Source organism: Streptomyces sp. NPDC053560 (genome assembly GCF_044544605.1).
GTDB lineage: Bacteria > Actinomycetota > Actinomycetes > Streptomycetales > Streptomycetaceae > Streptomyces.
Genome location: NZ_JBITXI010000023.1, coordinates 1 through 57,671 on the forward strand (window position 1 = coordinate 1; position 57,671 = coordinate 57,671).

Here is a 57,671-nt window from a genome sequence, read left to right on the forward strand (position 1 = left end):
TCGATGAGGCGGGCGCGCTGGGCGATGATGCGGGCGCCGTCTTCCAGTGTGAGGGCGCCGCAGACGACGGCGGCGGCGATTTCGCCCTGGGAGTGGCCGATGACGGCGTCGGGGGTGAGGCCGAGGGATTTCCATACTTCGGCGAGGGAGATCATGACGGCGAAGCAGGCGGGTTGGACGACGTCCTCGCGTTCCAGGGAGGGTGCGTCGTGGGTCTGTCGGATGAGGTCGGTGAGTTTCCAGTCCAGGTGTTGGGCGAGCAGTGCCTCGCAGCGTGCCATGGTGGTGGCGAAGACGGGGGATTCGTCCAGGAGCTGGGCGGCCATGCCGGCCCATTGGGTGCCTTGTCCGGGGAAGAGGAACACCGTTCGGGGGGCCCCAGCGGTCACTCCGGTCAGTGGTGCTTGTCCTGCTGCTACGGCTTCCAGGCCGGTCCGAAGTGCCGCGCTGTCCTCGGCGAGGATCACGGCTCGGTGTTCGAAGACCGAGCGGGACACGGCCGTGGAGTAGCCGAGGTCCAGCAGTCGGGTGGTGTCATCGATGTGGTCGATGAGTCGGTGTGCCTGATCGCGCAGGGCGGCGCTGTTTCGTGCGGAGACGACGACAGGGACCGGGGTCAAGGCATGTACGGTCGCCGGCCGGTCCTTCCGGACCGGGTCCGGTGCCTGCTCCAGTACCACGTGCGCGTTCGTCCCGCCCATTCCGAACGAGGAGACGCCGGCGAGGCGCGGTGCGGCGGTCGTGGGCTGTCCCTCGCTGCCCGGCCACGGTTCCAGGGCCGTCGGCACCCGCAGGTTGAGCTGTTCCAGGGGGATGGCAGGGTTGGGCGTCTCGTGGTTCAGGGTGGGCGGCAGAACCCCCTCGCGGACGCACAGGGCCGCCTTGAGCAGGCCGACGATGCCCGCAGCCCCTTCCAGATGCCCGATGTTGGTCTTGACCGAGCCCACTGGCAGCGGGCTGCCCTGCGGCCGCGCCGCGCCGAGGACCGCGCCCAGCGCGGCCGCCTCGATGGGGTCGCCGACCGGAGTGCCTGTGCCGTGGAGTTCGACGTAACCGATGTGGTGCAGGCGTTCGGCATCGATGCCGGCGTTGGCGTACGCCGAACGCAGTACGGCCTCCTGCGCCTCGCGGTGGGGGGCGGTGAGCCCATCACCCCCACCGTCGTTGTTGGCGGCGGCGCCGCGGATGACGCAGTGGACGCGGTCACCGTCGGCCAGCGCGTGCTTCAGCGGTTTGAGGACCAGGCAGGCGCCGCCCTCTCCCCGGACGTACCCGTTGGCGCGGGCGTCGAAGGTGTAGGAGTGGCCGTCGGGGGACAGGGCCCCCATCAGCTCCATGCCGCGCGTGCTGTGCTCGGAGAGGACCAGGCTCACTCCGCCCACGAGGGCGAGGCCGGTCTCGCCACGGCGCAGGCTCTCGCAGGCCAGGTGGACCGCGACCAGCGACGAGGACTGCGCGGAGTCCACGGCCAGGCTGGGACCGCGCAACCGCAGGAGGTAGGAGAGGCGGTTGGCGGTCATGCCGCGGTTCAGGCCGGTCGCGGTGTGGCCGTTCAGTGCGGTGCCGGAGCGGTGGAGAAGGGCCGCGTAGTCGTCGGCCGCGACCCCGACGAAGACGCCGGTATCGGTGCCCGCCAAGGTGTCCGGCACGATGCCGGCGTGCTCCAGTGCGGTCCAGCCCAACTCCAGCATCAGCCGCTGTTGCGGGTCGGCCGCGGCGGCCTGACGCGGGGACATGCCGAAGAAGGCGGCGTCAAAATCCGTGGCGTTCCCCAGGGCGCCGAGCCGGCTGCCGTCGGGCTGCTGTGCGACGGCGCTGCGGCCCGAGGTCAGCAGCTCCCAGAATTCATCGACACCAGGCGCTCCCGGGACCCGGCAGGACATGCCGACAATGGCAATGTCACCGGTCTGCTGCGCACCATTATTCGGGGCCATGAAATCTCCAGGTCGACACGAATGCGACTGACATGCAAAGGGTCAGCGGGGGATGACTTCTCGGGAATTCTGGAACTGGGGCGGGAGGCGGAAGGCTCTGCCTTCGGAATTCAGATTCCCGGACACATGGGTAAGAACGGCGGGTCGAGCCGCCCCTTTCGCCGGCCTCCCCATGGGATCAGCCACGGCACGCCCCGCGATAAGCTTGTACGAGGTAATCCCAGCTGCCCACGGATGAACGGTGCCTCATGCTGAACAGAGTCGTGCACGCACTCGCCTGCCCCCACTGCGGTGCCGCGCTCGCCCAACGGGACCGTGCCCTGCTCTGCGCTGATGGACATAACTTCGACATCGCGAAGCAGGGTTATGTGAACCTGCTGTCGGGCGCGACGAAGCTCAGTGCGGACACCAGGGAAATGGTGGAGGCGCGCGCCGGATTCCTGGCATCCGGGCACTACGCCCCCATTTCCGAGGCGCTGGTCGAGCTGGCACGCCGTACGAGCGATCCGGCGCTGTCCGGCTGTGTCGTCGATATCGGCGGTGGCACCGGTTACTACCACGCGCGGGTGATGGACGCCTTTCCGGACGCCGTGGGAGTCCTGCTCGACATTTCGAAGTTCGCAGCCCGGCACGCGGCCAGGACGCATCCGCGGATCGATGCCGCGGTGGCCGATGCGTGGCAGGGGCTGCCCCTCCAGGACGGCGCCGCTTCCCTGGTGCTGAACACCTTCGCACCGCGTAACGGCCCGGAGCTGCGGCGGATCCTGGCGCCCGGCGGAGTCCTGCTCGTCGTCACCGCCCGCCCAGGCCATCTCCAGGAGCTGATCGATGCGCTCGGCCTGCTGAGCGTGGACGACCGCAAGGAGTCGAGGCTGACCGAACAGCTCGCCCCGTACTTCACGGTTGCCGAGACCGAGCAGCTGACGCGGACGATGACGCTCGACCACCAGGCGCTGGCCCAGCTGGTCGCCATGGGCCCCAACGCCTGGCACCACGACGCTCAGGACGTCCAGGAGCGGGTCCGGAAGCTGCCGGAATCCTGCCCCGTCACGCTGTCCGTCACGCTGACCGCCTACCGGCCGCTGCCGTAGCCGCGCACTGCGCCGACGGCCCGCCGCCACTCGCCAAGGGAGGGGGCGGCGGCCGGCCGGCCGGGGCCCCGGCTGAGAGGCCCCGGCCAACACGGTGCTCAACCGACTGTCACCCCCGACGCCTGTGCCCAGTCCTCCAGGACGTCACAGGCGTTCTCCACACCGCGCTCCTGCGCGACCAGCCGGCCCAGCCGCTGGGCCCGTGCGGCCATCCCCGGGTCGTTGACCGCCTGGCGGACACTGGCTGCCAGCGCTTCGCGGTCGAAGCCGATGAAGGGCACAGGCCGTGCGGCCACCCCCAGCTTGGACAGCCGCGCGGCCCAGAACGGGTGGTCGGCGAAGACCGGGCAGATCACCTGCGGCACCCCGGCGCGCACCACCTGCGCCATGGTGCCGACACCGCCGTGGTGGATGACCGCGGCCATCTTCGGGAACACCCCGGCGTAGTCCACGTCATGGAGCCGGAAGACATCATCGGGCAGATCGCCGTCCGGTCCGTCGACCATCACCAGCCGGCGCCCGGCACTGCGGGCCGCGTTGATCGCGAACTCCATTGCGCGGTCCTGGTCGTGGAGCGACCAGGTGCTGCCGAAGGTCAGGGCAACCGGGGCCGGGCCGTCGTCGAGGAAGGCCTGGAAGTCGGCCGGCGGCTGCCACTCCTGGTCCCAGTACCAGAATCCGGTGACATGGGCCCGCTGCGGCCAGTCGGCAGGCTTGGGCAGCACGCTGGGGCTGAACGGGTACAGGTACGGGCGTTCGTGGCCCAGGCGCGGGAACGGTGACGTGCGGCCGAACGGCGGCAGGCCCATGCGCGTGCGGTAGCCGTCGATCTCGGGCCGGCGCCAGGCCCACTCGTCACGGGCCGCCTGCCAGTGGGAGTAGCGGTTGTAGAGCGGCGTCAGCGGGCCCATCCGGCGCTGGTGGGACTCCACGGCCGGGAAGGACCAGGTGGGGGAGTTGGGCCACCAGCATACGGATGCCCACGGCGCGGGCGGGTGCCCGTAGGCCGCGGCCAGGGTCAGCGGCGCGTTGACGATGAAGTCGGCTCCCTGGGCCGCTTCGTGGACCGCGTCGACGACGACCTGGTCGTATCCTTCGGGCCCCTTGGGCAGCTTCTTGAGCAGGTCCTTCATCAGCGGACTGCGCCGCAGCGAGTCCCTGACCTCGGGCATGCTGAAGAACACGTCGGGTTCGCCCGGGGTGACCTTGTACTCGAGCCCGGCCCGCTCCACCAGCTTCTGCAGGGAGGCGGGCGCGGCGAGCGTTACCTTGTGGCCGCGCTCACGCAGTCCGATGCCCAGCGCGATGAAGGGCTGTACGTCGCCGCGCGAGCCGATGGCCAGCAGCGTTACGCGCACGGCACCGTCCCCCTGACCCCCGTTGTGTTGTGCATACTCATTCCGCTCCGCCCGAGGACACCGCCACCAGCGTGTCGAAGTCGCGCGGGATCCACGGGGGAATGCCGCCCTCGGAGTTGGTGCCCTTCTCGATGAAGGCGAGGTTGTGGTAGACGTGCAGGCCTGCCACGTTGCGGTCGGCGTAGCTGGGCCGGTGGCCCGAGGTGGCCGGCCGCTCCTCGTGCTGGATGGAGTCGATCAGCGACTTCACCAGACCGAGGCTCGTGGCGCTGTCCTGGCGGGGATCCTCGTTGCCGCCGAAGCCGGGCCAGTAGGCGGTCCACAGGTCCTCGATGACGTAGAGACCACCGGGGCGCACATGCGGGAACAGTGCTTGGAACGAGGTCCGGACGTGTTCGTTGATGTGGCTGCCGTCATCGATGACGATGTCGAACGGACCGTACTCCTTGGCGATCGACGCCAGGTACTCCGGGTCGTTCTGGTCGCCCTGGAGGGTGGTGATGCGCGGTGCGTCGAAGTGGGACTTGTCGACGATGTCCAGGCCGTAGATCTCACCGCGGTGGAAGAAGTGCTTCCACATGCGCAGGGAGCCGCCGCCCCACTCGGGGTGCTTGTAGCCGCCGATGCCGATCTCCAGGACGCGCACCTGCTCGTTGCGGTAGTCGCGGAAGTGGCGGTCGTAGTGCGGGGTGAACCAGTGCAGCGAGCCCCACTTGGGCGTCATGTAGCGCGAGGCCAGCTCGCTGAGCTCGGGCTTGCGGGAGTGGCAGCCCGCGAGCACGGTCTCGGTGCCCTGCTGGGCGGCCAGGAAATGGGTGCCGATGTGCTCGGCGCCGGAGTTGGCGTCACTCTCGCTCCCGGTGTCGTCGCCCGAGGCCTCGGCGACGTACGGGAACAGCGTGGTGCCGCGCACGCCGGCTCCGCGCTCCCGTGCCGGTCCAAACAACTCCCTTACCAGTTCGCCCAGTTCGTATTCGACACGCATGGCGATGAATGCCTCGTCCCGGTCGGCCGGGCGCACCGGCCCGCCCTTGGCGACGTACAGGTAGTGCGACTCGGGCGGGGTGCTGCCGGTGTGGACGGCGAGCTCCACGAGAACCGGAGCGTCGTTGACCGGGGCCGGGCAGCGCGAGGTGATCTCGTCCAGCAGTACCCGGGTGATGTCGGCCGGGCTGTGCCGGGCGACGAGGTCCTTCAGTGCGGCGTCATGCCCGCCGGCTGCCCCGATGATGTCGCGGAGCAGCGCTGTCTCGACTGATGTAGCCACGAGTTGCCTTCCAGGGTTACCGAGTGGTCTGGTGCTGGTGACGGCGGTACCAGCGAATGGTTTCTTCGAGGCCCGCCCGCAGCGTGCGGGGTTCAAAATCGATGACCTCGAACATCCTGGAGAGGTCCAGGCGGCGGCCGGCGATGCCCACCGGGCGGCTGGGAACGGTGCGGATGCGCTCGGGCCGGTCCAGTACGTCGGTCACCATCCTGGCCAGGCCCAGGATGCTGGTCTCCTCGGTGGTGCCGATGTTCAGCACCCGGTGCTTGCCGGTTTCGACCATGCGCAGCGAGGCCCGCACCAGATCGGCGACGTGCACGAAGGACCGGGTCTGGCTGCCGTCGCCCCAGATCTCGATCTCCTCGCCGGCCTCGGCCTTGGCCAGCATACTGGGGATCACCCGGCCCCGGGACGTGTCGAAACTGTCGCGAGGACCGTAGACATTGGCCGGCCGCACCAGGAAGACATTGGTCCCGAACTGCTTGTGGTGCAGGCCGGACAGGATCTCCGCATAGGTCTTGGACAGAACATAGCCGTTGTCGGTGTACCGCATGTGGGCGCGGTAGTCGTCGTCCTCGCTGGTCGCCGAGGTCAGCGGCCCGCAGTACACCTCCGACGAACTCATGACGACGACTTCGTCCACTGCGAAGTCCCGCACGCAGTTCAGCAGGTTGGAGGTGGTGCGCTGGTTGCTGTCGAGGATCTCCGCGGAGTGCTCGTGCTTGAACTGGGCATTGCCGTCCAGCCCCGCACAGTGCACCACGGTGTCGATGGACGGTGCCAGGTACTTGAACGCGGCCCGGGTCTCCTCCGCGACACGTAGGTCGACCGCGACGAAACGGATCCGTTCCGATCCGGGCAGGTCTGCCAACTCCGACCTGGTGTCGGGGTGGTCACCACGATGCAGGGCCAGTACCGTGGCGCCGCGCGCGGTGAGCTGTTCGACGAAGTGCGAGCCGATGAATCCCAGCGCGCCCGTCACGAGAGCCGTACGGCCGGCCCACCGATCGCCCGTCACCCGGCCTCCCGCTGCTGCTCAGAGGGTGCCGTGCCGGTCGTACCGGTGAGGAGTACGGCCTGCACCGGGCACAGGTCCGCGGCCTGGCGGACCTGCTGCCACAGGGCCTGGGCGGGCTCGGGGTCGCTCGCCCGGCTCAGTCCCTCGTCGTCCTGCTCGAACACCTCGGGCGCCGCCAGTTCACACTGGCCGGCTCCGATGCACCGGTCCTCGTCCACTGCCACGCGCATGTGCGTACTTTCTGTGTAGGTCCCCACTCGGCCGGCCGCTCTGCGGCACAGCCGGACATCACGTGCTGGTCATCACGTGCCGGTCACCACTCGACAGGCAGCTCGTGCAGTCCGAAGATCGTTGCGTCGGGCTTGACGCGCAGCGCCTCGACGTCGGTGGCCAGCCGCAGGGTCGGGATACGGCGGATGACGGCGCCGAGGGTGACCTCCAGCTCCATCCTGGCCAGGTTCTGCCCCAGGCACTGGTGCGGGCCGTAGCCGAAGGCGACGTGGTGGCGGGCCGATCGGTGGATGTCGAAGGTGTCGGGGGAGGGGAACGCGTCCTCGTCACGGTTGCCGGAACCGAGCGAGACGATCAGGCCGTCCCCGGCCCGGATCGTCATGCCGCCCAGTTCGATGTCGGCGGTGGCCGCGCGGCGCATCCCGTCAGCGATGGAAAGGTAGCGCAGCAGCTCGTCGATGGTCTGCGGCAACAGATCCTCGTCGGCGCGCACTTCGGCAAGCGTATCCGGATGCTGAAGCAGCGTCAGGATCCCCAGCGCGGCCATGCTGGCACTGGTCTCGTGGCCCGCCGCCAGCAACAGCACGGCGTTGTCGACCACTTCGTTGTGCTGGATTTCACCGGGGACCAGCCGGTTGACGATGAGCCCGCTGAGCAGGTCGTCTCCCGGCGTCTTGGTCTTTGCGGTGACCAACGCGTCGAGGTAGTCCCGGAGTTCGAGCAGCGCGGTGAGCGACTCGCCGTCCCCGGTCATGCGGGTGGCGGTCTCACTGCGTTCCTGGAAGAACTCCCGGTCCTCGTACGGGACGCCGAGCAGCGCGCAGATCACCAGCGTGGACATCGGCAGCGCCAGTTCGGCCACCAGGTCCGCCGGCGCCGGTCCGGCGAGGAGCTTGTCGATCAGGTCGTCCACGAGTCGTTCGACGCCTGGTCGCATCGTTTTGACCCGGCGCACGCTGAACTCGGAGATCAGCATGCGCCGCAACGTGTTGTGCTCGGGCGGGTCCATCGTCAGCAGCGAGCGGAAGCCTTCGCCGTCGCTGTCGGTCGGGGACAGCCGGGGCAGGGCGGCCGGATTGATGGTGACGCGGGAATCCGCGAGAAGTGCCCGCACATGTTCGTGCTTGGTGATGAGCCAGGTTCGCGAACCGTCCCAGACCTGTGCCCGGGCAATGGGTTCGGAGTTCCTCAACTCGGCGTATTTGGACGGAATTTGAAACGGGCAGGTGCGGGCCATCGGCCATGCAGTTCCTGCCTGAGCCGACGTTAAGCCGGATCTGGCCGAAGCGCTCAAGACTTCCCCCTGTTCATCGTCGGACCTTGGTTATCGGACCGCCGTTGTGAAGAACAGGCAAGCACAGCGGTGATCAGGGCGCAACGTTCATTCTCCGCCACGTGACGGAGGTCACAACTCCGGTAACAAGTCACTGGTGAAGGTGGGTGAGTGGGTGATTCATTGCCCACTTCGGTCTTGTGCGTCCCGGCCAACTCCCTGTAGGTTCCCCCATGATCGACGATCGACAGATCCGGTGAGCAGTCAGACGCTTTTTCCGCCCGGGCTCCCGCAATCCAAACGTTGTGACACAAGCGACGATCGTCGGAAATCCAGCCGTAACCCACCCGTTTTCCGGACGCCTCGGGCTCGGGCAGTGCTGTCTATGGGGGAGAATTTGATGACCACCACTTCTCGTGACGCGACCCTGTATCTTGACCTTCTCAAGAAGGCTGTCGCGAACACGATTTACGAGGACCCTTCCCACGTCGCCGGCTTTATCACCGACACCGCCTATGTGGCGGAGGCGCGCGAGTCCGGCGAGGACTTCCCGGTCGTGGCGCACACCATGATCGGCCTCAAGCGGCTGGACAACCTTCACCACTGTCTGGAGTCCGTCATCCGTGACGCCGTCCCCGGCGACTTCGCGGAGACCGGCGTCTGGCGCGGGGGCGCCTGCATCTTCGCCCGCGGCGTGTTCCGGGCGCACGGTGTGCAGGACCGTACGGTCTGGGTCTGCGACTCGTTCCAGGGTTTCCCCCGGACGCTCGAAGACGACCATCAGCTGGACAAGGACATCGACCTCGAGCAGTACAACAAGGTGCTCGACATCCCGACCGAAATGGCCACGGTCCAGCAGAACTTCGAACGCTACGGACTTCTGGACGGACAGGTCCGCTTCCTGCCCGGCTGGTTCAAGGACACCATGCCCACCGCGCCCATCGAGCGGCTCGCGGTACTGCGGCTCGACGGCGACTCGTACGCCGCCACCACCGATGTCCTGAACCATCTGTACTCCAAGGTGTCCGTAGGCGGTTACCTCATCGTCGACGACTACTGCATTCCGGCGTGCCGGCAGGCGGTGCACGACTTCCGCGACCGGCACGGCATCACCGAGGAGATCCATCAGATCGACCGGCAGGGGGCGTACTGGCGGCGCTCAGCCTGACCCGGCCGCCGCCGGCAGGGCATCACACGGACGAGGGAGGGACGGAGCGCGATGCGCCCACTCGGCATTGAGGGGGCCTGGGTGCTGGATCCCGTCATTCACACCGACCACCGAGGCCAGTTCCACGAGTGGTTCCAGGGGGAGCGGTTCCAGCAGGCCACCGGGCATCAACTGCCCCTGGCACAGGCGAATATCGCGGTGTCCCGGCGTGGCGCACTGCGCGGGATCCACTTCGCCGAGGTCCCGCCCGGCCAGGCCAAGTACAGCGCATGTGTGCGCGGGGCGGGCCTCGAAGTGATCGTGGACATCCGTACCGGCTCGCCGACTTACGGCCGCTGGGAGGCGGTCCCGGTGGACGACCGCCGGCACACCGCCGTCTACGTCTCGGCCGGGCTGGGCCGGGCCTTCCTCGCCCTCACCGACCACACCACCCTCATGTACCTGTGCTCCTCCGGATACAACCCCGGCCGCGAGCACGCCATCAACCCGCTGGACCCGGACCTGGCGATCGACTGGCCGGCGGACATCGAACCACTGCTCTCCGACAAGGACGCAGCCGCCCCCGGTCTCGCGGAAGCGGGGCGGCTCGGCCTGCTCCCGTCCTACCGGTCATGGCAAGAGCACCACGCGTCACCGCACGGCGCGTAGCTCCGTCCGCGGCGCCACCGCCGCGGGCGCCGGAGAAAGGGAACGCACCACACGGGTGCCGGCCGGCGCCCCGGCGCTCCTCAGGACCGCGTCGTGGTCCCGGAGGCAGTCGGCCTCGTCGTGGGGCTGGAGCCAGGACGAGGTCCACTGAGACCCGGCGGCCCGAGTCACCCCTCAGCCCAGAACGCCACGGAGGACCCACCGTGAACGACACCCCGTCGGAGCGCTTAGTGACCCGTCGGCCCATGAAGGGCATCATCCTCGCCGGCGGCAGCGCCACCCGGCTCCGCCCGCTGACCGGCGCACTGTCCAAGCAGCTGCTGCCGGTCTACGACAAGCCCATGATCTACTACCCGCTGTCGGTTCTCATGCTGGCCGGCATCCGGGACATCCTCATCATCTCCTCCCACCAGCACATGGACATGTTCAAGGCGATGCTGGGCGACGGCTCCCGCGTCGGCCTGGACTTCGACTACGCGGTCCAGGACCGGCCGCGCGGCATCGCCGAGGCGTTCCGCATCGGCGACAAGCACATCGGCGACGACCAGGTCGCCCTCGTCCTGGGCGACAACGTCTTCCACGGCCCCGGCTTCTCCACCGTCCTCCACCACAGCATCCAGCGCCTGGACGGCTGCGAGCTGTTCGGCTACCCCGTCAACGCCCCCGAGCAGTACGGCGTCGCCACCATCGACACACAAGGGCGCCTGCTGTCCCTGGAGGAGAAGCCGCAGCGTCCCCCCTCCAACCTCGCCGTCACCGGTCTGTATTTCTACGACAACGACGTCGTCGAGCTGGCCGGAGACCTTGAGCCGTCCGCCCGCGGCGAGCTGGAGATCACCGACATCAACCGCGCCTACCTGGAGCAGGGCCGGGCCCGGCTCACCGAACTGGGCCGCGGCTTCGCCTGGCTGGACATGGGCACGCACGACTCCCTCCTCCAGGCCGGCCAGTACGTCCAGCTCCTGGAACAGAGACAGGGCGAACGCATCGCCTGCATCGAGGAGATCGCCCTGCGCATGGGGTTCATCGATGCCGACACCTGCTACCGGCTCGGCCAGGAGCTGACCGCCTCCAGCTACGGCGCTTATCTCATGGACGTGGCTTCGCGTTTCGCCACCAGCCAGGCCGGCTGACCGCCCCCGGCCCACCGGTACCGCATGGAGCACCGCGGTCCACCACGACAGACCCACCACCAGACACACAGAAAGGCGGTCGACGGATGCGCGTCCTGGCGACCGGGGCAGCCGGGTTCATCGGCTCACACTTCGTCAGAAGCCTGCTGACGGGTACGTATCCAGCGCTGGCCGGCGCCCACGTGCGAGTTCTCGACAAGCTCACCTACGCCGGAAACCGCGACAACCTCGCACCGGTCGCCGATCACCCACGCCTGGAGTTCCGGCACGGTGACATCTGCGACCCGGCCACCGTCGCCGAGGCGATGCGCGGCACCGACCTGGTGGTGCACTTCGCTGCCGAGTCCCATGTCGACCGCTCCATCAGCGACGCCGCCGCCTTCGTCACCACCAACGTGCTCGGCACCCATCGCCTTCTCCAGGCCGCCGCCGACGCCGGCGTCGAACGCTTCGTCCACGTCTCCACGGACGAGGTGTACGGCTCGATCAGCGAGGGAGCCTGGCCCGAGGACCACCCCCTGGCCCCCAATTCGCCCTACGCCGCGTCCAAGGCATCCTCCGACCTCCTGGCCCTGGCCTTCCACCGCACCCACGGCCTCGACGTGCGGGTGACCCGCTGCTCCAACAACTACGGGCCCTTCCAGCACCCCGAGAAGGTCATCCCGCTGTTCGTCACCAACCTCCTCCAGGGACGCCGACTGCCCCTGTACGGGGACGGCCTCAACTGCCGTGACTGGTTGCACGTGGACGACCACTGCCACGGCATCGCCCTGGTCGCCGACCGCGGCCGGGCCGGCGAGGTCTACAACATAGGCGGCGGCACCGAGCTGTCCAACGTCGACCTCACCAAACGCCTGCTCGCCACCGTGGGCGCCGACTGGTCCGTCGTCGACCACACCGCCGACCGTGCCGGGCACGACCGCCGCTACTGCGTGGACACCCGGAAGATCACCGAAGAGCTGGGCTGGGCACCCCGCACCGACTTCGACCGCGGCCTGGCCGACACCGTCGCCTGGTACCGCGACCGTGCCGACTGGTGGCAGCGCTTGAAAGTCTGACGCCGCCATCGTCGCCGGATCCCGGCGAAGCCTGTGCTCCTGAACATCTCCTCACGGAAGGACTCCACACGACCGTGACTGCCCCGACCGCCACAGGTGATCTCTGGCTGCGCCGCTACCGGCAGGTCGCCGACCCGGCCGTCCGGCTGGTCTGCTTCCCGCACGCCGGTGGCAGCGCCAGCGCCTACCTCCCCTTCACCCGGATGCTTCCGGACTTCGTGGAGGTCCTGGCCGTCCAGTACCCCGGCCGTCAGGACCGCCGTCAGGAGCCCTTCCTGGAGTCCGTCGACGCTCTGGTGGACCACGTCCTGCCGGTCCTGGAGCCCTGGCTCGACCGCCCGCTGGCACTCTTCGGCCACAGCCTCGGCTCGCTGCTCGCCTACGAGACGGCCCGCCGCCTCGACCTGCGCGGCGACGCCCCCGCCCACCTCTTCGTCTCCGGACGAGTCGGCCCGACCGTCCCCCGTGAGATCACCGCACACCTCCTCAGCGACGACCGGCTGATCGCCAGGATGGCCGAGCTGCAGGGCACCGACCCGCGGGTGCTGGCCGACGAGGAGCTGCTCCGCCTGGCCCTGCCCACCATCCGCAACGACTACCGGGTCGCCGCCTCCTACAGCTGGCGCCCCGGCCCGCGGCTCGGCTGTCCGCTCACCGTCCTCACCGCTCTGGACGATCCCCACGTGCCCGCCGACGGTGCCCGCGCCTGGCACCAGCAGACCAGCGGCCCCACAGCATTCCACTCATGGCCGGGCGGTCACTTCTACCTCAATGAGCACACCACGGCCGTGTGCCGGGCGATCGAAGATGCCCTGCGGCCGCTCGCCGCGCCACCGCAGCCCGCTCCGCCGTCCGCCACAGAATGAGAGAGCCCCGATGACATCCCGTTGCCCGGTCACCCGGACCCGCACGCACCCGTTCAGCGCCCCCAACGGCGTGGAGATGGATCCCACCTACGCCCACCTGCGCGCGCAGGAGCCGGTGTCGCGGGTCCGTATGCCCTACGGCGGCGAGGCCTGGCTGCTCACCCGGCACGCCGACGTCCGTGCGGTCCTCGGCGACCAGCGATTCAGCATGGAAGCCGGCGCGGGCAAGGATGTCCCCCGCCCCACCGAGCACCCTCTGCCCGCCGGCGCGCTCATCGGCATGGACCCGCCCGGCCACACCCGTCTGCGTCGGCTCGCCGGCAAGGCGTTCACCGCTCGCCGGGTGGAGGAACTGCGGCCCCGAGTCGAGGAGTTCACGCACGGGCTGATTGACGGGATGCTCGTCGGCGAGCCGCGCGCGGAGATCATGGAGGACCTCGCCCTCCCGTTGTCCATCTCCGTCATCTGCCAGCTGCTCGGAGTCCCCTACCAGGACCGGTCCCGCTTCCAGGGCTTCTCCGACGCCATGCTCTCCTCCTCCCTCACCCCCGCCGAGGTACAGCAGAAGGTCGAGGAGTTCAGCGCCTACATGGCCGCGCTGGTCGCCGAGCGGCGCGCCGAACCCCGCGACGACCTGCTGAGCAGCATGGTCCAGGCCCACGACGAGGGCGACCGGCTCAACGAGGGCGAACTGCTGATGCTGGGCACCGGTCTGCTGCTCAGCGGATACGAGACCACCGCAACCCAGATCGGCAATTTCGTCTACCTCCTCCTCAAGGACCGCGAGCTGTACGAGTCTCTGGTCGCCGACCCGGAACTGGTGCCCAGCGCCGTCGAGGAGCTGCTCCGCTTCACCCCCTTGAGCGTCATGGACGGCTTCGCCCGGATCGCCCTGGAGGACGTCGAGATCAACGGGACGCTCATCCGGGCCGGTGAGGGCGTGGTCACGTCCATCGCCTCCGCCAATCAGGACTCGACGGCCATGCCCGGCGCCGACTGCATCGACCTGGCCCGGAGCAACAACCCGCATCTCGGTTTCGGTCACGGCATCCACTACTGCATGGGTGCTCCGCTGGCCCGCCTGGAAATGCAGATCGCGCTGGGCACCCTGGCGCAGCGGCTCCCGGAGCTGCGCCTGGCCGTGCCGGCCGACGAGGTCCGCTGGCGGACGGGCCTCCAGCTGCGTACGCCCGAGGCGGTCCCGGTCACCTGGTGACACCGTTCGGGCCCCCGCCACCACACACGAGAGCGCCGGCCGGACTCCTCCGGCCGGCGCACACTCCTGTCACGCCCCGGGCCCCGGACCGGCAACGCCCCGGCGGCCCGCGGGGTGCACAGGCGTGAGAGCGACGGCCGCACGAAGACCACCGATTTCAGGGCGTGAGAGAGCCCGACCGACTCGACATGGGGATCGAATTGAGTAGCACAAAACCCGCACCCGCCTCCTACCCGTTCAACAGTTCGGAAGGGCTGGACCTGGACGAAGCCTACGAGAGGGCGCAGAAGGGCGAAGGGCTCCAATGGGTCCGCATGCCGTACGGGGAGCCGGGCTGGCTCGTCAGCCGTTACGACGACGCGAGATTCGTGCTCGGCGACCGGCGGTTCAGTCACGCCGCGGTGGCGGAGAACGACGCGCCGCGTATGCGGGAACTGCAGACCCCCAGCGGCATCCTCGGCATGGACGCACCTGACCACACCAGGCTGCGCGGGTTGGTGACCAAAGCATTCACCCCGCGCCGAGTGGAGGCCCGGCGGCCGCACGTCAGGGAGCTGACCGCGTCCCTGCTGCAGGACATGAAGGCGATCGGCTCGCCTGTCGACCTGGTGGAGCACTACGCCATCCCCATCCCCGTGGCCGTCATCTGTGGCCTGCTGGGCGTGCCCAACGAGGATCGCGCACTCTTCCGCGGCTGGTGCGACATAGCGATGTCCACCAGCACGCTCACCGCCGAGGACCATGTGCGGCTGGCCGGTGAATTGATGAGCTATCTGTCGGACTTGGTCGAAGACCGCCGCGCCGCGCCGCAGGACGACCTCGTATCGGCACTGATCGAAGCCCGCGATGTCAATGGCCGGCTCTCGCACGAAGAGCTGGTCAACCTGATCGTCTTTCTCCTGTTCGCCGGCCACGAGACCACGGCCAGCCAGATCTCCAGCTTCGTCCTGGTCCTGCTGGAGCAGCCGGACCAGCTGGCTCTCCTCCGCTCCCGTCCGGATCTGCTGGAAAACGCCGTGGAGGAGCTGACGCGATTCATCCCGCTGGGAATCGGAGCGGCGTTCCCGCGTTACGCCACCGAGGACGTCGAGGTGGGCGGAACGCTGATACGGGCAGGCGAACCGGTCCTGATCCAGTCCAACGCAGCCAGCCGGGACGCCTTGCGTTTCCCCTCACCCGGCGTGCTCGACATCACCCGCGACGACGCCCGTCACCACCTCGGTTACGGGCACGGTCCGCACCACTGCCTCGGCGCGTCACTCGCGCGGCTGGAACTCCAGGAGGCGCTGCGGACCCTGCTCGACGGGCTGCCCGGGCTGCACCTCGCCCAGGACGTCGAGTGGAAGAAGGAAACGATCGTGAGGGGGCCGCGCAGGATGTTCGTGGCCTGGTGAGCGTCGCGACATCGGGGGCGGCGGGCCCCTTTGCGGGAGTCTCTCCCATGCGCCGGGTGGCAGCTCCCCGCCCCGGCTTCCGTACACCGTGACACCTTGGAGAATTCCCATGACAACGCAGTGGACCACGCCGTCCGCACTCGGCCGCAGACTCCAACGGACTCGCGTCGGCCACTGGTTCGCAGGGAACCAGGGCGATCCGTACGCGTTGATCCTGCGCGCCATGAGGGAGGATCCCTCGCCCTACGAGGAGGAGGTCCGCGCGCGCGGGCCGGTGTTCCACAGCGAAGCGCTGGACACGTGGGTGATCGCGGACGGCGCCCTAGCCCGGTCCGTCCTGACCGACGCCCGCTTCGGAGCGCTGACCCGCGCGGGAGGGCGGCACCGCGCGGAACACCTCCCGCCGGCGGGAGCCGAACTCCACCCGGACCGTGCGGGGGACCGGCACGGCGGCGCGCCGGCCGATGCCGGTCCGGCGGTGTCCGCGCAGGACGAGGCGGCCGTCGAGGCCCTCGCCGAGCAGGTGTCGCACCACCTCCTGCGCGACCTCGGCGCCGACTTCGACCTCGTCGCCGACTTCGCGCGCCCACTGCCGGCACAGGTCCTGGCGGAATTCCTGGGGATACCCGAAGCCGACCGCGGCCGGTTCGAGGAACTGCTGACCGGCTGTGCCCGCAGCCTCGACAGTCGGCTGTGCCCGCAGACTCTCGCCATCACACGCCGCGGCCTGGCGGCGGCGGACGAGCTTCAGGACCTGCTCGCCCGCCACCTCGATGACGGTGGAGCACGGTCCGCTCGCGGGGCTCTCGCTCTGGCCGTCGGCGTGGCCGAACCCTCCAGCGTGCTCCTCTGCAACGCCTTCGAGACGCTCGGCAGCGCTCAGGGGGAGTGGGACGCCCTCTGCCGCAGCCCGGAGCGAGCCGGCGCCGTCGTGGCGGAGACCTGGTGGCGCAAGCCGCCGGTGCGGGTGGAGAGCAGGATCGCGCAGGAGGACGTCGAACTGGCCGGGGTGCCGATCCCCGCAGACGGGCACGTGGCGATCCTGGTCGCCGCGGCCCAACGCGACCCGGCCATCGCCCGGGTCCGCGCGGCGGAACGCCCCACCGGTGCCCCCGGACAGGGCGACGGCAGCGGCGTACCCCTGGGACTCCTCGGCGACGCGCACTCCACCTCCGCCGCGCGAGCGGCCCGCACCATCGCCCGCGCTGCGCTGCGGGTCCTCGCGCGGGAGGCACCGAACCTGCGGGCGAGCGGGGCAGCGGTGCGCCTGAGGCGGGCGCCCGTCACGCTTGGACATGCCCGCTTCCCCGTCTCCCGGGCGGGCTCCGGGGCACTCACCGCCCCGAGTGCGGCATGAGCATCCGCGACGAACACCGACTGCCGAACGAGGAAGCGAGCCGATGCGCGTCCTGATCACGTCGATCGCCCACAACACGCACTACTACCACCTGGTGCCACTGGCCTGGGCCCTGAAATGCGCCGGCCACGAGGTGCGAGTGGCCGGCCAGCCCCGCATCACCGACATCATCACCGGGTCCGGACAGACGGCCGTGCCGGTCGGCGACGACACCGACCTGTTGGACCTGCTCACCGAGATCGGCGGCGACATCGCCCCGTACCAGGCGGGACTGGACTTCGCCGAAGACCGGCCCGAGGCGCTGACCTGGGAACATCTGCTCGGCCAGCAGACCGTGCTGACTTCCCTGTGCTTCGCGCCGCTCAACGGCGATTCCACGATGGACGACATCGTCGCGCTGGCCCGCTCCTGGCAGCCGGACCTGGTGATCTGGGAGACCTTCACCTTCGCGGGAGCGGTCGCGGCCCATGCTGTGGGCGCAGCGCACGCCCGCCTCCTGTGGGGCCCCGATGTCATTGGTCAGGCCCGGGAACGGTTCGTGGACGCCAAGGCACAGCAGGCTCCCGAGCACCGGGAGGACCCGATGGCCGAGTGGCTCGGCTGGACCCTGGAGAGGCTCGGCCTCCCGCCCGCCGGAGACGGGCTGGAGGAGTTGCTGAACGGCCAGTGGGTCATCGACCCGGGCCCGGAGAGCCTGCGCCTCGACCTTCGCGGGCCGACCCGGCCCATGCGTTTCGTCCCCTACAACGGCCCTGCGGTCGTACCCGGTTGGCTTTCCGAGGAGCGGAAGCGCCCGCGGATCTGCCTCACCCAGGGAGTGTCACGACGCGAGACCCACGGCTCGGACATCGTCCGCTTCCAAGACCTGCTCACGACCCTGGCCGACCTCGACATCGAGATCGTCGCCACCCTCGACAGCACCCAGCGGGAGAGCCTGACGGAGGTTCCCGACAACGTGCGGATCGTCGACTTCGTTTCGATGGACGTGCTGCTGCCGAGCTGTGCCGCGATCATCCACCACGGCGGTGCCGGAACCTCGGCAACAGCTCTCCTGCACGGCGTTCCGCAGATCATCATCGGCGCGCACTGGGACGCGCCGCTCATGGCCCGGCAGCTCGACAACGCGGGCGCGGGGATCTCCATCCGCCCCGATGACCTGGATGCGGACACACTGCGCGCGGCGGTTCAGCGCGTGCTCACGGACCCCTCCCTCCAGCAGGGCGCGGACCGCTTGCGGGCCGAAATCCGGTCCCAACCCACCCCGGCGGAGCTCGTCCCCACGCTGGAGCGGCTCGCCCGGAGCCACCGGCGATCCCACTGACCACAGTGCCCGACAGGGTGCACGGCCGGCCCCCGGCCGTGCACCCCTACCGGCCCTGATTCGGCAACGTCACCGCAGGAAGCCGCGTGCATCCCCCCAGCCTGCGGCGACATCCGCCTCAAGCTGGTTGAGCCGTGCCGTGATCACTTGGTCGAACCCGTCCATGAAGTACTCGTCACCGTCGTGCGGCGCGATCTGCCGGCCGTCGCCCACGAACCGCTCGACAACCTCCGCCAGGGAGGTGTCCGGCCCCACCCGGCCCGCGATGTAGCGGTCTGCTCCGTCGAGGTCCGGGAATCCGGCCTCGCGGTACAGGTACACGTCACCCAGCAGGTCGACCTGGACCGACACCTGGGGGTGCACGGACGGGCGCATTGTTCGCGGTCTGATCCTCAGCAGTTCGGCGTCCGCGCCGGTCTTCAGGCTGTGCAGCGCGTAGCCGTAGTCGATGTTCAGCGTGGGGGTCAGCCGGCTCACCCGCTCCTCGAAGGCGAGGAGCCCTTCCTGGAGCTCGGTGCGTTCGGCCTCGGCCAGCCTGCCGTTGTCCCGGCCGCTGTAGTCCTCGCGCACGTTCAGGAAGTCCACCGGCCGGTCCGGCGCCGCCTCGTTGAGTTCGGCGATGAAGTCGACAAGGTCGAGCAGTCGGTGGGTGCGTCCGGGCAGTACGATGTAGCTGAATCCCACTCGTACCGGGTTCTCCCGCTCGGCACGCAGCTGCTGGAAGCGTTGGAGGTTGGCGCGGACCCTTCCGAAGGAGGCGCGCTTGCCCGTGGTCTCCTCGTACTCCTTGTCATTGAGCCCGTAGAGCGAAGTGCGCACGGCATGCAGGTCCCACAGGCCGGGTTGTCTGTCGAGCGTTCGCTCCGTGAGCGCGAAGGAGTTCGTGTACACGGTCGGCCGCAGGCCCCGGGCGGCCGCGCGGCTGCTGAGCGTGCCCAGCCCCGGGTTGGTCAGGGGCTCCAGACCTCCGGAGAAGTACATGGCGTACGGATTGCCGGGCGGTATCTCGTCGATGATGGACGCGAACATCGCGTTACCGGACTCCAGTGCCGACGGATCGTAGCGAGCGCCGGTCACGCGGACGCAGAAGTGGCAACGGAACATGCAGGTCGGCCCCGGATACAGGCCCACGCTGTAAGGGAAGACCGGCTTGTGCGCCAGGGCCGAGTCAAAGATTCCCCGCTGCTCCAGAGGCAGCACGGTGTTCTGCCAGTACTTGCCGGCCGGCCCGGCCTCCACGGCGTGCCGCAGCCCCGGCACCTGGCCGAAGAGGTCGAGGAGACGACTGAAGGAAGCCCGGTCGACGTCCAGCGACCGACGTGCTTCCTCAAGGGGAGTGAAAGGGCGGTTCCCGTAATGCGACGCGAGCCGTACGAGCCGAGGCGCGACCGTTGCGGCCTCGTCGGCTCCGGCGTGGCCGTCGGCGATCAGGTCGCGACGCACCGCGTCGGCCGCTGCCGCGAGGTCGGCGCCGGGGCGAGCGCAGATTGCGACCGGACCGGCGGCCGGGGAGGGGGCTGTGGATGTCATCCTGCATGTCCCATCGTCATCAGCACGCGGTTGTCGGCACCGAAGTGTTCGGCACCGTGAGCGTGCAGGTCATCACGGAATTTATTGGCATCCCAACGGCCTCGCGAGAGCAGATCTTGCGGCCCGTCGGGGTCGGCGAAGATCGCCCCAGACTGGCGCCGGACAGCTAAACTTGCCCCGCCCCGAGCCGTTGACCAGTACGAATGAAGAAGCATCGCTGGCGTACCAGGAGGAACGATCGAATGGCGCAGTGCGACAGAAACACCTTCTCGCTGGGTGGCGACCTTGCGGTGCACCGGATGGGCTTCGGCGCCCTGCGGCTGACCGGCCCGGGATACTGGGGGCCGCCGGACGACCGTGAAGCGGCGCTCGGAATAGCCCGGCTGGCCGTAGACCTCGGTGTTTCCTTCATCGACACCGCCGATTCCTACGGGCTGGGGAGCAGCGAGGAGGTGCTGGCCGAAGCGCTGCGCCCGTACCCGGACAGCTTGGTGATCGCGACGAAGGCAGGCCAATGCCGTCCCCGCCCCGATCAGTGGGTGCCGTTGGGCAGGCCCGAGTACCTGCGTCAGCAGGCTGAGTTGAGCCTGCGTCGGCTCGGGCTCGACCGCATCGACCTCTTTCAACTGCACCGGATCGATCCGAAGGTGCCGGCGGCCGAGCAATTCGGGGCGCTCAAGGAGTTGCAGGACGAGGGCAAGATCCGGCACATCGGACTGTCCAAGGTCACCGTCGAGGAACTGGAGGAGGCGCGCGAGCAGATCACCGTGGCCAGTGTGCAAAATCTGTACAACCTGACCGACCGGCACAATGACGAGGTGGTCGACTACTGCGAGAAGCATTCGATCGCATTCATCGCGTGGCTTCCGATAGCCCGCGGTGAACTCGCCGCTGAAGGCAGCCCGGTGACTGCCATCGCCGACGAACTGGGCGCGACCTCCAGTCAGGTGGCGCTGGCGTGGCTGCTCCACCGCTCCCCGGTGGTGATCCCCATTCCCGGTACGAGCTCGCCCGCGCACCTCAAGGAGAACGTGGCGGCATCGGAACTCACTCTCTCCGAGGACCAGTTGTACCGACTCGACGCACTGGGACGATAGCGGCCCCGGGGGAGTGCCGGCACACTCCTCCCTGGGCGGGACGGCAGACCGCCGGTCAGGAGGCGGGCACCACGGCCTTCGTGTCATTCGACGCTCGACGTGGCAAGACAAGTCAGGGCGCCACCGTGGGTTCCCGCTGCTCGCCGGCCCTGCGGGTGACCTCGTGTCCGCGCGCCACGGTGAGCCGTACGATGTCGCACACGCGGCGGATGTCCTCGCGGGAAACGGTGGGGCCGGTGGGCAGGGCGAGTACCTTCTGCGCGAGCCGCTCGGTGTGCGGCAGGGTGACCGGCCGTTCCGAGCGGTAGGGCTCCATCTCGTGACAGCCGGGGGAGAAGTACCGCTGGCACACCACGTTCTCCGACTTGAGCACGTCGCCCAGCAGGTCACGGTGGACGCCGGTCACCGCGGCGTCGACTTCCACGATCAGGTAGTGGTAGTTGTTCTGCTCGGCACGGTCGAACTCGATGACCTTCAGCCCGGCGAGGCCGGCCAGCTCCGACCGGTAGTTGTCGTAGTTGGCCTCGTTCTGGCGCACCGTTTCCTCGAAGGCATCGAGCGAGGTCAGGCCCATTGCGGCGGCAGCTTCGGTCATTTTCCCGTTGATGCCCGCCTCCGTGGACACCCGCCCCTGCGCGAATCCGAAGTTGTGCATCGCGCGGATCCGCTTGGCCAGTTCCTCGTCATCGGTCACCACCGCGCCGCCTTCGAACGCGTTGACCACCTTGGTGGCGTGGAAGCTGAACACCTCGGCCTGCCCGAACCCGCCGAGCGGTCGCCCTTCCGACGTGCAGCCGAGCCCGTGCGCGGCATCGTAGAACAGCTTCACACCGTGATCGGCCGCGACCTTCGCAAGCTCATCGACCGCGCACGGGCGACCCCACAGGTGGACCGGGACGATCGCACTGGTGCGGGGGGTGATGGCCGCTTCGACCAGTGCGGGGTCCATGCAGCCGGTACGCGGGTCGATGTCACAGAAGACCGGCGTCAGGCCCAGCCAGCGGAACGCGTGGGCAGTCGCCGGGAAGGTCAGGGACGGCATGATGACCTCGCCGGACAATTCCGCGGCGCGCGAAAGAAGTTGGAGAGCGATGGTCGCGTTGCAGGTCGACACGCAATACCGCACTCCGGCCAGCTCGGCCACTCGCTGCTCGAACTCACGGGCCAGCGGTCCGCCGTTGGTCAGCCACTGGTTGTCCAGTGCCCAGTTCACTCGATCGAAGAACCGGGTTCGGTCACCGACGTTGGGGCGACCCACGTAAAGCGGTTGCAGGAATGCCGAAGAACCGCCGAATATGGCGAGGTCGCCAATATCGCGTTTCATATTCACATCTCCCCCGGCGTATGCGAAAAGATGCACACACGGTATTCATGGCAGGCAGTACAATGCAAGAGCGAAGCCGTGCAGAATAAGTGGTTCCGCGGGGTGTCCGGAGCCCTGGATCGATTCCGAACACGGCGAATTCGAGCACAGCGGCTTCGAGCGCGGCGAGATCGAGCGCGGAGATCCCGAATGCAGTGTCTGTCACCCCCGGCAGGGCATGCAGCATGCTACGGATGACAATCGAGGATCCGTGTTCGGCAAGGATTTCGGAAGTGCCGGACAGGCAAGAGGCCGCGAACGCACCGCGACATCTTCCGCCGTGCGCAGGCGAGGGGCCCGCGCTATCGGCGCGGGCTCGAAACCCCGGCCCGGACGGATGGGATCAGCCTGGGCCGGGCAGCGATCAGTGCTTGCGGCGCCAGTAGACGCCGGTCACGTCCACGGTCTCGATCGGCTCGTCGATGCCATGTGCACGCCGGAAGTCGTGGACGGCTTCCTTGCAGGCCGGAATCACATAGTCGTCGACGATCGCGAACCCGCCGACGGAGAGCTTGGGATACAGGTTGACCAGCGCGTCCATGGTCGATTCATACAGGTCGCCGTCCATCCGCAGGATTGCGAGCTGATCGATTGGCGCCGTCGGCAGGGTGTCGGCGAACATGCCGGGCAGGAACTTGACCTGGTCGTCGAGCAGGCCGTAGCGAGCGAAATTCTCCCGCACCTGCTCCTCGGAGCAGCTCAGCACCCAGTTCAGGTTATGGAATTCCATGCCCTGGTCGAGCGGGTGGCTGTCCTCGGATGTCACCGGGACGCCGGCGAACGAGTCGGCGAGCCATACGTTCCGGTCTTCGACGCCGTGTGCCTTGAGCAGTGCGCGCATCAGGATGCAGGCGCCGCCGCGCCATACGCCGGTCTCGATGAAGTCACCGGGAACGCCGTCCCGAAGAACCTGTTCCACGCACTCCTGGATGTTGTCCAGGCGGCGCATTCCGATCATGGTGTGCGCGACCGACGGTACGTCCAGACCGGCCGCGCGATGGTCGACATCGAACGTGCCACGCTCTTTCGCGGGGTTTTCCGAGCCTGGACGCATGCTGTCCGCTTGATCCTTGTCCAGGACATTCATCCCGAACGGGAAAGTCGGTTGATCCTCATAAATAGTGTTCGCCAGAACCTTTTTCATGAGGTCGACGTAAAGCTCATGGGCCTGCACGGTCAAAGCATCCCCCAGCTTAAGAATCAAGCAATAAATTTTCTATTCTTAACTCACCCTAACAGCAACTAGAGGGAGGGAGCAAGGAAAATTCTCTCGATAGTGCCGGCGGCTGAGCCTCTTTCATCCCGAATGGCCGCATGTCAGGAGTGTGTGAACGGCTCGGGCGGGCGATCGGTCCCGGATCGGCTGGTTGCCGGGCTGGAGAGACGGCTCAGCGGGCGGAACTCGAATTGCGTGGACCGGGTTCGCGAGTGTGTTGCTCGCCGGATGCGGAACGGACGGATGCCCGGTCGTTGCCGCGTTGGCCGGCGCCCGTGGGGCGTCCGAGGGCCACGCCCGCCAACACCATTACCAGGCCGCACAGTTGCTGCGGAGTCAGTGCCTCGTCGGCGAGGGCCAGCCCGAGGAGTACGCCCGTCACGGGGTTGAGCAGTCCGACCAGGCCCACGGTGCCCGCGGGGAGATGGCGCAGTCCGGTGAACCAGGCGGCGAAGGCCAGTGCTGTGGCGATCAGGGTGACGTAACCGAACGCGAGGAGTGTCGGTGCGGAGAGCGCGGGCGGAGCGCCTTCCGTGACTGCGGCGACCGGGAGCAGGAACAGGCCGCCGGCGGTGAGTTGCCAGGCGGTCGAGGCGAGTACGTCGGTGCCGGCGCTCCAGCGCTTGGTCAGCACGTAACCGAAGGACGACGTCAGCATGGCGGTGGCCGAGGCGAGGACGCCGGCCACACTCACTCCGCCCGCTCCCGTGAGCAGCATGAGGCACACTCCCGCCAGCCCGGTCGCGGCGCCGGCCAGGTGGGCGGCCCGGGGGCGCTCGGACACCAGGAGCCAGGCCATGAGCATCATCGTCAGCGGGGACAGTGCCATGACGGTCGAGGCGATGCTCGTCGGAAGCAGCTGGGAGGCGGCGTAGACGAGGACGAAGAACACGCTCACGTTGAGCAGCCCGAGCACCGCGGACCGCCACCACCACGCACCGCGTGGCAGCTGCCTGCGCAAGGCCAGCAGGACGAGCCCGGCGGGCAGTGCCCGGAGGGCGGCCCCGTACAACGGGTGGTCCGCCGGCAGGAACTCGCGTGTGACGTAGTAGTTGGTTCCCCACGCCACCGGCGCGACCGCCGTCAGCGCCACCCACCGCAGATTAGCTTCCATGGAAGCTAATATAACTTCCTCGGAAGCTACTATGGGATCCATGAACGATCGGCAACCGCTGGACCGCGTGGCCCGCATCCAGGCGGACTGGCGCCGCGAACGCCCGGACCTCGACGTCGGCCCGCAGGGCGTGATCGGCCGGCTGCACCGGCTGGGCGACCGCCTCACCGAGAACCTCTGCCTCGTCTACGACCGTTACGGCCTCAGCGAGGGGGAGTTCGACGTCCTGTGCGCACTGCGCCGCGCCGGTGAGCCGTATGAACGGGCCCCCGGCGAGCTTGCCGCGCACACCATGGTCACCACCGGTGCGATGACGAAGAGAATCGACCGCCTGGAGCGCGCCGGACTCGTCACCCGCCGCCGCTCCGACAACGATCAGCGCGGTCGGATCGTCGCCCTCACCACACCCGGGCGTGACCTCATCGACCAGGCATTCACCGACCACATGCACAACGAGCGCCGACTACTGGACCTCCTGACACCCACCGAGGCCACAGCGCTGGAAAAGCTGCTCACGACCTGGCTCTCCCACATGGAGCAGCCCACCCCTGACAGCGAGTGACCTACGGCAGTGACGACCGGGACCGAAGGTGGTGGTGAAGGGCCGCGAAGGCCGTGTACGTGAGAGGGAGCGTCAGGGCCGCGGTGACCAGGAGGCCCACGATGACGGGGGCGAGGATGCCGGCGTAGTAGGCGGCGAAGAAGTTTCCCGTGGCCTGTTCGAGGAGAGTGCGCACGAGGGGGCGCAGCGGCAGGGCGAGCTGCACCACGAGCCGGAGCACTCCGGCGGTCAGTGCGGCCAGCGGCAGTGCGAGGGCGAGGACGCGGGCCCCTCCGGCGCGCGTCCACGTCAGCGACCAGGAACGGCGCAGGGCCGCGACGGGGCCGAGCCCGTCGGCCGCCGCGGCCGGGGCGAGGGCGAGCGCGAGGCGCAGCAGCACGGCGCCGGCGATGGCCGCCATCGGGGACGCCTTGACGAGTGTGTAGGGCCATGATCCGGGCGCCAGCATCTGGTCTTCGGTGTCGGTCTGGTAGCCGGTGAGACTGTGCGCCACGGCAAGGAAGAGCAGCGGCAGCGCGCATACGACCAGGCCGCGCAGCGTGTACACAGCGAGCATCGGCCGCATCCGCGCACGGACCGTGGCACGCAACGAGTCCCCTGCCTCAGGGGCTCCGATCCCCACCGCGACGGCCCGTGAGCACACACTCTGCAGGGCCGCGCTGCCCATGCCGAAAAGGAGCAGGAAGAGCGGAAGCGTGCAGGCGGCGACCAGTCCCAGGTCGCTGGAATCGTGCAGGTACGGGTCCTCGTTGTAGTGGTACCAGATGCGTTGGTTCCGCATATGGGTGAAGAGGGGCCAGCCCAGCGCGAATATCGCGGCCGTCATCAGCAGCCCGATCAGCCCGGACAGCCCGACGACACGTACCGTCACACCCGCCAGCGCTCCCCGGTGCTGCCGCAGGACGGCGAACGTCGTGGCGGTGACACCGCGTCCCGAGTCCGCGCCCGTCGGCGGCGCTGCGCGGTCGTGTGGTGTGGTGCGTGTCATGGTGCGAGCCTTCTGTACGTTCCGGTTCCGTTCCCCGTGGGGACGCGGGACGGACCGTAACGGTTCTCCGGAGGCGCGAGGTTCCGCAACTGCATCCGTGGGCCGACGGCATCCGCAGGCCGACGGGATCCGTGAGCCTACGGCAGAAGGAAATGACAAAGGCAAGGAGAAGTCTCTCCTTGCCACTCTCAATGTATAGCGCAATGGGGGGCTTGCGGCAAGGCCCAGGGGGTGCCGCACAATCTTCCGTCGAGGCCACAACCTGCGTAAATGCAGAAATGGGGACACGACGTGCGTGTGTTGTCGACGTCTGGGGGACGCGGTGACGTCGAACCAGCGAGGGGACCGGAAGTGCGGGGACCGGCAGTGCGGTCGCGAGCGATGGGGGCAGTGGGGGCAGTGGGGACGCGCCTGACAAGAGGTTCGACGGAACTTGCAGCGCCGGTGATTCGATTGGCCGGAGCAGTGCGACGACAGGACACGACTGCCTCGGAGGTAGCGCGTTGATCGAGCAGTACGTGTGGGATCTCGAAGAGGTTGACGAGACGCAGGTCGCGGCCGTCGGCGGCAAGGGCGCCCACCTGGGCAGGCTGTCGCGGATCGAAGGCATCAGCGTGCCGGCCGGCTTCTGCGTGACGACGGACGCCTTCCGGCGGATCATGGCGGAGGCGCCGGCGGTCAACGATCGGCTCGATCAGCTGTCGCGCGTGAACCCGGAGGACCGGGAGGCGATCCGCACGCTCAGCGCGCAGATCCGCCAAACCATCGAAGACATCGCCATCCCGGACGAGCTCGCCGCGGCGATCACCGGTGCGCTCGCCCGGCTCGGCGACCGGACCGCCTGCGCCGTCCGGTCCAGCGCGACGGCGGAGGACCTGCCGACGGCCTCCTTCGCCGGCCAGCAGGACACGTACCTGAACGTGGTGGGGCCGGCGGCGGTTCTCCGGCACGTCAGCCGGTGCTGGGCCTCGCTGTTCACCGAGCGGGCCGTGACGTACCGTCAGCGCAACGGCATCGACCACCGTACGGTCCACATGGCCGTGGTCGTGCAGCAGATGGTCTTCCCGCGTGCGGCCGGCATTCTTTTCACGGCCGACCCCGTCACGGGCAACCGGAAGGTCGCCACCGTCGACGCCGGCTTCGGCCTCGGCGAGGCCCTGGTATCCGGCCTGGTGAACCCGGACGTCTACAAGGTGCGGGACGGCGAAGTCATCGCCAGGGCGATCGCCGCCAAACAGCGTGCGGTGCAGGCCCTGCCGGCCGGCGGTACGCAGGAAGTGACGATCGACTCGCAGCGGCAGGAGCAGCCGGCGCTCACGGATGCACAGGTCGTGGAACTTGTGCGGCTCGGGCGGCGGATCGAAGCGCACTTCGGCAGCCCGCAGGACATCGAATGGTGCCTGACCGATGACGACGCCGGTTTCCACATCGTGCAGAGCCGGCCGATCACTACGCTGTTCCCGATCCCCGAGGCCGACGACGAGGAGAATCACGTCTATGTCTCCGTCGGTCATCAGCAGATGATGACCGACCCCATGAAGCCCCTGGGCATCTCCATGTGGCAGCTGACGGCCATGGTGCAGATGCACGCGGCCGGCGGGCGGCTGTTCGTCGACACCACCCGGCGGCTGGCCTCGCCCGCGAGCCGCGCCGGCCTCCTGGACGTCATGGGGAAGGGGGACCCGCTGGTCAGGGACGCGCTGGAGACCGTCCTCGACCGCGACGGCTTCGTACCGTCGCTCCTGGACGAGGGTCCCGGCGGGCCGCCGCCCGGCGGTGCGCCCGCCCCGATCGAGACCGATCCGGCCATCGTCACCGAACTGATCGAGCGCAGCCAGGCGTCCATCGCCGACCTGGAGCGTGGCATCCGGACGAAGACCGGACCGGCGCTGTTCGACTTCCTGCTGGAGGCCTTCGAGGAGCACAAGCGGGTCCTCAGCGATCCGCTGAGCATGAAGGCGATCATGGCGGGGATGGAGGCCACCTGGTGGCTCAACGACAAGCTGCAGGAGTGGCTGGGCGAGAAGAACGCGGCTGACACGCTCACCCTGTCCGCCCCCGACAACGTCACCTCGGAGATGGGCCTGGCGCTGCTCGACGTCGCCGACGTGATCCGCCCGCATCCGGAGGTGGTGGCGTTCCTCCAAGGCGTCGGCGTCGAGGACGAGGGCTTTCTGGACGAGCTGGCGAAGCTCGCTGGCGGGCCCGAAGCGCGCGACGCCATCGAGTCCTACCTCGACCGGTACGGCATGCGCTGCGTCGGCGAGATCGACATCACGAGGCCGCGTTGGCGCGAGCGCCCGACCACGCTCGTGCCCGTGATCCTCGACAACGTCAGGAACTTCGAGCCGGGCGCCGCCGAGCGGCGCTTCGAGGAGGGCCGGCAGAAGGCACAGCAGAAGGAACAGGACGTGCTGTCCCGCTTGCGGGCCCTGCCGGACGGGGACCGGAAAGCCGACGAGACCAAGCGAATGATCGACCGGGTCCGTACCTTCATCGGGTACCGGGAGTACCCGAAGTACGGCATCATCAGCCGCTACTTCGTCTACAAGCAGGCCCTGCTGGCGGAGGCCGAGCGCCTCGTGCGGGCAGGCGTCATTCCTGACCAGGAGGACGTCTTCTACCTCACGTTCCAGGAATTCCACGACGTCGTGCGCTCGCGCCAGGGGGACGACCAGTCCATCCAGCAGCCCATCCAACAGTCCATTGGGCAGCTCATCCAGGAGCGCAAGGACGCGTTCCGTTCGTACCACGCGCTTACGCCGCCCCGGGTGCTCACCTCGGACGGCGAGGCCGTCACCGGTGCGTACCGGCGCGACGACGTGCCGCCCGGTGCCCTGGTCGGCCTGCCGGTTTCCGCCGGGACGATCGAGGGACGGGCCCGCGTCGTCCTCGACATGGCGGAGGCCGATCTCGAAGCGGGCGACGTCCTGGTCACCGCCTTCACGGACCCCAGCTGGTCGCCGCTGTTCGTCGGCATCGCGGGCCTGGTGACGGAGGTGGGCGGCCTGATGACCCACGGCGCGGTGATCGCCCGGGAGTACGGCTTGCCGGCCGTGGTGGGTGTGGAGCAGGCCACCCGTCGGATCCGGGACGGGCAGCGGATCCGCGTACACGGGACCGACGGATACGTCGAGATCCTGCCGTGACCGTCCACACCACACCGAGACCGTGAAGGCTTGAGAGGAGCGGCCTGCGCCAACGCCGCCGGTTCATGGCAGGGGGTGGAGATGGCGCAGGCCGACCGCAGCCGCTTCGCGGTGTCGGCCCCAGGGCAAGTCAGAGCCCGTCCAGAGCCAGGGCTCGTGGCAGCGTCAGGCCGTGTGCAGCGTCAGCCCGTAACGGTTGAGGATCTCGTTGACGGGCTGGAACCAGGTCTCCCCGCCGCTGGAGCAGTTCCCCCAGCCGCCGGAGGTGACACCCTGCGCCTGGTCACCGCTGATGAACGAACCGCCCGAGTCGCCGGGTTCGGCGCAGACGCTGGTCTTGGTCATCTGGTGCACCGCGCCCTCGCTGTAGTTCACCGTCTCGTTCTTGGCGAGTACGGCGCCGCAGTGCCAGTGACTCGTGGAGCCGGAACGGCAGATGGAGGCGCCGATCGGGGCCTCTGCAGAGCCGCGTACGAGCTGGTCGGAGACCGTGCCCCAGCCGATGACCACCGGCACCGTCCACCAGCCGTTGCCCACACTGACCCAGGCGTAGTCGTTGTCCGGGAACGACGAACCCTGGAACGTGCCGATGGGGGAACGGTCCCAGCCGCTGACGGCCGCACCGGCCTTGCCGCAGTGGCCGGCGGTGATGAACCCACCGTGTACCGAGAAGCCGATGGAGCAGCGGACGTTGCCGGTGTAGTACGGGTCGCCGCCGACCGTGCCCGCCGCGAAGGTCCGGGGCGCGGTCGCCACCGTCCGGACCTCGACCGGTCCGGTTTCGCGGGCTCGTTTCACGAAGCGTTGGACATCGTTGTCGGCTCGCTTGCCGCTGACGACGTCGACCACCACGGTGTTGGCGGCGGGATCGACGTGCCAGCCGCTGACGCCGGTGGGAGCGTCGAGGCGGTCGATGCGTGTCTTGACGGCGTCCAGCTTCCGCGCGCTGTGCTCGACGGTGCGTACTTGGGCGCCGGTGGCACGGACGGCCCGCCGGGTGGCGGGTGACGCGGCCGAGGTGACGGCCACGGTCAGTCGCTCGCGTCCGGCGTCGAACCACGAGCCACCGAAGGCGTCGCCGGCGGCTCGTTGTGCCTCGGGTGCGATTTTGGTCGCTCGGCGTTCGGCCGCGATCCGGTCCTCGGCCTGTGCCAGGGTGAGGCCGAAGTCCTGCTGCATTGCCTTGAGCAGGCCGGTGGAGGCGGAGGGAGCCTTTGCGGCGGTGGGGGAGTCGGCTGCCGCGGCCGGCAGGGTGCCCGACGCGGTCCAGCTGCCGAGCAGGAGGAGGGTAGCCACGCCGACGTGCTTGAGTCTGCTGCGTCTCACGGGAGTTGCCCTTCGTCGTTCCCACAAGGATGGGTGGAACAGGGTGGAACAACCGCTTCTTGAGAGCGCTCTCATTGGGGTCGCATCGAGCTTAGCCGGACCTGGGTATCAGGTCCATGCCAATGACGCCGGACGCTGGACGCTGGTATGAGCGCGGGGTGCTGTTGCAGGTGTATAGGCGGCGGTCGTTCCAGCGCTGGTCAGAGCAGCTTCCACCGTTGATCGTCCGCCCCGGTGTCCTCGCGCAGGACGGTCCGGGCGCTGTTCTGCGTGGACCCGTCCAGCACGCCGAGCACCTTCCCGCTGGTCACGTGGGTCAGTGTGTGCCACCCGTCGCCGCTGTCGGTCATGCGCCACCGCAGGCCAGGGTCGTCACGGTCCGTGTACTGCACGACGCGCGCACCGTCCGAGCCGGAGCCGCCCTCGACGCCGAGCACCTTGCCGCTGTAGCCGTTGCGTATGACGAGGTGCCCGCCGTCGCGGGGGAGAAGCTGCCAAGCATGGTCTCCCGTACCGGAGTTGTCGAACTGCACGACCCGTCCCCCGTCGTCCAGGGACATCCCGTCCACGGCGAGCACTTTCCCGCTGTGTTTGTTCTGGACGCGGTGGTACGGGCGTTCCTCGGACCAGCGCCGGCCCGCCGGCGAGACGGTGGGGAACGCGGTGATGCGCAGCCGGGCCGCGCCCATCGGTATCAGCGTCACCCGCTCCTCGGGGGCCCCACTCCGGGCAGGGCTCGGCTGGAGCGGGTTGACCACACCCTCACTGTCGGCCGTCCATGCCGCGATGCGCCGGGCCGGGGCGCTGATCCGCACGGGGGTGCCGTCGTGGGTGAAGGGGTTGTCCGCCAGGGCCTTTCGGGCACGGTGGAACTTCAGCCCGGCGGCGATGCGTTCGGTGTCGGCCCCGGTGTCTCCTCCGGCGGCGAGCCCGTAGTTCCACGGCGTGGTGGCGTGCACCTCGTAGTACGGGAACGTGGCGTCGCCGGCGTACTGCACGTACTTCTCACCGATGCGCAGCGAGTACGTGAGCGGCCCGTGGTCGACGCTCACGGCATTGCCGTTGCCGGACCAGGTGCGCAGTGCGGTGCGCTGGGGCAGCCGGAGTGTGACGGTGTCGCCGTCCGCCCACGTACGGTCGATCGTGACGAAGGCGGGGCCCGAATGTGTCGCCGTGCGGCGGCCGTTCACCTTCAGCGTGGGATTGTCGCACCAGGCGGGGATGCGCAGCCGAAGCGGGAACGTGAGCCGTTTGGGTGCGGAGAGGGTGAGGGTCACCGTCTCGTCGAAGGGGTAGTCGGTCTCCTCGCGGAAAGTGACCTCCGTACCGTCGGCGACCTTCGCGGTCACCTCGCCGGCCGCGTACATGACGGCGGCCAGTCCGTGGTCGGGGGTGGCGAGCCACAGTTCCTCGGTGAAGTAGGGCCAGCCCATGCCGTAGTTGTGCGGGCAGCAGCGGTAGTTGTCGATGCCCGGCTCGTAGGTCTGCATCGCGAAGCCGTTCTGGAACTGCCCCTGGGTCTTCTTCTCCCGGCCCAGATCGACGCTGTTGGCGCTGGTGATGTAGTGGATGGCCTTGCCCTGTGGATCGAGGGAGGCCGGGAGCATGTTGAAGGCCAGGTCCTCGCACCGGTCCGCCCACAGCGGGTCGCCGGTGAGGCGAACCAGCAGTTCGTGACTGGCCATGAACTCCACGATGCCGCACGTCTCGAAACCCTGCCGGGGATCGCCGAAGCCGGGCCGCCGGTTCTCGTCGCCGGCGAAGCCGCCGCCGGGGAACTGGCCGTAAGTGCGCAGCAGTTCGCTGTACGCACGGTAGGTGGCCTGCGTGAGCCGTGCATCGCCGGACCGTACGGCGTACTGCGCGGGTTCGCGGAACCCCTGCGCGATGTTGACGTTGTGCGGGCTGGGCAGCCGTTCTCCGGTCCAGTCGGCTCCGTACCGGTGCATCTTGTCGCAGAGGTCGAGCAGATACGGCTCGCCGGTGCGGTTGTAGAGCCACTGCGCGACGTCCAGCCCGTCACCCCACCGGAAGGAGACCCAGCTGCTGTCGAAGGCGCCCGGCCCCTGGGCGTTCATGAAGCGGGTGAACCGGGTCAGGAACGGCACGATGCGTTCATCGTGCGCGTACTCCTGCCAGGTGCGCAGCGCCATCAGAAGCGGCAGGAACGGCCAGAAGTCCGGGCCCCCGTTCAGCGCCGTGCGCAGCGCGCGCGGGCCGAAGAAGCCGTCGTCCTGTTGGGTGGCGAGGATCGCGTCGATCCACCGCCGGCTGTTCTCCAGCGCGGTGTCGTCGCGCGTGGCGACGGCCAGACTGATGTAGCCGCGCAACCAGTAGGTGACCTCCTCCCAGCCGTTCTTCTCCGGGTGGACCCATCCGGTGTCCTCGAAGTCGAGGAAGTGCGATACGCGTTCGTACTGGCCGCACAGCCCGTCGAGCTGAAGCTTGAGCTGCCCTGCGAGCCAGCCGCGTGCGGTGACGGAGCCCGGGGGCAGGCGCAGGAAGGCGGTAGGGGCGAGGGGCGCGGCGTTGGGGGCGTAGTGACCGCCGGGTGCAGGTGCCACGCGGCCGGCGGGAGGAGTGACTGCGGTGGCGTACCGGGCGGTGAGCAGCGGAGTGCCCAGCGCGAGGACGCCGGTGGCGAGCAACTGTCTGCGAGAGAGGGGCATGCGGGTGCCTCCAAAAAGACATGCGTTGACTTTTGCGCAGCCTTGATGGGGAAACATGTTAGGAACTGTGCGAGTAATTGCCCACCCGTAGGAGGGCCTCGTCTCACGCAAGCCTTGCTCGCCCCTGCTAGCGTGTAATGCATGAATGCCTTTGCTGACCCTTACGAGTTGCGCGTCGGCGTGCCCTCCGTCGAGGTCTTCCGAAAGCTGCGCACCGATGCCGGACTCTCCGACAGAGCCCCCGAGGCGGTCGCGCTGGCCCTGCCGAACACGTGGCACGGCGTGGTGCTCCACCACGAGGGCGAGCCCATCGGTATGGGGCGTGTCATCGGGGACGGCGGCACCGCGTTCCAGGTCGTCGACATCTGCGTGCACCCCGCACACCAGGGGCGGGGGCTCGGCAGGCGCATCATGGCCGCGCTCACCGAGGAGCTGGAGCGCCGCGCGCCCGAGACGGCGTACGTGTCCCTGATCGCGGACGGACCCGCGCGCTTCCTCTACGAGAAGTTCGGCTTCGCCGACACCGCCGAGCACAACTCGGTCGGCATGTACCGCTGGATGCGCGCGAGCCGGATTCAGTCCAGGTAGGGCGCAGCGGCTTGCCTCGCCCGGGCCCCATGCTGAGCGGCGGTTTTCGCCGCGGTCTGCGCTTCCGACGCCGGCCGGGCCGTGACCTCGGCATGAGCTTCGGCCTTCTCGACATCCTCCCCGGGTGTGGTGGCCGCCTTCAATGCCCCATCACACCGAAGACGGCCCGTAGGTTGGTGCGTCATCGTCAGCCGGGCATTCCTCCTGGCTCCGGCGGGTGCCGCACTCCCGATCGGCGTTGGCCGACGGGGCGGTGCAGCGCGGTGCAGTACGGTGCGGTGCCGATGAGCGTGCCCGGCCTGCCCGAACGGAAGTCGGCCCGCTCGCCGCTCAGTTCCGTTCCGGCCGGTCCCGCCGCGCCGACCCGCCTTCCCCTCCCGCGCCTACGCCCTGCGGGCGAGGAGCTGGACCTCCTGGAACTGTCGCTTGTCGGTGGGCTGCGGCTCGATCACTGTGCGGGCCGCCTCGGCCAATCCGTGGTCGCGCAGGAGCGCGGCGAGATGGTCGGGGGACCAGCGGTAGGCCGTTGCCACCGCATGGTCGTAGGCCTCTGTCTCGTCGTGGGGGCCGTCGGTGGCGGGAAAGCTGATCAGCAGGTGCCCGCCGGGAGCCAGGACCCGGGCGATCTCGGCCAGGATGTCGGGCACGTCCCGCGGCGGGGTGTGGATGACGGACCACCGCGAGAGCACTCCGCTCAGCGTGCGGTCCTCGATGTCGAGCGCGGCCATCGAGCCGACCTCGAATCGGAGTTCGGGGTGCGCTTCGCGAGCGAGATCGATCATCGCCGGGGAGGCGTCGACACCGAAGGCATTCAGACCCAACCCGCGCAAGTGGGCGGTGACGTACCCCGGCCCACAGCCGAGGTCCGCGACCGCACCGTCGCCGTCCGCCCGTACCAGCTCCGCAAAGGCGCTCAGGAGCGCGCGCTCCAGGGGACGGTCGCGCAGAGAGTCCTGGAACAGCTCCACGTAGGTCTGTGCGATGGCGTCATAGGACTCACGGGTGTCACGCAAGGTCTGAAGTTCGGTCACCGGGAGACCCTAGCGGCTCGCGCACGCATGCGCTTCAAGAACGGTCGAACACTGACCAGCAGACGTCGTTGCGGAGCCGCTGATCGTCCAGTACGAGCTCGCGGATCACGTCGCGAGCACGCCCGCGCGTGGGTGCGCGGTGAGGTAAAGATGGTGGAGGCTCGTGCGGGGGGGCGGCCATGCGAGAGGCGCGGCCCGGGACCTGATGGCTTGCCGTGGTCGCGGATCATCGGGCTGGGCCGACTCGAAGAGGCCGAGCACGTGCTCCGCGCAGGAGGCCACCCACAGAGCGAGGAGATGGTGATCCGCATCGGTGAGGGGCCCACCGCGCCGGATCGTCACGAAGCCAGGGGCACGGACCTTCGAGAGGGTCACGGTCGGCACTCCTTCTGGATGGAGCTGTCAAAGTTCATGCGTCTGCAATGAACCATGGACCGGCTGCCTGTTAAACATGAGCAGGTGAGCCCTCCAGCGCTGTACCGCAGGTTGTACGTGGATCTGGCACGCGTGGACGCGTCCGCATGTCGGTGTTCCTGACCTGCCCCCACCACCCTCCGTTCCGGTGTGTGGCGACTGTCCGCGTCAGTGCTGTACGGCGCCCGGTACGTCGCATTCCGATGCCTGGTCACGCACCCGAAAGGCTCCCGTTCCGTGGCGCATCCGATCGATGTTCGTGGCGGTGGTGAAGCCCCGGTCACCCCGGCCGCGCTTGCCTGGCCGTCGGCGGCGGTGCGGGCCGAGCATGCCCCGGAGGCGGTGCGGCTCGGGCTCGGGGACGCACCGGAAATGGTGGAGGGCGATCCGCCGGTACCGGTCGATCGGATTCACCCTGCGTACCCGCACGCGGATTCTTCAGGTGCGCACGCCGGGAACAGACGGCGGGACGGGGCCGTTGTGACCCCCGACGGCCGGCGCTCCACGGCGCGCGCCGTCCCGGTGGTCCGGCGGGCGGAGGTGTGTGGCATGCGACGCGTGCTGGACCCGCATGCCCTGAACCCCGGCCGTCGTGTCCGGCTCCACTCCCGGCCGTACATCGACCTGCGGCGCTTCGCCGGCGCGCTCTGTCGTTCCTGACCTCTTCTGCCCAGGCTCTCGCTCGCCCGGGCCCCTCATTCACCGTGCCCGCGCCCGTCACGCGCGGGCCATCAGCCATCCCGTGCGGACGTACGACGTACCAACAAACTCAGGAAGGCACGCCCGTGTCCCCCTCCCCTGCTTCATCCCCTGCTTCCGCGTTGCATCTCGCCGTCGCTCTCGACGGCACCGGCTGGCATCCCGCGTCCTGGCGTGAGCCGGTGGCCCGGCCCCGCGACCTGTTCACCGCTCCGTACTGGGCCGAACTGGTCGCCGAAGCCGAGCGCGGGCTGCTCGATTTCGTGACCTTCGAGGACGGGCTCGGCCTGCAGTCCTCCCACTTCCTGGAGCTCGACGGCCGCACCGACCAGGTGCGCGGCCGGCTGGACGCCGTCCTGCTCGCGGCTCGCATCGCCCCGCTCACCCGGCACATCGGACTGGTGCCGACCGCGGTGGTGACGCACACGGAGCCGTTCCACCTCTCCAAGGCCATCGCCACCCTCGACCATGTGAGCAGCGGCCGGGCGGGAGTGCGCGTCCAGATCAGTGCTCGCCCGAACGAGGCCGCGCACTTCGGCCGTCGTACGATCCCGCCGATCGACGCGTACGACAGCCCGGACGCGGAGGAGTTGGTGACAGACCTCTTTGACGAGGCCGCCGACTACGTCGAGGTCCTGCGCCGGCTCTGGGACAGCTGGGAGGACGACGCGGAGATCCGGGACGCGACCACCGGCCGCTTCATCGACCGCGACAAGCTGCACTACATCGACTTCGAGGGCCGCCACTTCAGTGTGAAGGGCCCCTCGATCACCCCGCGTCCACCCCAGGGCCAGCCCGTCGTCAGTGCCCTGGCCCACCAGGCCGCGCCGTACCGGCTGGTGGGGCGGCAGGGAGACATCGGCTACGTCACCCCGCACGACGTCGGCGGGGCCCGCGCGATCGTCGGCGAGATCCGCGCCGAGCAGGAAGCGGCCGGCCGCTCGAAGCAGCCCCTGCACGTCTTCGGTGACCTGGTCGTCTTCCTCGACGACGATCCGGCCGACGCACGTACCCGCCGTGCGCGCCTGGATGACCTCGCCGGGTCCCCGTACGCCGGCGACGCTCGCATCTTCACCGGCTCGCCTGCGCAACTCGCCGACACACTGCTGGAGTTCCAGTCCGCTGGGCTGAGTGGCTTCCGGCTGCGGCCCGCCGTCGTCGGCCATGACCTGCCCGCGATCACCCGAGGCCTCGTACCCGAACTTCAGCGCAGGGGTGCGTTCCGCCGTGCCTACGAAGCCGACACCCTGCGCGGCCTCCTCGGCCTCGCCCGCCCCGCCAACCGATACGCCGCCACTGCCTGAGCCGGACGGAGACCGTACGCCATGAGCAAGCCGCAGAAGCAGATCCACAGCACGTCCCAGAAGCAGGCCGACAGGAAGCCGCCGCAGAAGCAGATCCACTTGGCCGCGCACTTCCCCGGTGTCAACAACACCACCGTGTGGAGTGACCCGGAGGCCGGCAGTCACATCGAGTTCAGTTCGTTCGCGCACTTCGCGCGGACCGCCGAACGCGCCAGGTTCGACTTCCTGTTCCTCGCCGAGGGGCTTCGGCTACGCGAACAGGGCGGGCAGATATACGACTTGGACGTTGTCGGCCGCCCCGACACCTTCACCGTGCTGTCCGCGCTCGCCGCCGTCACCGAGCATCTCGGACTGACCGGCACCATCAACTCCACGTTCAACGAGCCCTACGAGGTGGCCCGCCAGTTCGCCAGCCTCGATCACCTCACCGGCGGGCGCTCCGCCTGGAACGTCGTCACCTCCTGGGACGCCTTCACCGGCGAGAACTTCCGTCGTGGCGGCTTCCTGCCGCAGGAGGGGCGCTACTCCCGGGCCAAGGAGTTCCTGACCACCGCGGGCGAACTCTTCGACTCCTGGCGCGGCGACGAGATCCTCGCCGACCAGGCCACCGGCACCTTCCTGAGCGACGCCAAGGCGGGCTCCTTCGTCCACACCGGACCACACTTCGACATCCAGGGGCAGTTCAACGTTCCCCGGTCTCCGCAGGGCCGGCCGGTCATCTTCCAGGCCGGGGACTCCGAAGAGGGCCGCGAGTTCGCCGCGTCGACCGCCGACGCGATCTTCAGCCGGCACGCCACCCTTGGGGAGGGGCAGGCGTTCTACGCGGACGTCAAGCGCCGGCTGGCCGCCTACGGCCGCACTCCGGACCAGCTCAAGATCCTGCCCGCCGCGACCTTCGTGCTCGGCGACACCGACGCGGAGGCCGAGGAGATCGCCCGCGACGTGCGCCGGCAGCAGGTCAGCGGGGCCACCGCGCTCAAGCACCTGGAGTTCGTGTGGAACCGCGACCTCTCGTCGTACGACCCGGACGGGCCGCTGCCCGACATCGACCCGGACGTGAACGGCCGGCACATCGCCATGGGGCGCGCCCAGGTGCGCATGTACCGGGACCCGCTGGCCACCGCTCGCGAGTGGCGTGAGCTGGCCGCCGCACACAACTGGTCCATCCGCGACCTCGTCATCAACACCGGCAACCGGCAGACGTTCGTGGGCGCCCCCGCCACCGTCGCGAAGACCATCAACGAACTCGTCCAGGCCGACGCCAGCGACGGGTTCATCCTCGTCCCGCACATCACCCCGGGCGGTCTCGACGCCTTCGCCGACCGGGTCGTCCCGCTGCTCCAGGAACAGGGTGTCTTCCGCTCCGAGTACGAGGGGCCGACCCTGCGCCACCACCTCGGCCTCGCTCATCCGGACGACATGGGCAGCGAGCGGGTGGCGTCGTAACGTTCCTCGCCGTCACGCTGGCGGAAGCAGCCCGACGCAAGGAGCGCAGCATTGGACATCCACGCATCCCTGACCGACGTGGTGGGCAACACGCCGCTGGCGCGGCCGAACCGTGTCACCGACGCGGTCGCCGCGCCGGCCTGATCGAGGCCGAGGGCCGCGCAACGGTCCGTATCGATAATCTGGTGCGCTCCTTCGGGGAGCGCCGGGTCCTGGACGGCCTTCAACTGAACATCGAGCCGGGCGAGTTCGTCGCGCTGCTCGGGCGCAGCGGCTCCGGGAAGAGCACACCGCTGCGGGCGCTGGCCCGGCTCGACCACGAAGTGGCGGGGAGCGGCGAACTCGCCGCCCCCGAGGACGTATCCGTCGTCTTCCAGGACGCGCGGCTGCTGCCCTTGTAGCGACTGCTCGACAACGTCGTGCTGGGCCTGCCGGGCCCGGACGCCGAGGAGCGCGGCCGAGCGGCCCTCGCCGAAGTCGGGCTCGAAGGGCGCGAGCGGGCCTGGCCCGTCGAACTGTCCGGCGGCGAGCAGCAACGCGTCTCGCTTGCCCGCTCCCTCGTACGTGAACCGCAACTCCTCCTCGCCGAGGGACCGTTCGGCGCGCTGGACGCCCTCACCCGGATCAGGATGCACACCCTGCTGCGCCGGCTGTGCGAGCGCCACCGGCCCGCCGTACTGCTGGTCACGCACGACGTGGACGAGGCCATCGTGCTCGCCGACCGGGTGGTCGTCCTGGAGGAGGGCCGGATCGCGGCCGACCTGCCCGTGCAGCTCCCGGCACCGCGCCGCCAGAGCAGCCCCGAGTACGCGGCTCTGCGCGACCGCATGCTCGCACAACTGGGAGTGGACCTCGCAGAGGAGGACAACGCGTTGTGACCGCTGACGAGTTGCACCAGTAGCCGTTCGCCTGTCCGGGGGCGCCGCCGGCGGGCAGCTGCCGACGGTGGCCGCGTACTACGAGGAGCACGGGTCACGTACGAAACTGCGCAGCGGTCACCATCACGCCCCGCCCGGGAAACTTCCTGGCGCAGGCTGGGGAACGGTGCGGCTCCTCGTTAGAGTGACGCTGACTCGGTATGGATAGCGAGGGGCGGCCATCCATGACGGCGACGGCCGGATTGCATGTCAGCGCGGAATTTCCCGCGATGCTGGAGCGAATCGACGCACTCGGCGGGGAACTTGACGCGAAGGCGGACGTGGCCGAGGAACTCGGCAGACTCCCGGAGGACACCGCGCGGGCGTTGCTGGACGCGGGCCTCGTCAGGGCCGAACTGCCGCTGACTCTCGGCGGTTACGAGTTCTCCCCGCGCCAACTGATCGAGACGGTCGAGCGGGTCAGCTACCACGATGCCGCGGCCGGTTGGACGATGATGGCGCTGCAGTTGATGACCGGTACCACCGCGGCCTATGTCGATGCCGTGGCGGCGGCCGACCTGTTCCCCGATGTCGCCGGCGGGGACTACGCGTTGCTGGCCGGGCACGGCACCCGGCCCGGCCGGGCCGTCCCGGTGGGCGATGGCTATCTGGTGAGCGGAAGTTGGCAGTTCGCCTCCGGCATGGCGCACGCCACCCACATCCACAGCGCGATCCTGGTCGAGGGCACCGGGGAATTTCGGGTGCTGGCGATGCCCAAGTCGCAGGTGGAACTCGTCGACAACTGGGACGTGCTCGGTCTGCGGGCGACGCACAGCATCGACTACCACTGTGCCGACGCATACGTCCCGGCGACGCACACCTACATCGCCACCACGACGACCCCGGCCAACGGTGGAGCGATCTACCGCCTCGGCCTGGTCAACATGGCTGCCATCGGGCACACCGGCTGGGCCTTCGGGGTCGGGAGGCGCCTGCTCGATGAACTGAAGTCGGTCGCCGCGGCCAAGTCCGGCACACCCAACGCCGCCGTCGACACCACGCAGTTCCACGCGGAGTACGCGACCGCCGAGGCCAAGCTTCGTTCGGCGCGCGCGTGGGCGATGGAGATATGGCAGGGCATCGAAGCCACCCTGGAAAAGGGCGAGTTGCTGAGCACCGAGCAGGACACGTTGCTCAGACTGGCGCTCAACCATGCGACGTGGACCGTGCAGGACGTGGGGCGGACAGTGCACCGCTGGGCGGGGACAGCGGCGATCCGGCGCGGGCCGATCGACCGGTTCCTCCGTGACCTCGGCACGGGTACCCAGCACATCACCTCAAGCCCGGTGGTCCTGCAGAACTGCGGGAAATGGCTGAGCGGTGCACAGCCCCAGGCGCGCTGGGAGTTTCTCGACCTGGCGCCGAAGGCCCCATAATTGAGCGAAAGGTATGAAAATAAAGAATAAGGGGTAAGAGGGGTGGCCGAGGGGCTCAGGTGACCGGCGTGCCCCCCCGAGTAGACGAGTAGAATCGTCCGCATGGTCCGATCTGCCCGTGGTGACGCGAGCCCCGGGATGTGGCGGCGCGAGGCGGGCACTGTGGTGCGCAGGGTGGAGCCCTTCCCGGAGCAGGCGATAGCCCCGTTCGCGATATTCGCCGGCCTGCAGATTCCCCGGGTTCCCACGGAGTGGGCGCCGCACTCGCACCCCCGGCATGAGCTCGTCTGGGTACGCGGGGGAACGCTGACGTCCCGGGTGGAGGATCGTGTCTTCACCGTGTCCGAGGGGTACGGGCTGTGGATGCCTGCCGGAGTGGTGCACGGGGGTCGGGCGACGGCGGGCGCGAAGTTCTACGAAGCCTTCTTCGCTCCCGACCGCGCACCGTTCGCGTTCGAGGAGCCGAGGGTGATCGCGATGACGCCCTTGCTGGAGTCGCTGCTGAGCCATCTCTCCCGTACCGACCTCGACGCGGCTGCCAGGGCGCGGGCGGAGTCGGTCGTGTTCGATGTGCTGGAGCCGTCGGAACACCAGCTCGCACTGCAGCTGCCCGGCGACGCCCGCATAGACGCGATCGCCGAAGCCCTGCTGGACGATCCCGCCGACGGCCGCTCGCTGGAGGAGTGGGCGCAGTGTCTGGGGGTGAGCGACCGTACGATCACCCGCGCGTTCCGCCACGCGACCGGCCTGTCCTTCGCGCAGTGGCGACAGGTGCTGCGTGTGCACCGGGCGCTGACGCTCCTCTCCGAGGGACTCGACGTGACGGCCGTCTCCGAGACGCTCGGCTACGCGCAGCCCAGCACCTTCATCGCCGCCTTCCGCAGGGTCATGGGAACCACGCCGGGCGCCTTCTTCGATGCCGACGGCACCTCGGGGGATGTCCGGAATCCCGTACCGGCTGTCCGGAACTCCTGATTGCCGACGGGGCAGGCGGAACATACTCTTCTCGGAGTTAGGTAACCCTTAGTTGGTGCTTGCCGTGCACGGTGCTGTCCATGTGCGGGAGAGTTCGCTGTCCGGACGGCGAAAGCCCTACGGTGAAAGCCGGACGGCGGAGGCCGGACGGAGGGTGCCGCCGCCCTTGCCCCTCCGACCGTCCGGACCCACTGATGTTCACAAGCACTTCCCGGCGCGCCGGTCGCCCCGTGGCCGACCCCGCCACGCCGGTGGCCGCCCTCAACGGGCACGAATTGGTACTGCGGTACGGCGGCACACCGGTCGTCCACGGCGTCTCGCTGGCCCTGGAACCCGGGCGCGCGACTGCCCTGGTGGGGCCGAACGGCAGTGGGAAGTCCACGCTGCTGCGCGCGCTCTCCCGACTGCACCGGGTGGACGGCGGCCGGGTCACGCTCGGCGCCCCCGACGGACCGGCCGAGCGCGACGCAGCCCTGCTCAGTGCCCGCCAGTTCGCCCGCGAGGTCACACTGTTCTCCCAGTCGAGGCCCGCGCCCCAAGGGCTGACGGTCGCGGAGGTCGTGGCCTTCGGGCGCCATCCGTACCGGCGTGGCTTCGCCGGACCGACCGCCGAGGACCGCAGCGCCATCGACCGCGCCATGGGCGTCACCGGCGTACGGGACATGGCCGGCCGGCCGGTCGGGGAGCTGTCCGGCGGGGAGCTGCAGCGCGTCTGGCTCGCGGCCTGCCTGGCCCAGGACACCGGCGTTGTGCTGCTGGACGAACCGACCAACCACCTGGACCTGCGCTACCAGATCGAGACGCTCGACCTGGTGCGGGACCTCGTCGAGGAGCACGGCATCGCGGTCGGGATCGTGCTGCACGACCTCGACCAGGCGTCCCGTGTCGCGGACACGCTGGTCCTGATGCGCTCCGGCCGGGTGCACGCGATGGGTGCACCCGCCGACGTCCTCACCGCGCAGAACATCGGCGAGGTCTACGACATCCGCGTCGAGGTCGCCGTCGACTCGCGCACGGGCCGGCTCCGCATCGACCCGATCGGACGACACCTCGCCTGAAGCGGTACCTCGCCTGACGCGGGACTTGAAGCGGGGCCTTGCTTGAAGCGGGGCGTCTCGCCTGAAGCGGTGCACCCGCCGCTCCCACTCGGCCACTCATCCCACTCACCCCATGAATCGCAAACGAGGATATTTCATGAAGCTTGCCCGTAGCCTGGCGGCGTCAGCCTCCGCGGGACTCATCGTCCTCGCCGCAACGGCCTGCGGCACGACCAACGTCGACAAGGCCGCGGCGGGCGACGGCGCCAGCGCCTCGCCCGCGTCGAAGGAATGTGCCAAGGACACCACGACCACCTCGACGAAGCCGGTCTCCTTCAAGGACGGCGTCGGCCGGCAGGTGAAGCTCGACAAGCCCGCCAAGCGGATCGCGGTCCTGGAGTGGCAGCAGGTCGAGGACGCGCTGACCCTCTGCGTCACCCCCACCGCGGTCTCCGATGCGAAGGGATACAGCACCTGGGTCAGCGCGGAGAAGCTGCCCAGCGGGGTGACCGACATCGGCACCCGTGAGGAGCCCGACCTCGACACCCTCTACGCGGCGAAGCCCGACCTCATCGTCGTGGAGGCGTTCAAGGCCGACGACGAGACCATCGCGAAGCTGGAGAAGCGAGGCGTCCCCGTGATGGCCACGCGGGGGGCGAACCCGAAGGACCCGATCGGGAACATGCGGGAGGTGTTCAGCATGATCGGCAAGGCGACGGGACGCACCGAGCGAGCGGACAAGGTCCTCAAGGAGTTCGACGAGCATCTCGCGACGGCGAAGCAGCAGGTCGCCGACGCCGATCTGCCGACGAAGGACTTCCTGTTCTTCGACGGATGGCTGGAGGGCGGCAACCTCACCGTCCGCCCGTACAGCAAGGGCGCCCTGTTCACCGAGATAGGCGAAGAGCTCGGCATGCACCCCGCGTGGACCGACGACGTCAACAAGGCGCACGGTGACGGCGGCGTCGACCCGTCCTACGGTCTCGCCCAGACCGACGTCGAGGGACTCACCTCGGTGGGGGACGCCAACCTCTTCTACGCCAATGACGCGGGGGCCGGTGGGTACGTCGCCGCGCTGAAGAAGAACCCGCTCTGGAAGACCGTCCCGGCCGTGAAGGAAGGCCGCGCGCACTCCTTCCCCGCCCGGGTGTGGGGCGCCGGCGGCCCGCGCTCCTGCGAGCAGGCGATCGACGCCTACGTCGACGTACTCGACAACAAGTGAGCACACCGCGGGCATCTCGACGTACCCGGCACGAAGTGAACACAGCGCAAGAAGTGAACACACCGCAAGAAGTGAACGAACCGCCGACATGGGCACCGCAACAGGAAGCGCCGCCGCGCGTCGAGCGCGGCGGCGGCCCCGCCGGGGCGGCCGTACTGACGGTCCTTCTCGTCCTGACCGCCCTGGTGGGCATGTGGCATCTGACGCAGGGAACCTCGGGCGTCGGCGTCGGTGACCTCGTGCGGCATCTCGCCGGGGAACGGGAGCACACCGGCGGGGCACCGGTCGGCGAGGTCCTCACCGGCTCGCGGCTGCCGCGCCTGTTCGCGGGTGTGGCAGTGGGTTTCGCCCTCGGCTGCGCCGGCGCACTGCTGCAGTCCGTCACGCACAACACGCTCGCCTCCCCCGACACCCTCGCGGTGTCGGCCGGGGCCTACTTCACGCTCTCGCTCGTCGCGGCCTTCGGTCTCGCCGTGCCGCTCTGGGCGTCGGGCGCCGTCGCCTTCGCCGGCGGCCTGGCCGCGGCGGCGCTCGTACTGCTCCTCGCTGGCCGGGCCGCGGGCACCGCCGGCACCCGCCTCATCCTCGCCGGATCGGCGATCGCGATGGCGCTGGACGCGGCCACCGCGATGCTCCTCATCCTGTTCAAGCAGAACACGACCGGTCTCTTCGCCTGGGGGAGCGGTTCGCTTGCCCAACTGAACATCGACGCCTCGATGCGGGCCTTGCCCCTCGTGGCCCTGGTGTTGTGCGTCGCCCTGGCGCTGTCCCGGCGGCTGGACGTGATGAACCTCGGCGATGACGCCGCGTCCTCCCTCGGTGTGCCGATCCGGACCACCCGGGTGACCGCCGTGCTCTGCGCGGTACTCCTGACCAGTACGGCGGTGACACTCGCCGGCCCGATCGCCTTCGTCGGCCTCGGCGCCCCCGTCCTGGCCCGGCTGGTCGCCGGAAGGGTACGGGCACTGCGCCGCCACCTCTTCCTGGTGCCCGCGGCCGGACTGGTCGGCGCGCTGCTCATCCTGCTCGCGGACGCGTCGCTGCGCGCGGTGCAGGGTGCGGACGGGGCCGCCTCCATTCCCACCGGCGTACCGACCGCGCTGCTCGGCGCAGTGGTGATCGTTGTCCTCGCGCTCCGCCTCCGCGACACGGGCCGGCTCCGGCAACCACCGCACGTGCGGGTCGCCGCACGATCGCGCCGCGCGTTCCTGCTCGTCGTGCTCGGCGCGCTGGCACTCCTGGCCGGGGCGGCGCTCGTGGCGGTCCTGGCGGGAAGCCTCTGGCTGCGTACGGGGGACATCGCGCTCTGGGCGCAGGGCGCCGCCCCCGCCCTGATCGGGCAGGCTTTGGACGACCGGGTCCCGCGCGTGCTCGCCGCGGTCCTCGCCGGCGCGGCACTCGGACTGGCCGGATGCGTCGTACAGAGCACGGTGCGCAATCCGCTGGCGGAGCCGGGCGTGCTCGGCATCACGGCGGGCGCCGGGCTGGGTGCGGCGGCCGTCGTCACATCGGGCCTGTCCGGTGGACAGCCGCTGCTCATCGCGGTCGCCATCGCGGCGGGGCTCGCCACGTTCGCGGTGATAGCCCTGCTGTCCTGGCGCGGCGGCTTCCTGCCCGACCGGTTCGTACTCATCGGCATCGGCTGCGGGTACGGCATCAGCTCGATCACGACCTTCCTGCTACTGCGTGCCGACCCGTACAACACACCCCGGATCTTCACCTGGCTCTCCGGTACGACCTACGGACGCACACTGCCCGACGTCGTACCGGTCGCGGTGGCCCTGGCGCTCGCGCTCCCCGTGCTGCTCGCCATGCGCGGCCGGCTCGACCTGCTCGCCGTCGACGAGGACACCCCGCGCATCGTCGGCGTGAGGCCGGTACGCACACGCTTCGCCGCACTGACGATCGCCGCGGTGCTCGCGGCGCTCAGCGTGATCGCCGTCGGTGTCGTGGGCTTCGTGGGGCTCGTCGCCCCGCACCTCGCCCGGTCACTGGTGGGCGCCCGGCACGGCCGCGCGATCCCCGTCGCGGTGCTGCTCGGCGGGCTCCTGGTCTGCGTCGCCGACGCCCTCGGCCGCACACTCGTCGCCCCCGCTCAGGTACCGGCGGGCCTCATGATCGCACTGGTCGGAGCCCCGTACTTCGTCTGGGTGCTCCGGCAGTCCCGCGCGTGACGGCGTGCCGGGGCCTCCGCAGAAACAACAGGAACAACAGGAACAACAGGAACAGCAGAAGCGGCAGGAAGCGTCTGTGAACGAAGCGTCTGCGAACAGCGTCGTCGTCCCGTTCGTGCCCGACACGTTGCCGGCTTTGCTGATGCGGCTCGGACTCCACGAGGTGCCGGAGCGCTGGCACACGGTCGACCGCTCCGCCCACGCTCCCCACATCGTGGCGGTTCCGAGTGCCGACGGTTCCGGTGGTGGCGACGGTTCCGGTGGTGGCGACGGTTCCGACGGTGCGGACTGGGTCGCTGCCGCGCTCGTGACGGCACGCCCGCACACGGCGTACCTGAAGATCGTCGACGCCGTCGGCGACGTACCGGCAGCCGTCGAGGCGGTCGTCGCCCAGGCACGCCGCCAAGGGCTCACGCAGGTCAAGTGGGAAGGCTGGACGGCGAGTCCAGAGGCGGCCGCTGCCGCCGGCTTCGCCCCGCTGAGCCCTCCGCTCACGCCGACGCGGCACGCGGTAGGGCCCAAAACCGGGTACGTCCGCTGGCTGCATGACGACGAGGTGCCCACCAAGACCACGGTGACCGAACCCCCGTACTACCGGCAGACCACGCACTTCACGTGCGGCGCCGTCACCGCGTTGGTCGCCCAGACGCATGCGGGCACACTGCCGCGGGAGGCACTCGACCGCGAGGCGGAGCTGACACTGTGGCGCGGCGCGACCAACTTCCCCGCGTGCGAGCCCGTCGGACTGGGCGTCGCCGTGCGCCGGGCGTGGCCGTCGTCCCCCGTCACGGTCCACCTCGATGTGGAGCGGCCCGTCCTGCTCGACCACTACCCGGAGAACGAGCGGGAGTGGCGCGCCCTGCTCCAACGCACGTCGCGTGCGGAGGCCGGGCGCATCGGCGTCCCGATCGACCCGCACCGCCTCTCCCTGGCCGCGATCCGGAGTGCGATCGGCCGGCGGGAACACGTGTTGCTCCTCCTCTCGCTCGCCGCGATGCAAGGCTTCGACGTACCGCACTGGGTGCTCTGCCACGGCGCCGTACCTGGCGCCCTCCTGATCGAGGACCCGTGGGCCCAGACGGACGCGGGGGACACCTGGGTCGACGCCCACCTGCTCCCCGTTCCGGACTCGTCGCTCGACACCATGTCGACCATCGCCACCAGCGCCGGGGACTCGGCGGAGTCGGTCGACCCGGCGGACTCCGGGGAATCCGGGGAGTCGCCAGTCCGCTTCCGCGGCGCCGTGACCATCGGCCACCCGCAGCGCTGGCCGTTCGCTCCTCCACAGGCCGTACCTGCCTGCCGTCCGTGCGTCACCGGATGAGGCGTGCGGGCTTGGCGGCGGTGTGCAGCAGGTACTCCAGCGGCCCGCGTCGGAACCGCCGCGTCCATACGACAGCCAGCAGCATCGTGCCCGCGAAGAACAGCAACAGAGCCGCCCAGGAACCCGGCAGGTCTTCCTTCCACACCGCCCCGATGACGACGATGTGCAGGACGTAGGCGGACAGGGACACCATGCCAACTGCCGTGACCGGTGTGGCCAGGCGACGGAAGCGTGGCAGCTGGTCGACGGCGATGAGGCAGCCGGCCAGTACGGCCAGGGCGACACCGGTAGCGCCCACGATGGACGGCGTGGTCTGGCTGTGCGGCGCGGCCACCAGCAGCCACTCGCCGAAGTTGTCGGTGGGTTGACCGACCGTCTCGGACCACCAGGCCGACGACGGGGAATCGCCGTCCGTGCCGGCGGCGATGGCCGCGTACGCGCCCGGAATCAGGTGCAGGGCCACCCACGAGCCGCCGTAACCGAGGATGGCGAGACCGATGCCGGTCAGGGCCAGCCGGATGCGCACCGCGGCCCGGGAGAGGTCGAGCCTGGCCACCGCCATCCCTGCCAGCAGGAACGGAATCCAGGTCAGGACCGGGTACGGGCCGGTGAACATCAGGTCGAGAACGCCGTCGGAGTCCGTGATGCGCGCCAGCGGATCGGTGGCGATCAGGGTGTCCGACCAACTCCCGCCGTCGATGGCGACCTTGACGAGATACAGGACCTGGGGAAGCACCAGTGCGGTGGCGACGGCCGCGAGTGCCAGGGATGAGGCGCGCACCCGGTACAACGGCAGGACGAAGACGAAGAGCAGCGCGTAGTAGGCGAGGATCACGTCGAGCTGGGTGCCCAGCGCGATCAGGGCGATCCCGAGGGCGAACAGTACGACGGAGCGGATCAGGACCCTGCCCACAGCCTGGCGGCCGGCTCGGCCGGTCCTGGGCTCGGAGCGGCCGGTCATGAGCACCAGTGTGAAGCCGGCGAGCAGGGCGAAGAGCGCGGACGAGCGGCCGTAGGTGAGTTCCACGAGCGGAGCCAGTGGCCCGGCGTCCGAGGGAGCAGGGCCGGCGTGGACGGTGAACATGCCCAGCACCGCGAGTCCGCGGGCCAGGTCGACACCGACCAGTCTCCGGGTGGTCGGGGCTGCGGCTTGTGGGGACGGTTGAGCCGGCGCGGTGGTGGTGTCACCGGCCAGCGAGGTTTCGTACGCCATTGCTCCAACGTGGCCGTTTCAGTTGAAACAGGAAACGACCCACCGGGCTTCGGCCGGATATCGCAGCCGAGGTCAGTTCTTCTGAGTGCGGCGGTGCGACGACGCACGGCTGCGGTCCCCTGGACCACACAGGTTTCGATGTCCGGCGACAGCAGAGCAATGAACGAGCCGGACGGCGCGTGGCCGTTGTGATCGGCCCGGACGGCACGGCGACCGGTGTGGACACCTCGCCGCCCATCTTTGCTACGCCTGCCGCAAGAGCTGGCGTCTCTCGCCTGGGTGACCCGTCACAGCCCGGGGAAGAAGGGGACGGTCAGTGGCCGGGAGCGTGTTGGGGAGTGGTGGGCCATGTGCTGTGGAGGCTGTCGATGACGTAGGTGTGGCTGTGTCGCCAGCCTCCCGGCGCGCGGGCGGCGTCGGCCAGGTGCGGGTGCTCGGCGTCCAGGGCGGTGTGCAGGTGGGGGATCCGGTCCGGGTCGCGCGACGGCCACAGCCGCAGCGCCAGGAGCCCGGCTGCCAGCGCCGTTGCGCCCAACGCGATGACGGCCCACTGCAGGCCGGCCGTCGCGCCGAGCCAACCGGCGAGCGGATAGGTCAGCAGCCAGCAGGCGTGGGAGAGGGAGAACTGCGCCGCGAACGCGGAGGCACGTCCCGTGGCCGGTGCCGAGCGGCGGATCAGCCGTCCAGTGGGCGTGAGCACCATCGAGCAGGCCGCGCCGAACGCGGCCCAGGCCGCCAGGAGGGCCGACCACCGCCAGTCGCCCGTAGCGGCCGCGGTGACGCCACCGAGGCCGGCGAAGACCGCGGTGAGCAGCAGGGCGCCGCTCAGCATCACTGTCCGGTCGGACACGCGGTCGAGCACCCGGGGGAGCAGCAGTGCGACGGCCATAGATCCCGCGCCGTACGCGCCGAGCGCGACCGGTACGTCGCCCGCGGAACGGCCGAGGTGGTCACGGACGTAGACGACGGTGTTGACGGTGACGACCGCGCTCGCGGCGGCGACGGCCAGATTGAGAGCGAGCAGTGCGCGCAGCCGTGGCGTGGTGAAGAAGAGCCGGGCGCCGGTGCCGGCTTTGCCGCGGACGCCGCCGGTAGGTTCAGTGCGTTCGGTGTGTTGGGCGGTGACCGGTTTCGGCAGTACCGCCGAAACCACCAGGGCGGCCGAGGCAAGGAAGCTGACGGCGGTGCCGGTGAAGAGCCAGTTGTAGGTGATCAGGGAGAGCAGCGTGGCCGCGAGCGCCGGGCTGAACAGGCTTTCCAGGTCGTAGGCGAGCCGGGAGAGGGAGAGTGCCCGGGTGTAGTCGCGCTCCGCCGGCAGGACGTCGGGGATGACGGCCTGGAAGGTGGGGGTGAAGGCGGCGGAGGCGGCCTGGAGCACGAAGACCAGGACGTAGACCTGCCAGACATGGTCGACGAACGGCAGCATCAGGGCGACGCCGACGCGTATCAGGTCGCTGCCGACGAGCAGGGCACGGCGCGGCAGCCGGTCGGCGATCGCGCCGATGGCGGGCGCGATCGCCACGTACGCGAGCATCTTGATCGCCAGAGCGGTGCCGAGCACCGAACCGGCCGCCGCGCCGGCGACGTCGTAGGCGAGCAGGGCCAGTGCGACGGTGGCCAGTCCGGTGCCGATGAGGGCGATGACCTGTGCCGCGAAGAGGTGCAGGTACGTGCGGTCGCGCAGTACGGAGAGCATGCTGGTGTCCCTTGGCCCGAACGGTCGAGGCTGACTCCACCCACTGTACGAATAGGTGCGCATCTGCGCACCTATTGTTTACGTCACTCTCGACGGCCGAGGGACCGCATGCCCAGCGAGCGCCGCGCTCTAGGCTGTATGCATGTCCGAACGCGATGCAGTGCCATCTGCACCACATGCGCATCTGCAGGTCCCCGACAGTGCCCGCCTGGCCGAGGCGACAGGGGTGTTCGCACTGCTCGCGGACGCGACGCGACTGCACCTGCTGTGGGTGCTGGCACAGGAGGAGTCGGACGTCGGCTCGCTGACCGAGCGCACCGAGGCCTCGCGGACCGCTGTCAGTCAGCATCTGGCGAAGCTACGGCTCGCCGGGCTGGTGGAGACGCGGCGCGCCGGCCGGCACATCTACTACCGGCTGAGCGATGGGCACCTGCGGCGTCTCGTACTGGAGGCACTGAGCCACGCGGACCACCGCGTCAGCGGTGAGGCCGCACACGACTGACGGGGTGGGCGGCGCCGGCCCGATCGCGAACGCCCTCCATGGGATCGCGGGTCCTGACCGGTCACAACGGCCGGAACATTCGCTCCCGCTCCTCGTAGGTGAAGACCTCACCGGACGTGATCTCGTAGAACCATCCGTGCAGGCGCAGCCGCCTCTCGCGCAGGCGACGCGCGATGCACGGGTAGGAGCGCAGGTGCCTGAGCTGTGTTTCCAGATGGCGCTGCGCGGCGACGCCCTTGCGCAGGGCGGCGGGCTGCGAGCGGTACTCCGCCCGCTGCAGCCAGCGGTTGAACAGCGCCATCCCGGGCAACTGCTTGTCGGCCACCATGCCTTGTACGGCGTCGCAGCACGAGTGTCCGCAGACGACGATGTGGGGCACTCGCAGCGCGATGACCGCGAACTCCAGGGTCGCGCCGACGCCGCAGTCGGCCTCGGACCTGTGGCGCGGGACGATGTTGCCGGCGGTGCGCAGTTCGAGGATCTCGCCCGGGCGAGCACCGGTGATCAGCGATGGTACGACGCGTGAGTCCGAGCATGCGAGGAAGAGGGCTTGTGGGCGCTGTCCTTCGGCGAGCGCGGTGAGATCGTCACGGCTCTCGGCAAAGCTCGACCGGAAGGCGCGGGCGTTTTCGATGAGTGACTGCATGGTGGCCTGCCTTGTGCTGCGGGTAATGGAGGGCAGGGGGTGCCGTGAGCGGCTGCCGGACCGTGCGGGGTGTCATGGCCGGCTGCCGTGACATGGCGTACGCGACGTACGCCGTGGGCGTGTGGGACAGCTCCCCTGCCGTGCTTACCTGCGAGCCGATCGCGTTGTGCGGCCGGGGCGGTGACACCGACGATGGGAACGGCACCAAACCCGTCGACTGAGCCGTGTCGGCGCGGCACTGAGTGGGTGTCAGGTGGTGGCTTGCGCGAGCCGTCAGCCGCCGACCTGTGCCGGTCGATGTCCACGCCTCCAAACTACTACGCATCGTAGAAGTTCAGGGGTTCCGTAGCTGTGACGAGTGGCACCGCCCCGCAGGCGGCTTCCCTGCGAAGAGAGAGAAGGGCAGGTCGGACGCGTTGAGACCATTCGGCGAACTGGAATCGGACATCATGCGTGTGGTGTGGGCGAGTGCGGAACCACTCAGCATTCAGCGCATCACCGATGTCCTCAACGAGGAGCGTCCGCTGGCTTACACCACGGTGATGACGGTCACCGAGCGTCTGCGGGCCAAGGGGTGGCTGGGCCGGGCCAAGCGCGGCAGGTCCTACCGTTACAGCCCGCTGCGCTCGGCGGACGACTACACGGCCGAACTCATGGAGCAGGCCCTGGCTTCCTGTACCGACCGCGCGAACGCGCTCCTGCACTTCGCAGGCCGCCTCGACGCCGACGAGGCGGCTGCCCTCCGCAAGGCACTGGACACCCTGCCCCCCGACCCCGAGACCGACCCCGATCCAGACCCCGAAGCCGATACCAACCCCTGAGGCCACACCGTGTTAGTCATCGCAGCACTGCTCGCCTACGCGGTATTACTCGGCGGGCCGGCCGCCCGCCTGTTGACCCGTGCGCGCTGGGTAACCCGCTTCCCGCAAGCCGCCCTGCGCAGCTGGCATGCCTGCGCACTGAGCCTGCTGGCCTCGATCGTGGGCTTCCTCCTCCTGGTCGCGCACGACCTGTGGGAACACCTCATGATGTGGCTCTTCAGCGCTGACGAGCCACTGGTCCACGACGCCTACGGCGGGCCCTGGCTGGTGGCGGACATTCCCCGAGCCGCATTGGCCGTTCTCTTCCTGGGATCCGTGACGCTCGCCGGCCTCACCCTGCGGAGCCTGCTGAACCTCCACCGGGAGCGGAAAAAGTACCGGCTCACGGCCGACGCCCTGAGGGAGCACGACCGTATCCACGACCCGGACGTACGCGTACTGAAGCACACGGACCCCGCGGTCTTCTGCATCCCCGGGACGCGCAACGGCTCACGCATCGTCGTGACCACGGCGGCACTGGACATGCTGTCCGACACCGAACTCGCCGCTGCGCTGGAGCACGAGCGGGCTCACTTGGCATACCGTCACCACCGCGCCTTCCTCGTCGGCGACGTCCTGACCGCGGCCTTCGGCTGGACCGGGCTCTCGCGCGGCTACGCCCAACAGGTGCGCCGCCTCGCGGAGATGGCCGCTGACGACCGGGCGGCCCAGCAACACGGCCGGCGAGCCGTCGCCTCGGCGCTGCTGGAGATGTGCGCCGTGGGCCCCACCGCCACGGTGTCCGGGCTGCCCGCGATGACAGGTACCGACCCGGCCGAGCGCATCCGCCGCCTCCTCAGGGCGGCACCGTCCCACGCGAAGGCACTGGCGCCCGCCCTGAGCACGGCGGTCGTGGCAGTGGTCCTCGCATTCCCCGTGCTACTCGCCCTGACCCCCGCAGCACTCCTTGCCGGCACGGCGCATTCCGGGTGCTGACCGCCTGACGTCGGCCGAGAAGCCGCTCAGTGCGCCGAAGCGGCTCTTGCCGGAGAAACCGTTCGTGTCGCACAGAGACCGGTGATGAACCGGCGAGTCGGCTTCCGCGGAGAGCGTTCACATTCCGGCCTCGTGATGCCTAGCGCGGGCACCCAGGGCAAGTGTCACGAGTGCCGCGCTTTCAGGGCGGCGTACGTCGTGGCCTGTCAATTCGGCGAAAGCGGAGGATACGGTGCTGGACGGTGTTGCGGTGGCAGTACAGGGCGGCTGAGGCAATCCTGGCCTTCGTGCCCTCAGTGGCTGCGATGCCGATCGTCCGGTAGTCCGGCACCAGGCCGATCGCGAAGGTCGCCACGCCCATCGTCGTCAGCGAGACGAGCAGCATCGACTTACGGCCGAGCCGGACACCGAAATGACCGAAGACGATGTCTCGGTCGGCCGGTGAACTGGAAGCTGGGTCCGGCACCCTACAGATCCTGGTCGGGTTCCGTGACCCCGAGGTCGACGCGCATGATGCGACGCATTTCCCACAGGGGACCCCACAGCCTGCCCATGCTCTCCGAAGCGGCTTCCAGATTCTCCCCCTGCCGCGCAGTGTTCCCATCGAGCCGCATCAGCAGGCCATAGAGATCACCGAGATGACGGTTTGCCGTGCTGGCCGCCTCCGCCACGGTATCGGGCAGCACCATCTGGGCCTCGGCGTGACGCATACGGTGCTCACGGCGCGCCCGGTCCAGGTCCGCCCGTAGCTCCTCGGTCATCTCGCCTCTGTCCAGGGCGTGGAGGACCTTCGCCATCACGTTGGCCAAGTCGCGAGTGCCGGCGCTGAGAGTGGCGTAACACGTGCGCCGCGCCTCAAGCTGAGCCTGGCGCGTGGCGTACTCACGTTCCTCCAGCTGGAGTTGCCTCGTGTGCTCCAGCTCGCGCGCCCGGGCGCGGTCGGCGCCGCGCTGCGTGATGACGGCGGCAGCGAGGGTGCCGCCAATGCCCAGAACTGCGATCACGATCTGGCTGATTGAGCTGTTCAAGCTGCCCCCTGGCTCCGATCGGCCCGCCGGGACTGTACCTCGCTCACCGGGCCGGTACCTCGCTCACCGGGAGTCCAGGCCGCCTGACATGAGCTGGTTGAGCACCTCGGTGAGCAGGTCGGTGCCGACGCAGACGTCGTGGTCCTGGGTGAACTCGCCCTCGTTGTGGGAGATGCCCTCGATGCTGGGTACGAAGAGCGCGATCGACGGTGCGACGCCCCAGCCGTGCGTCTGACCTGCTCGATGCTGACCGACGCACGCTCCTCGATACCGCGTGCGGACCCCTACGTGAAGGACGTGCCGGGGGCCGCCACGCCTTGCTGGGAAGGCAGTGCTCCCTCAGCGGCGCGGGTCAGCGCTGCGCTCCGGATTCCGCCGCGGACAACCTCTCCGGTGTCGTGGCCTCGGCGACGCTCAGGTCCTGGGTTCCTATGGCGGACAGCAGTTCCAGCTGCTCGGCTCCCGGACTTCCGGGCGGCGCGGTGAACCACAGCAGGCGTTGGCGTCCGTCCTCGCTGAGCAGGTTGTAGCAGTCGAGTTCGATGATGCCGAGCGTGGGGTGCACGATCTTCTTGTGGTCCATGCGGCGCACCGCGACGTCGTGGGTGTCCCAGAGGGTTGCGAACTCCCGGCTACGGCGGCGTAGCACAGCGATCATCTTCGTGACCTCCGCGTCCCGGCCGCGCCGGGCGGCCGCTGCCTGGAGGTCGGCCACGAACACCCGGGAGTGGTGCGGGTGGTCCTCGGGCGGGTACCTCTCGCGCGCCTGCGGGTCGGTGAACCAGCGGTACACGAAGCTTGCCGCTGGGCCGCGGTGTGCCGGGGAATCGCCGAGCAGGTTTCGGGCCAGGTCGTTTTCCACCAGGGTTTCGTGCAGATCGGTGATGACGCGCGTGGGGGTGTTGGACAGCCGGTCCAGGAGTCCGAGAAGCGCCGGCTGCACGTGTGCCGACGGTCCGTGTGCTGACGGGGGGATAGGCCGTTCGGCCAGGTGAAACAGGTGGTCGCGCTCGTCGCCGTTCAGGCGCAGGGCTCGGGCGAGGGCGGCCAAGGTCTGGGTCGAGGGCTGCACGCCGTGTTTCGCGCTGCCGCGTTCCAGCTCGGTGTAGTAGTCGGCCGACAGCCCTGCCAGCTGGGCGACTTCCTCGCGGCGCAACCCGGGGACGCGTCGGCGCGGGCCTTGGGGGAGACCGACCTCGGCGGGGCGGATGCGGTCGCGGCGTGTCCTGAGGAAGGCGCCGAGTTCTGGAAGGTTCACCCCCTTATGGTCGCGCGTGCGCCAGGCCGTAGCCAGGGGGTGGCGTCCCCTGGGTAAACGCAGCCCTGGCTAGGGGTGGGGGACCGGCCGATCGTTGAGGACGTAGCAGGGCGACGGCCGGACTGCGGCCTGATCGCATCCATTACAGGAGCCAGTTCTGAACCGCACGCAGCCCCCGATCAACGAGAGGCCTGTCATGAGGAACGACGACGCTGGAGAGGCCGTCCTGATCACCGGGGCTTCCAACGGCATCGGGGCGCTGTCAGTGCGTGCTATGGCCCTCGCCGGTCCCGCCGTGTACGCGGGCATCCGCCGGACCACGACCCGTAAGGCGACCACGGTGGTCGGCCCGGCGCGCTACGGCACCGACCACCAGGACGTTGAGCTGGACGTCACCTGCCAGGGCTCCTCCGATGCCGAGGTCGACCGGATCTTCGCCGAGCGCGGCCGACCGGACGTGGTCGTGCACAACGCCGGACACACCGTCCTGGGTGCCGCCGAGGCGTTCACCATCGGCCCCAACCACTTCGCCTGCGACCCGCCGACGTCGACTGCGCGGAAGTCCACGGCCAGCGACACCGGCCCCTGATGGGTGATCTGGGCAAGAGCCTTCCCGCGCTCATCCCTCCGGACGCCGATGTGACTGAGGCCGCTGAAGCCGTCGCGTGCCTGGTCGCGATGGCGCGTGGCACTCGCGCCGCTGCGCACCCACATAGACCCCAGGCGAGACGGCAGCGAAGTCTTCTCGGCGGTTGCCGGCCGCTTCCGAGCCGACCGCTTCCGAGCCGACTTCTTCCGCCGCGTCGAACTGGACAGCTTGCTCACGGCAGCCGGCTCCCTGTAACGCCCCACTGAGAGAAGGAACAACCAGCCATGCCTTTCGCGAACTTCAAGGTCCCCGAGAAGACGCTCACCCCGGAGCAGAAAAAGGAGATCGTCATCCGCACCACCGAGCTGTACGTCGAGATCTACGGCGAGCGCGCCCGCAACAACACCATGGTGTTGATCGAAGAGGTCGCCGACGGCGGCTGGGGTATCTCCGGCAACGTGCTGACCCTCGCCATGCTCGGTGAGGCGACACCGACCGACACCATCGACGTCTGATCGCGCCCACCGGCCGTCATTCGGCTAAGTCAGCACCTTGAAAAGCGAGGGCCGCCGCCGATCGCTCCCGGCGGCTGGCTTCGTTGACTTTGAGCAGCAGCGTTCGTCCGGCAGTGTGGGCAGCAGCTGGAGATCGACGGCCCTACGGATGTTCACGAGAAATGACTGCATGCGGCCTCGGAGCGTGCTGCTGCGCGCCGGGGATCTCCGGGAGGTGCCGCCCCTGTCTACCGTGGCCCTATGGCGTTACTGTCCTTTCTCCACCGTTTCAATCAGCGGCATCCATGGAGTCACAACGACCACAACGACCACTACGGCCCCTGGATCGCCCTGGCCGGACTTGATATCGCGGCGTCTTCCTCGGTCCGTCCGGTGCTTTCGGACGGCGCTGCCCAGCGCGTGTCGACGATGAGTTCGCCGTTCAGGATCACCATGCTGAGGTCGCGAAGGTTGCCGATGTCCGCGGTGGGATCGGCGTTCAGCACGAGCAGGTCGGCGCGCTTGCCGGGGGCCACCGTGCCGAGGTCGGGGCGGACACACTGGCGCGCCGCGCCGCTGGTGCCTGCGGCCAGCA

General features: G+C 69.3%; 50 protein-coding genes and 2 pseudogenes (1 of these 52 running past the window's edge). 30 read left to right on the forward strand and 22 right to left on the reverse strand.

Annotated features, from left to right (window positions below; all coding sequences use genetic code 11):
- The coding region (locus ACIGQF_RS36795; RefSeq protein ID WP_399719908.1) for a type I polyketide synthase at positions 1–1,934 on the reverse strand (1,934 nt) is incomplete at its 3' end.
- A gap of 248 nt (positions 1,935–2,182) precedes the next feature.
- On the opposite strand from ACIGQF_RS36795, the gene ACIGQF_RS36800 reads away from it, so the two are divergent.
- Complete coding sequence (locus tag ACIGQF_RS36800; RefSeq protein ID WP_399719911.1) at positions 2,183–3,025, forward strand: putative RNA methyltransferase; 843 nt, start codon at positions 2,183–2,185, stop codon at positions 3,023–3,025.
- Positions 3,026–3,123: 98 nt separating this feature from the next.
- On the opposite strand, the gene ACIGQF_RS36805 is transcribed toward ACIGQF_RS36800, so the two are convergent.
- The 5 genes from ACIGQF_RS36805 to ACIGQF_RS36825 form a co-directional block, all read right to left on the reverse strand.
- Positions 3,124–4,383, reverse strand: a complete 1,260-nt coding sequence (locus ACIGQF_RS36805) for a glycosyltransferase (RefSeq protein WP_399719913.1) — start codon at positions 4,381–4,383, stop codon at positions 3,124–3,126.
- A gap of 37 nt (positions 4,384–4,420) precedes the next feature.
- Positions 4,421–5,650, reverse strand: a complete 1,230-nt coding sequence (locus ACIGQF_RS36810; protein WP_399719916.1) for a hypothetical protein — start codon at positions 5,648–5,650, stop codon at positions 4,421–4,423.
- Positions 5,651–5,666: 16 nt separating this feature from the next.
- A complete protein-coding gene (locus ACIGQF_RS36815) occupies positions 5,667–6,668 on the reverse strand; it encodes an NAD-dependent epimerase/dehydratase family protein (RefSeq protein WP_399719918.1) in 1,002 nt (333 codons plus the stop codon).
- Positions 6,665–6,898 carry a ferredoxin gene (locus ACIGQF_RS36820; protein WP_399719921.1) on the reverse strand — a complete coding sequence of 78 codons (234 nt, stop codon included), beginning with the start codon at positions 6,896–6,898 and terminating at the stop codon, positions 6,665–6,667. The genes ACIGQF_RS36815 and ACIGQF_RS36820 overlap by 4 nt, the downstream gene beginning before the upstream one ends.
- Positions 6,899–6,981: 83 nt before the next feature.
- Complete coding sequence (locus tag ACIGQF_RS36825; protein ID WP_399719923.1) at positions 6,982–8,136, reverse strand: cytochrome P450; 1,155 nt, start codon at positions 8,134–8,136, stop codon at positions 6,982–6,984.
- Positions 8,137–8,572: 436 nt separating this feature from the next.
- Between ACIGQF_RS36825 and ACIGQF_RS36830 the strand changes: the two genes are divergently transcribed.
- From ACIGQF_RS36830 to ACIGQF_RS36870, 9 genes are all read left to right on the forward strand, one after another.
- Positions 8,573–9,340, forward strand: coding sequence for a TylF/MycF/NovP-related O-methyltransferase (locus ACIGQF_RS36830; protein WP_399719925.1), 768 nt, complete (start codon positions 8,573–8,575; stop codon positions 9,338–9,340).
- A gap of 51 nt (positions 9,341–9,391) precedes the next feature.
- On the forward strand, positions 9,392–9,988 hold the full coding sequence (locus ACIGQF_RS36835; RefSeq protein WP_399719928.1) for a dTDP-4-dehydrorhamnose 3,5-epimerase family protein: 597 nt from the start codon (positions 9,392–9,394) through the stop codon (positions 9,986–9,988).
- Between the two features lie 245 nt (positions 9,989–10,233).
- Complete coding sequence (gene rfbA / locus ACIGQF_RS36840; RefSeq protein ID WP_399719930.1) at positions 10,234–11,121, forward strand: glucose-1-phosphate thymidylyltransferase RfbA; 888 nt, start codon at positions 10,234–10,236, stop codon at positions 11,119–11,121.
- An 86-nt stretch (positions 11,122–11,207) separates the two neighbouring features.
- On the forward strand, positions 11,208–12,179 hold the full coding sequence (gene rfbB / locus ACIGQF_RS36845; protein ID WP_399719933.1) for a dTDP-glucose 4,6-dehydratase: 972 nt from the start codon (positions 11,208–11,210) through the stop codon (positions 12,177–12,179).
- A gap of 74 nt (positions 12,180–12,253) precedes the next feature.
- Entirely contained in the window at positions 12,254–13,045 is a 792-nt protein-coding gene (locus tag ACIGQF_RS36850; protein ID WP_399719936.1) for a thioesterase II family protein, read from the forward strand.
- A gap of 10 nt (positions 13,046–13,055) precedes the next feature.
- On the forward strand, positions 13,056–14,261 hold the full coding sequence (locus tag ACIGQF_RS36855) for a cytochrome P450 (RefSeq protein WP_399719939.1): 1,206 nt from the start codon (positions 13,056–13,058) through the stop codon (positions 14,259–14,261).
- Between the two features lie 188 nt (positions 14,262–14,449).
- Positions 14,450–15,655: a cytochrome P450 gene (locus ACIGQF_RS36860; RefSeq protein ID WP_399719943.1), complete on the forward strand. Its 1,206-nt coding sequence runs from the start codon at positions 14,450–14,452 to the stop codon at positions 15,653–15,655.
- A 109-nt stretch (positions 15,656–15,764) separates the two neighbouring features.
- Complete coding sequence (locus ACIGQF_RS36865) at positions 15,765–17,012, forward strand: P450-derived glycosyltransferase activator (protein ID WP_399719947.1); 1,248 nt, start codon at positions 15,765–15,767, stop codon at positions 17,010–17,012.
- 43 nt (positions 17,013–17,055) lie between these two features.
- Positions 17,056–18,333 carry an activator-dependent family glycosyltransferase gene (locus ACIGQF_RS36870; protein ID WP_399719949.1) on the forward strand — a complete coding sequence of 426 codons (1,278 nt, stop codon included), beginning with the start codon at positions 17,056–17,058 and terminating at the stop codon, positions 18,331–18,333.
- 69 nt (positions 18,334–18,402) lie between these two features.
- Here the strand turns inward: ACIGQF_RS36870 and desII are convergent, their stop codons facing one another.
- Complete coding sequence (gene desII, locus ACIGQF_RS36875; RefSeq protein ID WP_399719952.1) at positions 18,403–19,863, reverse strand: dTDP-4-amino-4,6-dideoxy-D-glucose ammonia-lyase; 1,461 nt, start codon at positions 19,861–19,863, stop codon at positions 18,403–18,405.
- Between the two features lie 242 nt (positions 19,864–20,105).
- Here desII and ACIGQF_RS36880 point away from each other — a divergent pair, with 242 nt between their 5' ends.
- Positions 20,106–20,960 carry an aldo/keto reductase gene (locus ACIGQF_RS36880; protein WP_399719955.1) on the forward strand — a complete coding sequence of 285 codons (855 nt, stop codon included), beginning with the start codon at positions 20,106–20,108 and terminating at the stop codon, positions 20,958–20,960.
- A 112-nt stretch (positions 20,961–21,072) separates the two neighbouring features.
- Here the strand turns inward: ACIGQF_RS36880 and ACIGQF_RS36885 are convergent, their stop codons facing one another.
- The 3 genes from ACIGQF_RS36885 to ACIGQF_RS36895 form a co-directional block, all read right to left on the reverse strand.
- Positions 21,073–22,320 carry a dTDP-4-dehydro-6-deoxyglucose aminotransferase gene (locus ACIGQF_RS36885; RefSeq protein ID WP_399719958.1) on the reverse strand — a complete coding sequence of 416 codons (1,248 nt, stop codon included), beginning with the start codon at positions 22,318–22,320 and terminating at the stop codon, positions 21,073–21,075.
- Between the two features lie 367 nt (positions 22,321–22,687).
- Positions 22,688–23,527, reverse strand: a complete 840-nt coding sequence (locus ACIGQF_RS36890) for a TylF/MycF family methyltransferase (RefSeq protein WP_399719960.1) — start codon at positions 23,525–23,527, stop codon at positions 22,688–22,690.
- Between the two features lie 184 nt (positions 23,528–23,711).
- Positions 23,712–24,653, reverse strand: a complete 942-nt coding sequence (locus ACIGQF_RS36895; protein ID WP_399719963.1) for an EamA family transporter — start codon at positions 24,651–24,653, stop codon at positions 23,712–23,714.
- Between the two features lie 40 nt (positions 24,654–24,693).
- Between ACIGQF_RS36895 and ACIGQF_RS36900 the strand changes: the two genes are divergently transcribed.
- Complete coding sequence (locus tag ACIGQF_RS36900; RefSeq protein ID WP_399719966.1) at positions 24,694–25,215, forward strand: MarR family winged helix-turn-helix transcriptional regulator; 522 nt, start codon at positions 24,694–24,696, stop codon at positions 25,213–25,215.
- Between the two features lies 1 nt (position 25,216).
- On the opposite strand, the gene ACIGQF_RS36905 is transcribed toward ACIGQF_RS36900, so the two are convergent.
- Positions 25,217–26,203, reverse strand: a complete 987-nt coding sequence (locus ACIGQF_RS36905) for a hypothetical protein (protein ID WP_399719968.1) — start codon at positions 26,201–26,203, stop codon at positions 25,217–25,219.
- A 503-nt stretch (positions 26,204–26,706) separates the two neighbouring features.
- Between ACIGQF_RS36905 and rph the strand changes: the two genes are divergently transcribed.
- Positions 26,707–29,352: a rifamycin-inactivating phosphotransferase gene (gene rph / locus ACIGQF_RS36910; protein WP_399719970.1), complete on the forward strand. Its 2,646-nt coding sequence runs from the start codon at positions 26,707–26,709 to the stop codon at positions 29,350–29,352.
- Positions 29,353–29,517: 165 nt separating this feature from the next.
- Here the strand turns inward: rph and ACIGQF_RS36915 are convergent, their stop codons facing one another.
- A complete protein-coding gene (locus tag ACIGQF_RS36915; RefSeq protein WP_399719973.1) occupies positions 29,518–30,678 on the reverse strand; it encodes a S1 family peptidase in 1,161 nt (386 codons plus the stop codon).
- A 200-nt stretch (positions 30,679–30,878) separates the two neighbouring features.
- The gene (locus tag ACIGQF_RS36920) at positions 30,879–33,347 is read right to left on the reverse strand and encodes a beta-L-arabinofuranosidase domain-containing protein (protein WP_399719976.1); all 2,469 of its coding nucleotides are present in this window, start codon (positions 33,345–33,347) and stop codon (positions 30,879–30,881) included.
- Positions 33,348–33,488: 141 nt separating this feature from the next.
- On the opposite strand from ACIGQF_RS36920, the gene ACIGQF_RS36925 reads away from it, so the two are divergent.
- Positions 33,489–33,935, forward strand: a complete 447-nt coding sequence (locus ACIGQF_RS36925) for a GNAT family N-acetyltransferase (protein ID WP_399719978.1) — start codon at positions 33,489–33,491, stop codon at positions 33,933–33,935.
- 383 nt (positions 33,936–34,318) lie between these two features.
- Here the strand turns inward: ACIGQF_RS36925 and ACIGQF_RS36930 are convergent, their stop codons facing one another.
- Together ACIGQF_RS36930 and ACIGQF_RS36935 are read right to left on the reverse strand one after the other, a co-directional pair.
- Complete coding sequence (locus tag ACIGQF_RS36930; RefSeq protein WP_399719981.1) at positions 34,319–34,966, reverse strand: class I SAM-dependent DNA methyltransferase; 648 nt, start codon at positions 34,964–34,966, stop codon at positions 34,319–34,321.
- A gap of 105 nt (positions 34,967–35,071) precedes the next feature.
- Positions 35,072–35,350 carry a putative immunity protein gene (locus ACIGQF_RS36935; RefSeq protein WP_399719983.1) on the reverse strand — a complete coding sequence of 93 codons (279 nt, stop codon included), beginning with the start codon at positions 35,348–35,350 and terminating at the stop codon, positions 35,072–35,074.
- A gap of 579 nt (positions 35,351–35,929) precedes the next feature.
- Between ACIGQF_RS36935 and ACIGQF_RS36940 the strand changes: the two genes are divergently transcribed.
- The 10 genes and pseudogenes from ACIGQF_RS36940 (at position 35,930) to ACIGQF_RS36985 (ending at position 47,854) form a co-directional block, all read left to right on the forward strand.
- Complete coding sequence (locus ACIGQF_RS36940; RefSeq protein ID WP_399719985.1) at positions 35,930–36,040, forward strand: putative leader peptide; 111 nt, start codon at positions 35,930–35,932, stop codon at positions 36,038–36,040.
- Between the two features lie 125 nt (positions 36,041–36,165).
- Positions 36,166–37,383, forward strand: a complete 1,218-nt coding sequence (locus ACIGQF_RS36945; RefSeq protein WP_399719988.1) for an LLM class flavin-dependent oxidoreductase — start codon at positions 36,166–36,168, stop codon at positions 37,381–37,383.
- Positions 37,384–37,404: 21 nt separating this feature from the next.
- Positions 37,405–38,829 carry an NtaA/DmoA family FMN-dependent monooxygenase gene (locus ACIGQF_RS36950; RefSeq protein ID WP_399719991.1) on the forward strand — a complete coding sequence of 475 codons (1,425 nt, stop codon included), beginning with the start codon at positions 37,405–37,407 and terminating at the stop codon, positions 38,827–38,829.
- 140 nt (positions 38,830–38,969) lie between these two features.
- A pseudogene (locus tag ACIGQF_RS36955) lies at positions 38,970–39,707 on the forward strand (ABC transporter ATP-binding protein).
- Positions 39,708–39,931: 224 nt separating this feature from the next.
- Positions 39,932–41,122 carry an acyl-CoA dehydrogenase gene (locus ACIGQF_RS36960; protein ID WP_399719993.1) on the forward strand — a complete coding sequence of 397 codons (1,191 nt, stop codon included), beginning with the start codon at positions 39,932–39,934 and terminating at the stop codon, positions 41,120–41,122.
- 102 nt (positions 41,123–41,224) lie between these two features.
- Positions 41,225–42,097: a helix-turn-helix domain-containing protein gene (locus ACIGQF_RS36965; protein ID WP_399719995.1), complete on the forward strand. Its 873-nt coding sequence runs from the start codon at positions 41,225–41,227 to the stop codon at positions 42,095–42,097.
- Positions 42,098–42,291: 194 nt separating this feature from the next.
- Positions 42,292–43,155, forward strand: coding sequence for an ABC transporter ATP-binding protein (locus ACIGQF_RS36970; RefSeq protein ID WP_399719998.1), 864 nt, complete (start codon positions 42,292–42,294; stop codon positions 43,153–43,155).
- Positions 43,156–43,291: 136 nt separating this feature from the next.
- Positions 43,292–44,356, forward strand: a complete 1,065-nt coding sequence (locus ACIGQF_RS36975) for an iron-siderophore ABC transporter substrate-binding protein (protein ID WP_399720002.1) — start codon at positions 43,292–43,294, stop codon at positions 44,354–44,356.
- Between the two features lie 71 nt (positions 44,357–44,427).
- Positions 44,428–46,530: an iron ABC transporter permease gene (locus ACIGQF_RS36980; RefSeq protein ID WP_399720005.1), complete on the forward strand. Its 2,103-nt coding sequence runs from the start codon at positions 44,428–44,430 to the stop codon at positions 46,528–46,530.
- 142 nt (positions 46,531–46,672) lie between these two features.
- Positions 46,673–47,854 (forward strand): peptidase C39 family protein, encoded by a 1,182-nt coding sequence (locus ACIGQF_RS36985; protein ID WP_399720071.1) that lies wholly within the window; start codon positions 46,673–46,675, stop codon positions 47,852–47,854.
- Here the strand turns inward: ACIGQF_RS36985 and ACIGQF_RS36990 are convergent.
- Together ACIGQF_RS36990 and ACIGQF_RS36995 are read right to left on the reverse strand one after the other, a co-directional pair.
- Positions 47,844–49,067, reverse strand: a complete 1,224-nt coding sequence (locus ACIGQF_RS36990) for a DUF418 domain-containing protein (protein ID WP_399720008.1) — start codon at positions 49,065–49,067, stop codon at positions 47,844–47,846. The two genes, ACIGQF_RS36985 and ACIGQF_RS36990, sit on opposite strands and share 11 nt — an antisense overlap.
- A 313-nt stretch (positions 49,068–49,380) precedes the next feature.
- Positions 49,381–50,763 carry an MFS transporter gene (locus ACIGQF_RS36995; protein ID WP_399720011.1) on the reverse strand — a complete coding sequence of 461 codons (1,383 nt, stop codon included), beginning with the start codon at positions 50,761–50,763 and terminating at the stop codon, positions 49,381–49,383.
- Positions 50,764–50,905: 142 nt separating this feature from the next.
- Between ACIGQF_RS36995 and ACIGQF_RS37000 the strand changes: the two genes are divergently transcribed.
- Complete coding sequence (locus ACIGQF_RS37000) at positions 50,906–51,265, forward strand: metalloregulator ArsR/SmtB family transcription factor (RefSeq protein ID WP_361564668.1); 360 nt, start codon at positions 50,906–50,908, stop codon at positions 51,263–51,265.
- A 61-nt stretch (positions 51,266–51,326) separates the two neighbouring features.
- On the opposite strand, the gene ACIGQF_RS37005 is transcribed toward ACIGQF_RS37000, so the two are convergent.
- On the reverse strand, positions 51,327–51,911 hold the full coding sequence (locus tag ACIGQF_RS37005) for a carbonic anhydrase (protein WP_399720015.1): 585 nt from the start codon (positions 51,909–51,911) through the stop codon (positions 51,327–51,329).
- A 416-nt stretch (positions 51,912–52,327) separates the two neighbouring features.
- Between ACIGQF_RS37005 and ACIGQF_RS37010 the strand changes: the two genes are divergently transcribed.
- Positions 52,328–52,732 (forward strand): BlaI/MecI/CopY family transcriptional regulator, encoded by a 405-nt coding sequence (locus tag ACIGQF_RS37010; protein WP_399720017.1) that lies wholly within the window; start codon positions 52,328–52,330, stop codon positions 52,730–52,732.
- A gap of 9 nt (positions 52,733–52,741) precedes the next feature.
- Positions 52,742–53,707, forward strand: coding sequence for a M56 family metallopeptidase (locus ACIGQF_RS37015; protein ID WP_399720019.1), 966 nt, complete (start codon positions 52,742–52,744; stop codon positions 53,705–53,707).
- A gap of 298 nt (positions 53,708–54,005) precedes the next feature.
- Here the strand turns inward: ACIGQF_RS37015 and ACIGQF_RS37020 are convergent.
- Positions 54,006–54,134, reverse strand: a pseudogene (locus ACIGQF_RS37020) (MFS transporter); the annotation flags it as partial.
- 40 nt (positions 54,135–54,174) lie between these two features.
- Complete coding sequence (locus ACIGQF_RS37025) at positions 54,175–54,735, reverse strand: hypothetical protein (protein ID WP_399720022.1); 561 nt, start codon at positions 54,733–54,735, stop codon at positions 54,175–54,177.
- 88 nt (positions 54,736–54,823) lie between these two features.
- Here ACIGQF_RS37025 and ACIGQF_RS37030 point away from each other — a divergent pair, with 88 nt between their 5' ends.
- Entirely contained in the window at positions 54,824–54,970 is a 147-nt protein-coding gene (locus tag ACIGQF_RS37030) for a hypothetical protein (protein WP_399720025.1), read from the forward strand.
- Positions 54,971–55,087: 117 nt separating this feature from the next.
- On the opposite strand, the gene ACIGQF_RS37035 is transcribed toward ACIGQF_RS37030, so the two are convergent.
- On the reverse strand, positions 55,088–55,993 hold the full coding sequence (locus ACIGQF_RS37035) for a helix-turn-helix transcriptional regulator (RefSeq protein WP_399720027.1): 906 nt from the start codon (positions 55,991–55,993) through the stop codon (positions 55,088–55,090).
- A 196-nt stretch (positions 55,994–56,189) separates the two neighbouring features.
- Here ACIGQF_RS37035 and ACIGQF_RS37040 point away from each other — a divergent pair, with 196 nt between their 5' ends.
- Together ACIGQF_RS37040 and ACIGQF_RS37045 are read left to right on the forward strand one after the other, a co-directional pair.
- Positions 56,190–56,582: an SDR family NAD(P)-dependent oxidoreductase gene (locus tag ACIGQF_RS37040; protein WP_399720029.1), complete on the forward strand. Its 393-nt coding sequence runs from the start codon at positions 56,190–56,192 to the stop codon at positions 56,580–56,582.
- 284 nt (positions 56,583–56,866) lie between these two features.
- The gene (locus ACIGQF_RS37045; protein ID WP_399720031.1) at positions 56,867–57,097 is read left to right on the forward strand and encodes a tautomerase family protein; all 231 of its coding nucleotides are present in this window, start codon (positions 56,867–56,869) and stop codon (positions 57,095–57,097) included.
- A 311-nt stretch (positions 57,098–57,408) separates the two neighbouring features.
- Here ACIGQF_RS37045 and ACIGQF_RS37050 read toward each other — a convergent pair whose 3' ends face one another.
- A protein-coding gene (locus tag ACIGQF_RS37050; RefSeq protein WP_399720033.1) for an amidohydrolase family protein crosses the window boundary here: on the reverse strand, positions 57,409–57,671 show its 3' end. 1,060 nt of this gene lie beyond the right edge of the window; 263 of the gene's 1,323 nt are visible here — the last part of the coding sequence; the start codon falls outside the window, past its right edge — the gene reads right to left on this strand; the stop codon is at positions 57,409–57,411.

Coding starts and splice junctions, on each gene's coding strand:
- ACIGQF_RS36950 (WP_399719991.1), top strand. CDS start 37,405: ATGAGCAAGCCGCAGAAGCAGATCCACAGCACGTCCCAGAAGCAGGCC.
- ACIGQF_RS37000 (WP_361564668.1), top strand. CDS start 50,906: ATGTCCGAACGCGATGCAGTGCCATCTGCACCACATGCGCATCTGCAG.
- ACIGQF_RS36870 (WP_399719949.1), top strand. CDS start 17,056: ATGCGCGTCCTGATCACGTCGATCGCCCACAACACGCACTACTACCAC.
- ACIGQF_RS36820 (WP_399719921.1), bottom strand. CDS start 6,898: ATGCGCGTGGCAGTGGACGAGGACCGGTGCATCGGAGCCGGCCAGTGT.
- ACIGQF_RS36995 (WP_399720011.1), bottom strand. CDS start 50,763: ATGCTCTCCGTACTGCGCGACCGCACGTACCTGCACCTCTTCGCGGCA.
- ACIGQF_RS36865 (WP_399719947.1), top strand. CDS start 15,765: ATGACAACGCAGTGGACCACGCCGTCCGCACTCGGCCGCAGACTCCAA.
- rfbA (WP_399719930.1), top strand. CDS start 10,234: ATGAAGGGCATCATCCTCGCCGGCGGCAGCGCCACCCGGCTCCGCCCG.
- ACIGQF_RS36940 (WP_399719985.1), top strand. CDS start 35,930: ATGCGACGCGTGCTGGACCCGCATGCCCTGAACCCCGGCCGTCGTGTC.
- ACIGQF_RS36925 (WP_399719978.1), top strand. CDS start 33,489: ATGAATGCCTTTGCTGACCCTTACGAGTTGCGCGTCGGCGTGCCCTCC.
- ACIGQF_RS37005 (WP_399720015.1), bottom strand. CDS start 51,911: ATGCAGTCACTCATCGAAAACGCCCGCGCCTTCCGGTCGAGCTTTGCC.
- ACIGQF_RS36860 (WP_399719943.1), top strand. CDS start 14,450: ATGGGGATCGAATTGAGTAGCACAAAACCCGCACCCGCCTCCTACCCG.
- rfbB (WP_399719933.1), top strand. CDS start 11,208: ATGCGCGTCCTGGCGACCGGGGCAGCCGGGTTCATCGGCTCACACTTC.
- ACIGQF_RS37045 (WP_399720031.1), top strand. CDS start 56,867: ATGCCTTTCGCGAACTTCAAGGTCCCCGAGAAGACGCTCACCCCGGAG.
- ACIGQF_RS36880 (WP_399719955.1), top strand. CDS start 20,106: ATGGCGCAGTGCGACAGAAACACCTTCTCGCTGGGTGGCGACCTTGCG.
- ACIGQF_RS36800 (WP_399719911.1), top strand. CDS start 2,183: ATGCTGAACAGAGTCGTGCACGCACTCGCCTGCCCCCACTGCGGTGCC.
- ACIGQF_RS36895 (WP_399719963.1), bottom strand. CDS start 24,653: ATGGAAGCTAATCTGCGGTGGGTGGCGCTGACGGCGGTCGCGCCGGTG.
- ACIGQF_RS36960 (WP_399719993.1), top strand. CDS start 39,932: ATGACGGCGACGGCCGGATTGCATGTCAGCGCGGAATTTCCCGCGATG.
- ACIGQF_RS36975 (WP_399720002.1), top strand. CDS start 43,292: ATGAAGCTTGCCCGTAGCCTGGCGGCGTCAGCCTCCGCGGGACTCATC.
- ACIGQF_RS36970 (WP_399719998.1), top strand. CDS start 42,292: ATGTTCACAAGCACTTCCCGGCGCGCCGGTCGCCCCGTGGCCGACCCC.
- ACIGQF_RS36900 (WP_399719966.1), top strand. CDS start 24,694: ATGAACGATCGGCAACCGCTGGACCGCGTGGCCCGCATCCAGGCGGAC.
- desII (WP_399719952.1), bottom strand. CDS start 19,863: ATGACATCCACAGCCCCCTCCCCGGCCGCCGGTCCGGTCGCAATCTGC.
- ACIGQF_RS36855 (WP_399719939.1), top strand. CDS start 13,056: ATGACATCCCGTTGCCCGGTCACCCGGACCCGCACGCACCCGTTCAGC.
- ACIGQF_RS36920 (WP_399719976.1), bottom strand. CDS start 33,347: ATGCCCCTCTCTCGCAGACAGTTGCTCGCCACCGGCGTCCTCGCGCTG.
- ACIGQF_RS36965 (WP_399719995.1), top strand. CDS start 41,225: ATGGTCCGATCTGCCCGTGGTGACGCGAGCCCCGGGATGTGGCGGCGC.
- ACIGQF_RS37030 (WP_399720025.1), top strand. CDS start 54,824: ATGAGCTGGTTGAGCACCTCGGTGAGCAGGTCGGTGCCGACGCAGACG.
- ACIGQF_RS37040 (WP_399720029.1), top strand. CDS start 56,190: ATGAGGAACGACGACGCTGGAGAGGCCGTCCTGATCACCGGGGCTTCC.
- ACIGQF_RS36835 (WP_399719928.1), top strand. CDS start 9,392: ATGCGCCCACTCGGCATTGAGGGGGCCTGGGTGCTGGATCCCGTCATT.
- ACIGQF_RS36985 (WP_399720071.1), top strand. CDS start 46,673: ATGCGGCTCGGACTCCACGAGGTGCCGGAGCGCTGGCACACGGTCGAC.
- ACIGQF_RS36990 (WP_399720008.1), bottom strand. CDS start 49,067: ATGGCGTACGAAACCTCGCTGGCCGGTGACACCACCACCGCGCCGGCT.
- ACIGQF_RS36825 (WP_399719923.1), bottom strand. CDS start 8,136: ATGGCCCGCACCTGCCCGTTTCAAATTCCGTCCAAATACGCCGAGTTG.
- ACIGQF_RS36905 (WP_399719968.1), bottom strand. CDS start 26,203: ATGACACGCACCACACCACACGACCGCGCAGCGCCGCCGACGGGCGCG.
- ACIGQF_RS36830 (WP_399719925.1), top strand. CDS start 8,573: ATGACCACCACTTCTCGTGACGCGACCCTGTATCTTGACCTTCTCAAG.